60 protein-coding genes (2 of these 60 only partly in view) are annotated in these 54333 nt (G+C 61.9%); 25 read left to right on the forward strand and 35 right to left on the reverse strand.

Going from position 1 to position 54333, the window contains the following annotated elements; genetic code table 11:
• The 4 genes from ABIE28_RS02655 to ABIE28_RS02670 all read left to right on the forward strand — a co-directional run.
• A protein-coding gene (locus ABIE28_RS02655; protein ID WP_354059865.1) for an SDR family NAD(P)-dependent oxidoreductase crosses the window boundary here: on the forward strand, window positions 1–10 show its 3' end. 776 nt of this gene lie to the left of the window's left edge; the window shows 10 of its 786 coding nt (coding positions 777–786); the start codon falls outside the window, past its left edge; the stop codon is at window positions 8–10.
• Window positions 10–831: a hypothetical protein gene (locus tag ABIE28_RS02660; RefSeq protein WP_354059867.1), complete on the forward strand. Its 822-nt coding sequence runs from the start codon at window positions 10–12 to the stop codon at window positions 829–831. The genes ABIE28_RS02655 and ABIE28_RS02660 overlap by 1 nt, the downstream gene beginning before the upstream one ends.
• Window positions 832–860: 29 nt before the next feature.
• Complete coding sequence (locus ABIE28_RS02665; protein ID WP_354059869.1) at window positions 861–1394, forward strand: MgtC/SapB family protein; 534 nt, start codon at window positions 861–863, stop codon at window positions 1392–1394.
• 595 nt (window positions 1395–1989) lie between these two features.
• Complete coding sequence (locus ABIE28_RS02670; RefSeq protein ID WP_354059871.1) at window positions 1990–3717, forward strand: hypothetical protein; 1728 nt, start codon at window positions 1990–1992, stop codon at window positions 3715–3717.
• Window positions 3718–3720: 3 nt separating this feature from the next.
• On the opposite strand, the gene ABIE28_RS02675 is transcribed toward ABIE28_RS02670, so the two are convergent.
• From ABIE28_RS02675 to ABIE28_RS02685, 3 genes are read right to left on the reverse strand one after another with little or no spacing between them, the layout of a single operon-like run.
• On the reverse strand, window positions 3721–4053 hold the full coding sequence (locus tag ABIE28_RS02675; RefSeq protein WP_354059873.1) for an SMR family transporter: 333 nt from the start codon (window positions 4051–4053) through the stop codon (window positions 3721–3723).
• Window positions 4050–5351, reverse strand: a complete 1302-nt coding sequence (murD, locus tag ABIE28_RS02680) for a UDP-N-acetylmuramoyl-L-alanine--D-glutamate ligase (RefSeq protein WP_354059875.1) — start codon at window positions 5349–5351, stop codon at window positions 4050–4052. Before murD ends, ABIE28_RS02675 begins: the two co-directional genes overlap by 4 nt.
• Window positions 5341–6672, reverse strand: a complete 1332-nt coding sequence (locus tag ABIE28_RS02685) for a MurL-like N-terminal domain-containing (RefSeq protein WP_354059877.1) — start codon at window positions 6670–6672, stop codon at window positions 5341–5343. The genes murD and ABIE28_RS02685 overlap by 11 nt, the downstream gene beginning before the upstream one ends.
• A 148-nt stretch (window positions 6673–6820) precedes the next feature.
• Between ABIE28_RS02685 and ABIE28_RS02690 the strand changes: the two genes are divergently transcribed.
• Window positions 6821–7192: a YciI family protein gene (locus tag ABIE28_RS02690; protein WP_354059878.1), complete on the forward strand. Its 372-nt coding sequence runs from the start codon at window positions 6821–6823 to the stop codon at window positions 7190–7192.
• Between the two features lie 132 nt (window positions 7193–7324).
• Here ABIE28_RS02690 and ABIE28_RS02695 read toward each other — a convergent pair whose 3' ends face one another.
• Entirely contained in the window at window positions 7325–8215 is an 891-nt protein-coding gene (locus ABIE28_RS02695; protein WP_354059880.1) for a metallophosphoesterase family protein, read from the reverse strand.
• Window positions 8216–8326: 111 nt separating this feature from the next.
• Here ABIE28_RS02695 and ABIE28_RS02700 point away from each other — a divergent pair, with 111 nt between their 5' ends.
• Complete coding sequence (locus ABIE28_RS02700; RefSeq protein WP_354059882.1) at window positions 8327–8803, forward strand: NUDIX domain-containing protein; 477 nt, start codon at window positions 8327–8329, stop codon at window positions 8801–8803.
• A gap of 142 nt (window positions 8804–8945) precedes the next feature.
• Here the strand turns inward: ABIE28_RS02700 and ABIE28_RS02705 are convergent, their stop codons facing one another.
• Window positions 8946–9905 carry a glutathione S-transferase family protein gene (locus ABIE28_RS02705; RefSeq protein ID WP_354059883.1) on the reverse strand — a complete coding sequence of 320 codons (960 nt, stop codon included), beginning with the start codon at window positions 9903–9905 and terminating at the stop codon, window positions 8946–8948.
• Between the two features lie 350 nt (window positions 9906–10255).
• Here ABIE28_RS02705 and ABIE28_RS02710 point away from each other — a divergent pair, with 350 nt between their 5' ends.
• The 3 genes from ABIE28_RS02710 (at window position 10256) to ABIE28_RS02720 (ending at window position 12785) form a co-directional block, all read left to right on the forward strand.
• Complete coding sequence (locus tag ABIE28_RS02710; protein WP_354059885.1) at window positions 10256–10813, forward strand: GNAT family N-acetyltransferase; 558 nt, start codon at window positions 10256–10258, stop codon at window positions 10811–10813.
• Between the two features lie 173 nt (window positions 10814–10986).
• A complete protein-coding gene (locus ABIE28_RS02715; RefSeq protein ID WP_354059887.1) occupies window positions 10987–11613 on the forward strand; it encodes a CoA pyrophosphatase in 627 nt (208 codons plus the stop codon).
• Entirely contained in the window at window positions 11610–12785 is a 1176-nt protein-coding gene (locus tag ABIE28_RS02720) for a CCA tRNA nucleotidyltransferase (protein ID WP_354059889.1), read from the forward strand. Before ABIE28_RS02715 ends, ABIE28_RS02720 begins: the two co-directional genes overlap by 4 nt.
• Here the strand turns inward: ABIE28_RS02720 and ABIE28_RS02725 are convergent.
• From ABIE28_RS02725 to ABIE28_RS02740, 4 genes are all read right to left on the reverse strand, one after another.
• Window positions 12782–12985: a DUF1059 domain-containing protein gene (locus tag ABIE28_RS02725; RefSeq protein WP_354059891.1), complete on the reverse strand. Its 204-nt coding sequence runs from the start codon at window positions 12983–12985 to the stop codon at window positions 12782–12784. The two genes, ABIE28_RS02720 and ABIE28_RS02725, sit on opposite strands and share 4 nt — an antisense overlap.
• Window positions 12986–13049: 64 nt before the next feature.
• Entirely contained in the window at window positions 13050–14180 is a 1131-nt protein-coding gene (locus ABIE28_RS02730; RefSeq protein ID WP_354059893.1) for an AAA family ATPase, read from the reverse strand.
• A 10-nt stretch (window positions 14181–14190) separates the two neighbouring features.
• The gene (gene hemF, locus ABIE28_RS02735) at window positions 14191–15072 is read right to left on the reverse strand and encodes an oxygen-dependent coproporphyrinogen oxidase (RefSeq protein ID WP_354059895.1); all 882 of its coding nucleotides are present in this window, start codon (window positions 15070–15072) and stop codon (window positions 14191–14193) included.
• Window positions 15073–15092: 20 nt separating this feature from the next.
• Entirely contained in the window at window positions 15093–15563 is a 471-nt protein-coding gene (locus ABIE28_RS02740; protein ID WP_354059897.1) for a tRNA (cytidine(34)-2'-O)-methyltransferase, read from the reverse strand.
• Between the two features lie 243 nt (window positions 15564–15806).
• Here ABIE28_RS02740 and petA point away from each other — a divergent pair, with 243 nt between their 5' ends.
• The 5 genes from petA (at window position 15807) to ABIE28_RS02765 (ending at window position 19383) form a co-directional block, all read left to right on the forward strand.
• Entirely contained in the window at window positions 15807–16331 is a 525-nt protein-coding gene (gene petA / locus ABIE28_RS02745) for a ubiquinol-cytochrome c reductase iron-sulfur subunit (RefSeq protein WP_354059899.1), read from the forward strand.
• 11 nt (window positions 16332–16342) lie between these two features.
• On the forward strand, window positions 16343–17593 hold the full coding sequence (locus ABIE28_RS02750) for a cytochrome b (protein WP_354059901.1): 1251 nt from the start codon (window positions 16343–16345) through the stop codon (window positions 17591–17593).
• Between the two features lie 16 nt (window positions 17594–17609).
• Complete coding sequence (locus ABIE28_RS02755) at window positions 17610–18482, forward strand: cytochrome c1 (protein WP_354059903.1); 873 nt, start codon at window positions 17610–17612, stop codon at window positions 18480–18482.
• Window positions 18483–18623: 141 nt separating this feature from the next.
• Entirely contained in the window at window positions 18624–18818 is a 195-nt protein-coding gene (locus ABIE28_RS02760; protein ID WP_354059905.1) for a hypothetical protein, read from the forward strand.
• A 31-nt stretch (window positions 18819–18849) separates the two neighbouring features.
• On the forward strand, window positions 18850–19383 hold the full coding sequence (locus ABIE28_RS02765) for an adenine phosphoribosyltransferase (RefSeq protein WP_354059907.1): 534 nt from the start codon (window positions 18850–18852) through the stop codon (window positions 19381–19383).
• A gap of 28 nt (window positions 19384–19411) precedes the next feature.
• Here ABIE28_RS02765 and ABIE28_RS02770 read toward each other — a convergent pair whose 3' ends face one another.
• The 9 genes from ABIE28_RS02770 to ychF all read right to left on the reverse strand — a co-directional run bounded on the left by ABIE28_RS02770 (window position 19412) and on the right by ychF (window position 25915).
• Window positions 19412–19813, reverse strand: coding sequence for a GFA family protein (locus ABIE28_RS02770; RefSeq protein ID WP_354059909.1), 402 nt, complete (start codon window positions 19811–19813; stop codon window positions 19412–19414).
• 69 nt (window positions 19814–19882) lie between these two features.
• A complete protein-coding gene (locus tag ABIE28_RS02775) occupies window positions 19883–20275 on the reverse strand; it encodes a VOC family protein (protein ID WP_354059910.1) in 393 nt (130 codons plus the stop codon).
• A 112-nt stretch (window positions 20276–20387) separates the two neighbouring features.
• A complete protein-coding gene (locus tag ABIE28_RS02780) occupies window positions 20388–20660 on the reverse strand; it encodes a hypothetical protein (protein WP_354059912.1) in 273 nt (90 codons plus the stop codon).
• A gap of 176 nt (window positions 20661–20836) precedes the next feature.
• A complete protein-coding gene (locus ABIE28_RS02785; protein ID WP_354059914.1) occupies window positions 20837–21856 on the reverse strand; it encodes a TerC family protein in 1020 nt (339 codons plus the stop codon).
• A gap of 158 nt (window positions 21857–22014) precedes the next feature.
• Window positions 22015–22359, reverse strand: a complete 345-nt coding sequence (locus ABIE28_RS02790; protein WP_354059916.1) for a hypothetical protein — start codon at window positions 22357–22359, stop codon at window positions 22015–22017.
• Window positions 22360–22391: 32 nt separating this feature from the next.
• Window positions 22392–22949, reverse strand: a complete 558-nt coding sequence (locus ABIE28_RS02795) for a MaoC family dehydratase (RefSeq protein ID WP_354059918.1) — start codon at window positions 22947–22949, stop codon at window positions 22392–22394.
• Window positions 22946–23425, reverse strand: a complete 480-nt coding sequence (locus tag ABIE28_RS02800) for a MaoC family dehydratase (RefSeq protein ID WP_354059920.1) — start codon at window positions 23423–23425, stop codon at window positions 22946–22948. Before ABIE28_RS02800 ends, ABIE28_RS02795 begins: the two co-directional genes overlap by 4 nt.
• 169 nt (window positions 23426–23594) lie before the next feature.
• Complete coding sequence (locus ABIE28_RS02805) at window positions 23595–24599, reverse strand: ABC transporter substrate-binding protein (RefSeq protein WP_354059922.1); 1005 nt, start codon at window positions 24597–24599, stop codon at window positions 23595–23597.
• A gap of 218 nt (window positions 24600–24817) precedes the next feature.
• Entirely contained in the window at window positions 24818–25915 is a 1098-nt protein-coding gene (ychF, locus tag ABIE28_RS02810; RefSeq protein ID WP_354059924.1) for a redox-regulated ATPase YchF, read from the reverse strand.
• A gap of 183 nt (window positions 25916–26098) precedes the next feature.
• Between ychF and ABIE28_RS02815 the strand changes: the two genes are divergently transcribed.
• On the forward strand, window positions 26099–27352 hold the full coding sequence (locus ABIE28_RS02815; RefSeq protein ID WP_354066389.1) for a PQQ-dependent sugar dehydrogenase: 1254 nt from the start codon (window positions 26099–26101) through the stop codon (window positions 27350–27352).
• A 241-nt stretch (window positions 27353–27593) separates the two neighbouring features.
• On the opposite strand, the gene ABIE28_RS02820 is transcribed toward ABIE28_RS02815, so the two are convergent.
• Both ABIE28_RS02820 and ABIE28_RS02825 read right to left on the reverse strand, forming a co-directional pair.
• Complete coding sequence (locus ABIE28_RS02820) at window positions 27594–28307, reverse strand: anti-sigma factor (RefSeq protein ID WP_354059926.1); 714 nt, start codon at window positions 28305–28307, stop codon at window positions 27594–27596.
• Complete coding sequence (locus tag ABIE28_RS02825; protein WP_354066390.1) at window positions 28304–28846, reverse strand: sigma-70 family RNA polymerase sigma factor; 543 nt, start codon at window positions 28844–28846, stop codon at window positions 28304–28306. The genes ABIE28_RS02820 and ABIE28_RS02825 overlap by 4 nt, the downstream gene beginning before the upstream one ends.
• A gap of 160 nt (window positions 28847–29006) precedes the next feature.
• Here ABIE28_RS02825 and ABIE28_RS02830 point away from each other — a divergent pair, with 160 nt between their 5' ends.
• Entirely contained in the window at window positions 29007–29789 is a 783-nt protein-coding gene (locus ABIE28_RS02830; protein ID WP_354059928.1) for a DUF4394 domain-containing protein, read from the forward strand.
• 46 nt (window positions 29790–29835) lie between these two features.
• Here ABIE28_RS02830 and ABIE28_RS02835 read toward each other — a convergent pair whose 3' ends face one another.
• The 7 genes from ABIE28_RS02835 to lgt form a co-directional block, all read right to left on the reverse strand.
• Complete coding sequence (locus tag ABIE28_RS02835; protein ID WP_354059930.1) at window positions 29836–31302, reverse strand: multicopper oxidase family protein; 1467 nt, start codon at window positions 31300–31302, stop codon at window positions 29836–29838.
• Between the two features lie 72 nt (window positions 31303–31374).
• Window positions 31375–32076, reverse strand: a complete 702-nt coding sequence (gene pth / locus ABIE28_RS02840) for an aminoacyl-tRNA hydrolase (RefSeq protein WP_354059932.1) — start codon at window positions 32074–32076, stop codon at window positions 31375–31377.
• Between the two features lie 71 nt (window positions 32077–32147).
• Window positions 32148–32777, reverse strand: a complete 630-nt coding sequence (locus ABIE28_RS02845; protein WP_354059934.1) for a 50S ribosomal protein L25/general stress protein Ctc — start codon at window positions 32775–32777, stop codon at window positions 32148–32150.
• A gap of 259 nt (window positions 32778–33036) precedes the next feature.
• Entirely contained in the window at window positions 33037–33969 is a 933-nt protein-coding gene (locus ABIE28_RS02850; protein ID WP_354059936.1) for a ribose-phosphate pyrophosphokinase, read from the reverse strand.
• Between the two features lie 116 nt (window positions 33970–34085).
• Window positions 34086–34865 (reverse strand): peptidoglycan editing factor PgeF, encoded by a 780-nt coding sequence (pgeF, locus tag ABIE28_RS02855; RefSeq protein ID WP_354059938.1) that lies wholly within the window; start codon window positions 34863–34865, stop codon window positions 34086–34088.
• Between the two features lie 129 nt (window positions 34866–34994).
• The gene (locus ABIE28_RS02860) at window positions 34995–36074 is read right to left on the reverse strand and encodes a class I SAM-dependent methyltransferase (protein ID WP_354059940.1); all 1080 of its coding nucleotides are present in this window, start codon (window positions 36072–36074) and stop codon (window positions 34995–34997) included.
• A gap of 157 nt (window positions 36075–36231) precedes the next feature.
• Window positions 36232–37059: a prolipoprotein diacylglyceryl transferase gene (gene lgt, locus ABIE28_RS02865; RefSeq protein WP_354059942.1), complete on the reverse strand. Its 828-nt coding sequence runs from the start codon at window positions 37057–37059 to the stop codon at window positions 36232–36234.
• A gap of 109 nt (window positions 37060–37168) precedes the next feature.
• Here lgt and ABIE28_RS02870 point away from each other — a divergent pair, with 109 nt between their 5' ends.
• The 4 genes from ABIE28_RS02870 (at window position 37169) to proC (ending at window position 39756) form a co-directional block, all read left to right on the forward strand.
• The gene (locus ABIE28_RS02870; protein WP_354059944.1) at window positions 37169–37423 is read left to right on the forward strand and encodes an accessory factor UbiK family protein; all 255 of its coding nucleotides are present in this window, start codon (window positions 37169–37171) and stop codon (window positions 37421–37423) included.
• A 1-nt stretch (window position 37424) separates the two neighbouring features.
• Window positions 37425–38153 (forward strand): metallophosphoesterase family protein, encoded by a 729-nt coding sequence (locus tag ABIE28_RS02875; RefSeq protein ID WP_354059946.1) that lies wholly within the window; start codon window positions 37425–37427, stop codon window positions 38151–38153.
• A gap of 281 nt (window positions 38154–38434) precedes the next feature.
• Entirely contained in the window at window positions 38435–38935 is a 501-nt protein-coding gene (locus tag ABIE28_RS02880) for a type III secretion system chaperone family protein (protein WP_354059948.1), read from the forward strand.
• Window positions 38932–39756 (forward strand): pyrroline-5-carboxylate reductase, encoded by an 825-nt coding sequence (gene proC / locus ABIE28_RS02885; protein WP_354059950.1) that lies wholly within the window; start codon window positions 38932–38934, stop codon window positions 39754–39756. Before ABIE28_RS02880 ends, proC begins: the two co-directional genes overlap by 4 nt.
• Before the next feature lie 80 nt (window positions 39757–39836).
• On the opposite strand, the gene ABIE28_RS02890 is transcribed toward proC, so the two are convergent.
• The gene (locus tag ABIE28_RS02890; protein ID WP_354059952.1) at window positions 39837–40046 is read right to left on the reverse strand and encodes a cold-shock protein; all 210 of its coding nucleotides are present in this window, start codon (window positions 40044–40046) and stop codon (window positions 39837–39839) included.
• Window positions 40047–40570: 524 nt separating this feature from the next.
• Between ABIE28_RS02890 and ABIE28_RS02895 the strand changes: the two genes are divergently transcribed.
• The 4 genes from ABIE28_RS02895 (at window position 40571) to ABIE28_RS02910 (ending at window position 45208) form a co-directional block, all read left to right on the forward strand.
• Window positions 40571–41551 (forward strand): class I SAM-dependent DNA methyltransferase, encoded by a 981-nt coding sequence (locus ABIE28_RS02895; RefSeq protein WP_354059954.1) that lies wholly within the window; start codon window positions 40571–40573, stop codon window positions 41549–41551.
• 61 nt (window positions 41552–41612) lie between these two features.
• Window positions 41613–42629 (forward strand): low-specificity L-threonine aldolase, encoded by a 1017-nt coding sequence (ltaE, locus tag ABIE28_RS02900; protein ID WP_354059956.1) that lies wholly within the window; start codon window positions 41613–41615, stop codon window positions 42627–42629.
• Window positions 42630–42732: 103 nt separating this feature from the next.
• A complete protein-coding gene (locus ABIE28_RS02905) occupies window positions 42733–43914 on the forward strand; it encodes a GNAT family N-acetyltransferase (protein ID WP_354059958.1) in 1182 nt (393 codons plus the stop codon).
• Window positions 43907–45208, forward strand: a complete 1302-nt coding sequence (locus ABIE28_RS02910) for a lipopolysaccharide biosynthesis protein (protein WP_354059960.1) — start codon at window positions 43907–43909, stop codon at window positions 45206–45208. Before ABIE28_RS02905 ends, ABIE28_RS02910 begins: the two co-directional genes overlap by 8 nt.
• A gap of 19 nt (window positions 45209–45227) precedes the next feature.
• On the opposite strand, the gene catB is transcribed toward ABIE28_RS02910, so the two are convergent.
• The 4 genes from catB to ABIE28_RS02930 form a co-directional block, all read right to left on the reverse strand.
• Window positions 45228–45851 (reverse strand): type B chloramphenicol O-acetyltransferase, encoded by a 624-nt coding sequence (gene catB / locus ABIE28_RS02915; protein WP_354059961.1) that lies wholly within the window; start codon window positions 45849–45851, stop codon window positions 45228–45230.
• Between the two features lie 359 nt (window positions 45852–46210).
• Window positions 46211–49522, reverse strand: coding sequence for a carbamoyl-phosphate synthase large subunit (gene carB / locus ABIE28_RS02920; protein ID WP_354059963.1), 3312 nt, complete (start codon window positions 49520–49522; stop codon window positions 46211–46213).
• Between the two features lie 216 nt (window positions 49523–49738).
• A complete protein-coding gene (locus tag ABIE28_RS02925) occupies window positions 49739–50110 on the reverse strand; it encodes a response regulator (protein ID WP_354059965.1) in 372 nt (123 codons plus the stop codon).
• A 109-nt stretch (window positions 50111–50219) separates the two neighbouring features.
• Window positions 50220–51326 (reverse strand): THUMP domain-containing class I SAM-dependent RNA methyltransferase, encoded by a 1107-nt coding sequence (locus ABIE28_RS02930; RefSeq protein WP_354059967.1) that lies wholly within the window; start codon window positions 51324–51326, stop codon window positions 50220–50222.
• Window positions 51327–51417: 91 nt separating this feature from the next.
• On the opposite strand from ABIE28_RS02930, the gene ABIE28_RS02935 reads away from it, so the two are divergent.
• On the forward strand, window positions 51418–51690 hold the full coding sequence (locus tag ABIE28_RS02935; protein WP_354059969.1) for a DUF2277 domain-containing protein: 273 nt from the start codon (window positions 51418–51420) through the stop codon (window positions 51688–51690).
• Between the two features lies 1 nt (window position 51691).
• Here ABIE28_RS02935 and clpS read toward each other — a convergent pair whose 3' ends face one another.
• The 3 genes from clpS to ABIE28_RS02950 form a co-directional block, all read right to left on the reverse strand.
• Window positions 51692–51997, reverse strand: coding sequence for an ATP-dependent Clp protease adapter ClpS (gene clpS / locus ABIE28_RS02940; protein WP_354059971.1), 306 nt, complete (start codon window positions 51995–51997; stop codon window positions 51692–51694).
• Window positions 51998–52100: 103 nt separating this feature from the next.
• The gene (locus ABIE28_RS02945; RefSeq protein ID WP_354059973.1) at window positions 52101–53627 is read right to left on the reverse strand and encodes a permease; all 1527 of its coding nucleotides are present in this window, start codon (window positions 53625–53627) and stop codon (window positions 52101–52103) included.
• Window positions 53624–54333, reverse strand: the 3' portion of a protein-coding gene (locus tag ABIE28_RS02950) for an ABC transporter ATP-binding protein (RefSeq protein ID WP_354059974.1). Its footprint extends 34 nt past the window's final position; the window shows 710 of its 744 coding nt (coding positions 35–744); its start codon lies off the right edge, out of view — the gene reads right to left on this strand; it ends in the stop codon at window positions 53624–53626. Before ABIE28_RS02950 ends, ABIE28_RS02945 begins: the two co-directional genes overlap by 4 nt.

Consider the following 54333-nt stretch of genomic DNA (forward strand, 5'->3'; position numbering starts at 1 on the left):
GACGGTCTGATGCTGCCAGCCTATGGCGCTGTGCTTGGCGTCGATGTCGGCGGGTCCCTGACGCGGCGCTCGACGGCGGTTTGCCGGCTGAGTTGGACACCGAGCGCGGTCAGCTGGACCATCGAGCGCTGCACGGCTGAGCCGGTGCAGCGCCGGACCTCTATCGAACGCGTGGTGGCTGGGCAGGCGCTGCTGGCGGCAGCCTTTGATGGTCCACTGGCGCGCGGTTTTGAGGCCATCAGCCGCTATCGGCCAGCCGAGCGGATGCTGACGCGAGGACTGGGTCGACATATCGGCAAACCGGGACAATCCAACACCCCGGTTGGGCGCGCACTCAATGAACAAGCCAATGCGTGCGCAGGGGCGGTGCTGTCGCTGGGTGTATTGGCCGAGGCCAGACATACTGAGGCGATTGATCGTTTCGCCGTCGCTGAGGCGTTTCCAAGCGCCTATCTCGGCCTGCTACTCGGCGATCCAGCGGCTGTTCCGGCCGTCAGATCCAATCGGTCGGATCAGTATTTCGCGGCACTTGCCGGCCATGGCACGCTCAGCGCAATCGTGCGGCGCTTCCTGCCGGGTCGAGAACTTGCCACTGGGCCTGTCGCCATCACCAACCACGACGACCGTGCGGCCTTCGTCTGCGCGCTGACGGCGCTTGGGCTTGCAGGTGGCGATTATTGTGCCGTTGGTGATCCTTACGATGGCTGGATCATCCTGCCGCCGATGTCTTTGATTGCGCCCTGGGCGCAGGGTTTGCTGGCTGCCAATGTCGAGCCGGGGCTGCCCGGTGCGTTCGTGGTGCGGAACCAAGGGGCAGATGCCGGGTTGTGAGGTCAGCGTAGCAATAGCGGAACCCTCACATGGATGTCGGCAACGAATTCGGCTTCGTGCAGACCTATCTCCCACAGCATATCATCGCCATCCGGCTGGCCATTGCGGCGGTGCTTGGCGGTATTATCGGTTTTGAGCGGGAAGTGAACACGGCCGAGGCGGGGCTGCGAACCCATATTCTGGTGTCGGTCGCCGCTGCCCTGTTCACGATCCTCGCCTTTGAGATTTTCCACACCATCGAACCCGGCGCCACCGGGCCGCAGGCCGACCCCATCCGTGCGGTGGAAGCGGTGACGGCGGGCATCGCCTTTTTGGGTGCGGGCGCGATCTTTCGCTCGGGGGGCAATGTGCAGGGGCTGACCACCGGGGCGGGCATGTGGCTCGCCGGGGCGGTCGGGCTGGCGACGGCGCTTGGCTATTACATCATCGCGCTCGGCGTGGCGCTGCTGGCTGTTGTGGTGCTGTCGGCCCTGCGGGCCTTCGCTCATCGCATCGTCGGACGGGATGCCCAAAAGATCGATACGGTTTCGCCCGCAGCGGCGGGCAACGGGGAGAAGCCGTAACCGGCATCGCGCCGAGGGACGGGCGCGCTGCCATAAAGCTTCTCCCCTATGCGGCAACAACCGGGAGGTGTGGTTGCCGCGCTTGCGCCCTGCACCCCTTGGAGTGGTGCGGGGGCTTCCCAGACCGACAAATGCCAGCCCGGAAGTCAGAGTGGCCGGAGGGACGCCTGGGAATACAGGGCGTACAAAGCCGCCATGCAACGTCCCTCCAGACCGAGGCATGCTTTCTCGTGGACGCGAGAAACACATGCCAACCGTGAAGGCACCGGAAGGATTGCCTCTAGTTTTCGTGTCCGCTGGGCCCCGACAAAAACGACAGGGCCAAACGCTGGGAACCGACCCGGCGCAGCAGAAATGGTGTCTAGTCTGAAGGTCCGAACCCGCATCAGATGCAGCGGTCGCCTATGGGCCGAGTTAGGCTGGCCCAGTTCCGGTTGACCTCAATTAAGCCGAAACCATGCTGCAGAATTAAGCAGTGCGGGCGATATGGCGCATGGCCGAATATTTGCATAGCGGAGTAAGGGTAATGTGGATGTAACACGCCCTTGTGTTTTACATGTAAAGGCCCACTATCGGTCCACCATCGGAGGTACGGTTGACTGACCCGGCGCTTAACCGCGAGGACATTCTTGTTGCGCTTGAGCGTCTGCTCGCGTGGCCGGAGATGGCTCGCTCGCCGCAACTTGCCCGGTTCCTCGACTACATCGTCCGCCAAACCCTTGATGGTGAAGGAAAGTCCATCAAGGCCTATTCCATCGCTGTCGATGTGTTTGGCCGGACCAGCGATTTTGATCCGCAATCGGACCCGATCGTGCGCGTGCAGGCGCGGCGATTGCGAGGACTTTTGGACGAGTATTATCGCGCAACGGACGCCGAAGATGGCATCCAGATTCGGTTGCCGGTGGGACGTTACATCCCCGAATTTGTGGCGACCGAGATAAACCCCGCGCCGGTTTCGCCGGTCGCCGAGATTTCCCCAACAAAACCTGTGGCGCCGCTCAAACGAGGGCTGCCGCGGAGTTGGTTTGTGCTGGCCGCCATCGCGGTAGTCGTTGCCGTTCTGGCCTTCTGGCAGGCGTCGTGGGGGCCGCCACCAGTGCAAGCCGAGGCGTTGCAGCGGCCGACCATCACGGTGTTTGAATTCGCAAATCTCGACGCGGGGCCGGTGGGGACATCGCCGGCAGCGGGGCTGGCCATTGAGCTCGTGACGGACCTGACGCAGTTCGAAAATATCGAAGTCCGCTATGGTGGCGGCGCCGAAAATAGCGCCGAGCCACCGGACGGGCCGCCGAGTGATTTCGTGCTGACAGGTTCGGTCAAGGTGGAGGGGCGGACGGCGCAATTCGTCGCCTGGCTGACCCAGCCGCGCACCGGCAAGGTGGTGTGGGAAAAGACCATGTCGACGCCGCTGGAAGATGCCTCCAATCCGGCGACGATGGATGCACTGTCGCGCTCGCTGACGCTCGAGATTGCCAATTCGCGCGGGCCGCTGCATCGCGTTGCGCGGCAACTGGTTTTGTCTGGCGCGCCGCTTGAGGGGCAGGCGACGCTCTATCTGTGCCGGGTATTGTTCGGGGTGTTCCGTGACAGCGAAGTGCCCGAGGATGCCGAGCGCGCCAGCGCCTGCTACTTCTCGCTGCCCGCGTCGCAACAGCAGACCGCCGAGGCACTGGCCGCAACGGCAAGCCTGATCGCCGAACATGCCAACCCTGCTGACAGCATTGGCGCAACGCTGGCGGATCGGCAGCGCGCGGCGGCGGTCAGTCTGCAGCGCGCCATCGGGCTCAATCCGTTGAGCGGCTTTGTCTGGGAGCAGGAGGCGCGGCTGCATGACGCGCAGGGGCGTTTGCTGACCGCGCAGTCCGACTATGCCTCATCGGTGCAATTGAACCCGGCAAGCGCGGATGGGCTGGCGGGCTTTGCTCGCTCGCTGGCGTTTGCCGGCAAGTTGGCCGAGGCCGAGCCCTGGGCATTGGCGGCAGCAGCGTCTTCGGTTGATACACCAAACTGGTATCAGGCAGTTCCCGCGTTGATCGAGTTGCGGGACGGGCAATATGCCGAGGCGCTGGCCAGTGCAGCCGCCTATACCAAGTCCGATGCCGAGATCGGTCCGGTGCTGGGCATCATGGCGGCGCAGGGGGCCGAGGACGAAGGAGCGATCGGTCGCTATCTGCCCAAAGTGCTGGAGGCGTCGAGTTTCAGGAGGTTGGGCATTTTGCCAAGGCTGCGCGAGCGGATTTCCGACGCCGCTCTGATCGCGCAGATCGGCGATGCGCTGCTGCGCGCGGGCGCACCAGCGGCAGCACTTGAGTCCGCGTTTTAAGGCTTAGTGCCCCGACGAATGCGAGAACAGGTTGATCACCAGTACGCCCGCAAGGATCAGGCCGATGCCGATCAGCGCGGGCAGGTCGAGCGTCTGGCCATAGGCGAAGAAGGCGATGATCGAGACCAGGATGATGCCGACGCCTGACCAGATGGCGTAGCCGATACCGACCGGAATGGTCTGTAGCGCCAGCGAGAAAAAGTAGAAGGTTATGCAATAGCCGACCACGACGATCACCGACGGCACCAGATTGGTGAAGCCGGCCGAGGCGCGTAGGAACGATGTGGCGATGACTTCGCCGACGATGGCGATAGCCAGATAAGCAGCGCCGTTCATGTGTGCTCCGGATCGAAAATACTGTGGGCCAGCTCGATGAAGCGTCGGCCGCGCTCTTCGAAATTCTTGAACTGATTATAGGACGGCGCGCCGGGCGACAGGATGACGGTATCGAACACGTCACGCTTGAGGCTCAGTGCTTGCATCGCGGCGGCGAGGTCTGGTTCGGTCAGCACCGCGATATTGGGCGCAACGACACGGGCAGCCGCAGCCAGTCGATCTCCGGTCACGGGCAGGCAGGCAACTGCCGACACGCCATAGCTTGGCAATAGGCTCGCGAGTTCGGCATAGTCCTGCTCGCGCTCGTGGCCACCGGCGATCAGCGCTATGCGCTTGCCCTTGTAGGCGGCCAGCGCCGCTTTGGTGGCTTCGGGGGTGGTCGAAATGGAGTCGTTGACGAAAGTCAGCCCGCCGATGTGATGTTCTTCAAGGCGATGGGGAAGGGGCACGAAGGCCGCTATGCCATCGACGATGCCATCGAGCGTGCCACCGGCGGCCAGCGCAATGGCGGCGGCGAGGCGGGCATTGTCGAGATTGTGCGCGCCCTTGAGCCGCGAGCGGGCGACGGCGGTGTCGATGATGGCCAGTTCGTCGGCGGTCAGGTCGCGGATCAGCCGGCGATGGTCGCGCACCGCCATGGCGACGAGGCCATTGCCTTTGGCGCCCGCGCCCAATGCCACGGCAAAGCTGCCGTCGCGGTCGATCAGATGCAGCTTGTCGCGATAGTAGCGTTCGACCGAGCCGTGCCAGTCGACATGCTCGGGATAAAGATTGGTCACCGCCGCAATGTCGGGCAGGAAATTCATGTCGGCGGTCTGGTAGCTCGACAGCTCGAAAATGATCACGGCGTGCTTGTCGGCAATTTCGAGCGGCGCGAGACCGACATTGCCGGCAAGTCCTGCGTCGACGCCCGAGCGGGTCAACATCCGATGGACCAGCGTGGCCGTCGTCGATTTGCCCTTGGTGCCGGTGATGGCAATGACGGTGCGGTCAGCGCGGTAGGTCGCGCCCCAGAGATTTAGGTTTGATGTGGTCGGGATGCCTGCGTCGCGGGCGATGTCGAACACCGGCTTGTAGCGCGATACGCCGGGGCTTTTGACGATCAGGCCGAAGCGGTGATCGCGGATGGCGTCCGGCAGGTCGGCGGCGGCGATCAGTTCGGTATCGGGAATGTCGGCAGTGCCGCTATCGACGGTGACGAACACCTTGAGCTCAGGCTGGCGGGCCTTGAAAAAGGCCCGCGTCGAGAGCGCCTCGCGCCCGGCGCCATAGAGCAGAACGGGTTCTTCAAACCGCATAGGCGGCCACCTTGGCGGCGAGCGCCGGCGGAATGTGGTGGTCGTGGCTATCGGTCAGGCACTCTGCCATGGCCAGTTGCAATTGCGGCTCACCATATTGCGCCAGCAGGTCGGCTTTGACCGCCCGCACCACCGCCGCCTCATGCCAGTCGGCATGGCGGGTCAGCGTATAAAGGCAGGCGGCGGCTTCAAGGATTTCGCCGACGCATTCCCAGGGCTTTTGCCCGGCCAGCCCTGCCAGTTCGCGGAACGAGGCTTCGTTGGCGGGATTGTCGAGCAGGTCCTTGCCGAAGATCGACAGCAGCCGGTCCTTGGCCATGAAGGGCGCAAAGATCAGGAAGACGAAATGGCATTTCGGGCACTCGCCGCACCAGAGCGGGCCGTCATTGCCGGTCAGCCGGAAATTGCGGTTGCAGCTGGAAAAGACGTGATCGAACTTGGTTTCGTGGGTAAACAGCGAGGCGATGCGCGCTTCGGAATAGGGGCGCAGCAGCGAGAAATATTTCAGCGCCCCGCCGGTTGCGTCGCTGAGGATCGAAGCGATCAGCAGCTCGAAGCCGAGCGATTTGGAATACTGGTGATTGGTCTCGCGCCCATCAAATTCCACATTGCCTTCGCTGGCCGACCGCTCATTGCTGAGCACGATCTGGTTATAGCCATAGAGCAGGGCGCAGAGCGCCGCGATCATCGAATTGATGGCCGTGGATGGAACGTGGCCGTTGTAGTAGCCGGGCTCCTTGCCGAGCCGGATCATTTCGGGATCGAGCGTACGCGTCACATAAACCGGCGGCGTGCCGATCTTGTCGACCGAGGTGATGATCGGCCCCTTGGGATTGACCGCGAAGGGCGTGAACTCGACGCCGGTATGGGTCAGCAGATCAACGCTGACCAGCGAGTCCTTGCCGCCACCAATTGGCAACAGGGTACGGTTGGGCAGCGACACAGCGGGGCGTGTCGTCTCGGGATCGAGCGGCGCCTCGATGGTCAGCTTGCCAAAGCGCATCAGATTGTTGCGGGCGTAGAATTCGCCGAGGCCATTTTCATAGACGTCGATAGTGAACGCGCGCTCGGCTTCGCTTAGCGCGATCTGGGGCGCGGCGATCTCGAACGGGGCCTTGAGCTTAAAATAGCTGACGCCCAGCACAACGGCTGTCAGGTCCAGCAGCTTGCTGAACGCCGGGCTTGCGGCTGCCGCAGCGTCGGCGCCAGCAGGCAATTGCAGCGTTTCGATAAAGCGCAGGCCATCGAGGCCATAGCCAAAACTGGCCATGCCGGTCGCGGGATCGAAAACGGGACGATCGATAAGGAATTGTTCGGTCAAAGCTGAAATCACTCGCGGGTTCTAAGACCATATAGGTGATTTGCGGACGTGGCGGGAGTGGGGCGCTGTTCTGGCTGTCGAAAAGCGCGCAGTCTGTTCGTCGTGTATCCAGGAGGCCAGCCTGGCCCCGGCAACAATGGAGACCGAAATGCGTGTCATGGTTCTGGTTAAAGCCACCAACGAAAGCGAAGCGGGCAATCTGCCGGCCGCCGAAATGTTTGAAGCCATGGGCAAGTTCAATCAGGAGCTGGCCGATGCTGGTATTCTGCTGGCCGCCGATGGCCTCAAACCCACCAGCAGTGCCAAGCGCGTGGCCTTCGATGGCCCCAGCCGCATGGTGATCGACGGACCGTTCGCCGAAACCAAGGAATTGGTCGCCGGCTTCTGGTTGTGGGAAGTGCGGGACATGGACGAGGCGGTGGCCTGGGTAAAACGCTGCCCAAACCCGATGCCCGGGCCAAGCGAGATTGAAATTCGGCCGGTTTATGAGTCAGCGGACTTTGAAGATTTGGTGGGGTAGGGGAGCAAGAATACCCCCACCTAACCTCCCCCTGAAAAGGGGGAGGGACTAGATCGAGTTCGTCTTCGATCCGGTCAAACTCGTCGGCCGGATTCCTCCCCCTATCAGGGGGAGGCGAGGTGGGGGTATCCCCTAGCAAATCCTCATCTGCAACCGCATGACGATATCTGTCCCTAGCCGCTGGAAGCCGTATTCGCGCATGGTGCAGGCCCAGCCGTCGCCGGCGCGTTCGATGCGGAAGAGGTTGTAGCGGGCCGGGTCGTCCAGCGTACCGCCCTGGGCGGCGCTGGCGGCGGCGACGCCGACCACGGGCACTTCCTTGCCCTTGCCGGGAATGGAGTGGATCGACGAGCGGTGCGTGTGACCATGCAGGATCAGTTCGGCGCCGTTTTCGGCGATCACCTGGCGGAACAGCTTGTGCCCCTTGAGCCCAAAGGAAGGGTGCTGCAGTTCCGGGTTTGGCGGATGGTGGATCAACACGGTGCGGAAATAGTCCGCCTCACCCATGACCTTGAGAATACGCGCCAGCCTTTCTGCCTGCTTTTCGTCAAAGCGTCCGATGGCCATAAAGGGCCGGGTCGGCACCGCGCTGGAGCAGGAGATGACCGCCAGCTCGCCAATACGGCGCACAAAGGGGAACACTGAATTGTCCAGCGTTTCGCCCTGCATATAGGGGCCCCAGCATTTCTCGGCGGATTCAAGCGCGCCGGGAACGTAGGCGTCGTGGTTGCCGGGGCAGACCGCGATCTTGTCGGCTGGGCCAAGCGCCTCGAGCCACTTGCCGGCGCGGTCGACTTCCTCATCGAGAGCAAGATTGACCAGATCGCCGGTAACCGCCGTGAAATCGGCGCCTTGTGACTGCAGGTGGGAGACGAGATTGGCCAGCGTCTCGCTGTTCAATTCGTCGTGGCGCCGAAGCTTCCAGTTCAGGTAGCCGGTCAGGCGCTTGCCCAACAGGTCCTTCCAGCCGACCTGCGGCATGGGTGAAAGATGGATGTCGGAAATATGAGCTAAGGTGATCATTGGGGGGCGTAATGCCAGAATGGGAGGTGCAAGAAAACGGTCAATCGGCTGTTCCGTCAATTTAGTCGTCATCAAGTCTCTGCTACCGATGGGTTTCCAAGGAGTGTTTGCATGCAGATGAATCGGTTCCAGCTGGCGCGCGCTGCGGTGTTTCTGACCCTCAAGGGGCTGTGGCACCGCATGACCCTGGGCTCACGCGTGATGGTGGTCGATGGCGATAAAGTTCTGTTGATCCGGCACACCTATGTGCCCGGCTGGCAATTTCCGGGCGGCGGCGTCAGCCCCGGTGAGACGATGGAATATGCCGGCGCCCGCGAAACGCTGGAAGAAACCGGCTATCGCGTGGTGGGGCCGATGCAATTGTTCGGCATCTATCACAATTCAAGCCCGGTGACCGATCGGGACCACGTGGCGTTCTATATTGCGACGGCGTTCGAGAAGGAATTTGAGCGCAAGCCCGATCACGAGATTGCGGAAGTCGGCTGGTTTGACCGCCACGCCCTGCCGGAAAAGGTGACGCCAGCGACCTCGCAGCGGATCGACGAGTATTTCGACAATGTGCCCAAGCGGGAGATCTGGGGGTATTGACGTCTTACCTCTCCCTTTGGGGGAGAGGTCGGCGCGCAGCGACGGGTGAGGGGGCCTTTCGCACACGCCTCACCCAGTAAAGGCCCCCTCACCCGACCCAAGAGGGTCGACCTCTCCCCCAAAGGGAGAGGTGAACAAGGGTCTACTTCAAAAACGGCAGATCTGGCCCAATCGGAATAATCCGGGTTGGATTGATCGTGATGTGGCTCCAGTAATAGTGCGTGCGGATGTGGTCGAGGTCGACGGTTTCCTTGACGCCGGGCACTTCGTAGAGCGCCTTGAGATAGTGCGAGATGTTCTCGTAATCGGCGATGCGCTGGCGGTTGCACTTGAAGTGGCCGACATAGACGGCATCAAACCGCACCAGCGTGGTGAAGAGCCGCCAGTCGGCTTCGGTGATGGTGTCGCCGGTCAGGTACGCGGTTTCGCCGAGAATGGCTTCCACCCAGTCGAGCGCGTCGAACAGTTTGACCACGGCGCCGTCATAGGCGTCCTGGGTGGTGGCGAAGCCGGCCTTGTAGACGCCATTGTTGATGTCGTCATAGACGCGGGCATTGATCGCATCGATCTGGCCGCGTTGGTCCTGCGGGTAATAGTCGTCGGTATTGCCGGTCAGCTCGTCAAAGGCCGAGTTAAACATGCGGATGATTTCCGAGCTTTCGTTAGAAACGATCTTGCCGGTCTGCTTGTCCCACAGGATCGGCACGGTCACGCGGCCGGTATAATCGGGCACAGCCTGAGTATAGACCTGCCACAGATAATCCTTGCCGAGCAGGTCATCGCCGGTCGAGCCGCTGGCCTTGTCAAAGCTCCAGCCGGTTTCGTCGGGCATTTTGGGCGAAACGACCGAGACGGTGATCAGGTCTTCGAGGTTTTTCAGCTTGCGGAAGATCAGGGTACGGTGCGCCCAGGGGCAGGCTAGCGACACATAGAGGTGGTAGCGGCCCGGTTCGGCCTTAAAGCCTGCTTCGCCCGATGGGCCGGCGCTGCCATCAGCGGTCACCCAGTTGCGGAAGCCGGCCTGGCTACGCTCGAATTTGCCACCCGTCTTTTTGGTGTCGTACCACTGGGTGGACCATTTTCCGTCGATCAATTGTCCCAAGTTCGAACCCTTTCCGTCATGTTGTCGACGCGTTGAGAGGTTCAAGTCCCCAGCGTCAGTTTACGTTGCCTGACACATAGCGGCACACCGTGCGAGCGATAAGGCCGACATGAAGCGACAATCCGTTGTGCATTTTGAACACAGACGCCATGCAGTCTTGAAATTCGGTGGTCGAGCCATGAATTTTCGTTTTACGCGACGCCCCTGTGGTGCTAAGCGATTTTCAGGCGTGGAGGCGCCCAGGATGGTGAAGGCTTTGCTAGTGACCCGACGACCGTAAGCGGTCTTGTTTGAACGGTGCTTTTTGAGCGCCGTGTTTGTCCTACGCATCACCATTTCGGATCATTGCAATGACCCTTTCTACCGCGCCTCTGGCTGCGAGTGCCCCTGCTTCCGCCGATGTTCGGCCTGTGCCCACGGTTCGCCCGGCTATCGAAGCCGATGATGCGTTTATCGATGAGCTGCACGCCATTGCGTTCGGTCCGGGTCGTTTCTCCAAGACGGCCTATCGCATTCGCGAGCGGTTCCCCATCGACAAGAGCCTGAGCCTCGTTGCCGAAGTCGACGGCGAAGCTTGCGGCTCGGTGTGGATGACCCCGATCAGCATTGGCGGCGTCAATGGCTGGATGCTTGGCCCTCTGGCGACGCACCCCAATTTCCGTAAGCTCGGCGCTGGCAAGCTGCTGGCCCGCGAAGTCACCAAGCGCGCTCTGGCGCGCGGCGATGGCAAGTTTGTCATGTTGGTTGGCGACCGCGACTATTATTGCCCACTGGGCTGGGAGCCCACGGCACTCGGCGCCATCCAGTTCCCTGGCCCGGTCGATCCCACCCGCGTGCTGCTGTTTGCCGAGGACAAGACTTTGGCAACGACGCTGACCGGTAGCATTGCCGCCTGGCAGCAGGGCTAACACTGCTGTTTGCACAACCACGATGCTGTCCTCGGACTTGATCCGAGGACCACTCGTCAAACATACAAATCTGTAGGAGGCCCTCGGATCAAGTCCGAGGGCAGCGCGGTGGGTGGTAATTCATCGGCGAACTGCTCTAAGCTGGGACTCCCGAAAACCGTTCTGGTGTCTATTTGTCGTCCGACGACACGATTATCGACCGCCTCGCCGCAAGGCTTTTGACAGCGCCACCGCCTGCTCCGGCGCGGCATACGCTGGTGCCTGACTGGCGGCCCGACCATCCCATTGATCGCCCGCCCGTGCTGGCCGCCGTGCTGATCGCCCTGATTCGGCGGCCTGAGGGCGTGACGGTGCTATATACCGAGCGCTCGCCGGACCTGCGGGCCCATTCCGGGCAGGTGGCTTTCCCCGGTGGCAAGGTAGATGCCGAGGATGCCGATGCGGGTGCTGCCGCGCTACGCGAGGCCTATGAGGAAGTGGGCATGGTAACGCGCGATGCCAATGTGATCGGCTATATGCCGACTTATTACACGGGCACCAATTACCTGATCACGCCGGTCGTCGCGACGGTCGAGCCGAGCGGGCCGTTCGTGCCTAATCCGGGCGAGGTGCATTCTGTGTTCGAGGTGCCGTTGCAGCGCATTCTTGCCAGCGAAGCCTATGGCACGTTCAGCATCCACCGGCATGGCAAAGAGCATCGCACCTGGCAGATCGATCATGATGGCCACCGGATTTGGGGCATTACAGCCAACCTGACCCGCCGCTTCCGCGATCTGGCGCTGGACGAGGTTTCGTCTTGATCGCCAATCTGCTGACCGACGCCGAATGGCTGAAGCGACCCGAAACCCAGGCCATTTTCGCGGCGCTTGATGGCGCGCAGCGGCGCACGCGGGCCGTGGGTGGCGTGGTGCGCGACACCATCATGGGGCGCGAAACTGCGGTTGCCGATATTGATCTGGCCACCGAGCTTCTGCCCGACGATGTGATGGTGCGCGCCAAGGCAGCCGGCATCGCGGCCTATCCAACCGGCATCGATCACGGCACGATCACGCTCAAGCTGGGCGAGACGCTGGCCGAAGTGACCACGCTGCGGCAGGACGTCGAAACCGACGGACGGCACGCCGTCGTGGCGTTCGGCACCGATTGGGTCGAGGACGCACAGCGGCGCGATTTCACCCTCAATGCACTTTACTGCGCGGCCGATGGCACGCTCTACGATCCGCTGGGCGGCGTCGATGACGCACATCACGGCATTGTCCGCTTCATCGGTGATGCTGGCCAGCGCATCTCGGAAGACGGGCTGCGGGTCTATCGCTTCTTCCGGCTATCAACGAGCCATGGCGACGAACACTTTGACGCTGACGGACTGGCTGCAGCCAAGGCGGCCGTCGGCAAACTCGAACACCTTTCACGCGAGCGGGTTGGCGGCGAAATGCTGCGCATGCTCGGGCTGCCGAAGGTGGCGCGCACGCTGTCCACCATGTCGGCAATCGGCCTCGTGCCGCTGAGCGATCCAACGTTGCGAGCCCTGGTGACCTATGAGGAACTCGGCGGGCAGGGGGCCGAGGCGCGGCTGGCTTTGATTGCCGGCGATCAGCTCGATGCCATCCAGTCCGACTGGCGGCTATCGAACGACATTATCACCACAGCCCGCACTATCCAGCGCGCGGCGGGTCTGTTGGCGGACGACAAGGTGGGCGAGGCGGCCTATCGCTTTGGCGAGACTGCGGTCGAGGGGCTCGCTGTGGCCGCCTCCACTGGCGGATGGGGCGGGGCGCGGTTGGGGGAAGTGGCGCGTGGGCTTGCGGCGGTGGTCGTGCCGCCATTTCCGATCTCGGGACGTGATTTGGCCGATCTCGGCATGAAACCGGGACCGGCTTTGGGTCAGGAATTGGGTCGGCTCGAAATGGCTTGGATCAACAGCGGTTTTGCCCTGGGCAAGGTCGAACTGCTGACGCTGGCCAAGCTCTAGTGCTTGGTGGCCGGTTTGGCCGCGGGGTCGGTATCCACGATACGTTCCTTGATCCGCTCGATCATTTCCGGGCGAACTTCGGTTTCACCGTGCATGCTGCGCAGGTTTGCGACGGCACGACGGACCACTTCGGCTTCGTTGTCGGCTTCGGCATGCCAGGTCGCCCCTGGGATCAATGACCCTGCATCAAAGCGTTTCATTGCTCATCTCCATTGTTGATGTGCGTTGAGCACAACGTCTGGAGACGCGTCGGGTTCCCCCGGCCTAGTCGTCGTCGAAGATGCCCAGCTGGCTGAGGCCTTCGAGCCAGGTGCCGCCATCCTTGCGAATGACCCGGCGCGGCAGCACGCCGGTTTCCTGCGCCAAGGCCTCAGCCAGAATGCTCGAATGGGTCACCACCCAAACCTGCGTGCGCTGCGCCGCTTTGCCGATGATGCGAGCCAGCGCGGGCAGCAATTCGGGATGAAGGCTCGATTCCGGCTCGTTCAGCGCAATTAGCGGCGGCAGGCGGTAGGCGAGCAGAGCACCCATCAGGGCCAGAAATTGCAGCGTGCCATCCGATAGCTCATTGGCCGCGAATTCGCGCTTGGGCATGTCGGGAAAGCGCATGGTGAAGCTGGCATAGCGCTCCGGCATCGGCACGCTGAGCCGCGCGCCGGGAAAGGCATCGTCGATTGCCGCATCGAGATCGACCGAATCCTCACGGATATGGCGCAGCGTGGCGAAGACGGCCGCCAGATTGGAGCCATCGGCTTCCAGCATTGGTGAGGTGACGGCCAGAGACGGGCGGCGCAGCTTTGAGTCTGCGTCGGTGCGGAAACCGTGGAAGAACCGCCATGCGGCAATAGTCTCGCGCACGGCGTCGATTTCAGGATAGCCGCGCAGTTCCGTCAGTGCCGTTTCGCTTGAAAGCAGCCGGTCGGTGGCCAGCGACCGGGCGCCGTCCCCATTGCGGGCCCAGGCCGAAGGGCCCTTGCGATCCAGCAAAGCGACCGGCCGACGCGCCTTGAGCGTCAAGTGCTCGGCCTTGACCATGGCTTCTTCGGGAAAGGCCGCATCGACCGGCGTCGGATAGCCGGCTTCCAGGCCATAAGTGTGTGGCAGGCCGGCTTCGACGCCATAGGTGCCGTCATCGTCGAGGCCGACGCTGAGTGACAGGCGCGGCTGGTCGATAGCCTTGCGCTCGCCGGCCCACATTACCGAGGCGAGCCCGCCTTCCTTGGCGATTTCCTGCGCGAACTCGCCGGTCGCCGCAGCACGCACCAGTTCGAGCGCGCGGTAGAGATTGGTCTTGCCTACGCCATTGGCGCCCACCAGCACCGAGAGCTGGCGGACCGGGAAGTGGATGGAGCGGATCGACCGATAGCCCGCAATGTGAATATCGGTCAGTCCCATTTGATTTCCCTCAGGGCCAGCGCACTTCGGGCGGCATCGACGACAGAATGGAGTTCACGTTGCCGCCGGTCTTGAGGCCGAAGGTCGTGCCCCGATCATAGAGCAGGTTGAACTCGACATAGCGACCGCGGCGCACCAGTTGCTCGTGGCGATCTTCATCGGTCCATGGCGTTTCAAAATTGCGGCGCACCAGTTCGGGATAGATGCCGAGGAAAGCTTCGCCGACGCCCTTGGTGAAGTCGAAGTCGGCATCCCAGTCACCGGTATTGTGGTGGTCGTAGAATATGCCGCCGGTGCCGCGATGTTCGTTGCGATGGGGCAGGAAGAAGTACTCGTCGCACCATTCCTTATAGCGGTTGTAGTCGACGCCCGGCCGGTTCTCGCAGGCCGCGCGCATCGCGGCATGGAAATCGACGGTGTCGGTGTCGTCCTGGGTGCGGCGACGATCGAGCACAGGCGTCAGGTCGGCGCCGCCGCCGAACCACTGCTTGCCGGTGACGATCATGCGCGTGTTCATATGCACGGCCGGAACGTTGGGGTTCCAGGGATGCACGATCAGCGAAATGCCCGAGCTCCAGAACTTGGCGCCTTCCTCGGTGCCCGGCATCTGTTTGGCGAAATCGGCCGAGAATTCGCCGTGGACGGTCGAGATATGCACGCCGGCTTTCTGGAAGACGCGACCATGCAGCATGCCCATTTCGCCGCCGCCGCCAGCGGCGCGGTCCCATGGGGTGATTTCGAACTTGCCGGCGGGCATGTCGGCATTGGGGCCCTGCACATCGGCTTCGATCTGTTCAAAGGCCGCGAAAATCCGGTCGCGCAAGGCGCGGAACCAGGACTGTGCGGTGATTTTCTTGCCGTCGATATCGGCTGGGAGTGTGGTGGTATCCATGGGGGAAGTGAAATGAACCGTCATGTGAGCCCTGTAAACCCGTCGGTCTGCCTTTTTGCTTCCCCCAGAATAAGCGTTGCAGCCAAAGCCACATTGATCGAGCGCAAACCGTCGCGCATTGGAATGCGAATCCGCAGGTCGGCGGCTTCCGCCACGGCGTCAGGCACACCGGCGCTTTCGCGGCCCACCATCAGGATGTCGTCTGGCTGAAAGTCGACCGCATAGGCGGAGGTTTCGGTCTTGGTGGTCAGCAGCACCAAGCGGCGATTGGCCTCACGCCGCCACAGGTCGAAATGGCTCCAGCTGATGTGCTCCTGCACCATGGCGTGGTCCACATAGTCGAGACCGGCGCGCGCCAGCGATTTGGCCGAAAACGGGAAGCCCGTGGGGTGAATCAGGTGGATTGTGGTGCCAAGGCATGCGCCGAGCCGGATCAGCGTGCCGGTATTGTTGGCGATATCGGGTTGGTAGAGGGCGAGGTCGACTGACATCGGAATCCATGGCTTTGGGCGGTGTGTAGGACGCCGCGCGTGTCGCAATTGCGGCAATGGGTTGGGTATAGTGTCGCAGTTGTTCAGTGTCACTCGCGGGCGCACTGGACAAGTTCATGTGACAGTGCAAAAAGAACCCCGACTGACGGGCCGCTTGAGGGCGGACGGCTGCTGATTCCGCTTTAGCGCGAATAGGTTTGCCTCGCCGGCCGCGTCTGATGTGATTGTACGGGGATACGGACCTTGGCCACGCAAGCTCAACATTCAACGACACGACGGGATTTCCTGTTTGTCGCAACTGGCTCGGTGGCCGCTGTCGGCGCCGCTGCCACCATCTGGCCGCTGATCAATCAGCTGAATCCCGATGCGTCGACACTGGCATTGGCCAGTATCGAATTCAATCTTGCCGGCATTGAGGTTGGCCAGTCGGTCACCATCATCTGGCGCGGTTTGCCGGTCTTTGTGCGTCATCGTACGCAAAAAGAGATCGACGAAGCCAAAGCGGTGCCGCTGTCCGAGCTAAAGGACCCGGCAACCGACGAAGAGCGCACCAAGCCCGGCCATGAAGACTGGCTGATCATGATCGCAAACTGCACCCATCTGGGCTGCGTTCCGATCGGCGAGGCTGGCGATTTCGACGGCTGGTTCTGCCCTTGCCATGGCTCGCACTACGACAGTGCCGGCCGCATCCGCAAAGGCCCTGCACCACTTAACCTGGTGCTGCCGCCTTATGAATTTCTCAGCGATACGCTGGTCCAGATCGGTTAGTGGGGGCTCCGATGTCCGAACATTCGACTTATACGCCCGGCACTGGCGTCGAGAAGTGGCTCGACGAACGACTGCCGATCATCCGGTTCTCCAAAGAGCACCTGATGGATTTCCCGACCCCGAAGAACCTCAATTACTGGTGGACCTTCGGCGCGATCCTGGCCATGTGCCTGGGTATCCAGATCGTCACTGGCGTCATCCTGGCGATGCACTATACGCCTAACGTTGCGCTGGCTTTCGACTCGGTCGAGCACATCCGCCGCGACGTTAACGGTGGCCGCATGATCCAGGCGTTCCACGCCGTGGGTGCGTCCATGTTCTTTGCTGCCGTCTACATCCACATCTTCCGTGGCATGTATTTCGGTTCCTACAAGGCGCCGCGTGAAATCCTCTGGATCCTCGGCGTGCTGATCTTTGTGCTGATGATGGCGACCGCTTTCATGGGCTACGTGCTGCCATGGGGTCAGATGTCTGGCTGGGCCGCTACGGTTATCACCAACATCTTCGCTGCTATCCCGGTCATCGGTAATCCGTTGCTGGAACTGCTGCGTGGTGGTTTCTCGGTGGGCAACCCGACGCTCAACCGCTTCTTCTCGCTGCACTACCTGCTGCCATTTGTCATCGCTGCCGTTGTGGTCCTCCACATCTGGGCGCTGCACGTTCCCGGCAACAACAATCCGACTGGCGTCGACGTCAAGGACAGCCGCGATACCGTGCCTTTCCATCCGTACTACACGATGAAAGACGCGTTCGGCATGGTGCTGTTCCTGATCCCATTCTGCTGGTTCGCGTTCTTCGCACCAGACATTCTGGGTCACCCGGACAACTACATCCAGTTCTCCAGCACCGTGACGCCCGCGCATATCGTTCCTGAATGGTACTTCCTGCCATTCTACGCGATACTACGTGCCATCGACTTCAACATCCTGTTCATCGACTCCAAGCTCGGTGGCGTGATCTTCTTCGGTGGCTCGATCGTCATCCTGTTCTTCCTGCCTTGGCTGGATCGTTCGAAGGTTCGTTCGGGTACGTTCCGTCCGATGTTCAAGTGGTTCTACTGGCTGTTCGTGATCAACTTCATCGCGCTCACCTATCTCGGTGCAGCACCGGCTGAAGGCATCTACGTGGTGCTCTCCAAGATCGCGACTGCCTACTACTTCCTTCACTTCCTGGTCGTGCTGCCGGTTCTCGGTCGCATCGAAAAGCCAAAGCCTTTGCCAACCAGCATTTCCGAGAGCGTTCTCGGCAAGTCGCACGCGTAACGAAGGGGGCAGGAACATGTTCAAGACCAAGACTATCCTCGCCGCTCTGGCCCTGCTTGCAGGCCTCTCGTTCGGTGCGACTGCGCAGGCTGCTGAAGGCGGCGCCCATGTCGAAAAGCAGAGCTGGAGCTTTGCTGGCATTTTCGGCACATACGATCAGAACCAGCTGCAGCGCGGCTTCCAGGTGTTCCGTGAAGTATGCGCAAGCTGCCATGGCGCCCGCCTCCTGGCTTTCCGCAATCTGTCGGAAGCCGGTGGTCCGTCGTTCTCGGAAAACCAGATCAAGGCTCTGGCTGCCGAGTATGACATCGAAGACCCCACCGCTGACGGCGGCACCCGCAAGGGCGTCCCAGCTGACCGTTGGCCTTCGCCATTTGCCACCGAGCAGGATGCTCGCGATGCCAATGGCGGCGCTCTGCCGCCAGACTTCTCGGTGCTGGCCAAGGCCCGCGGCGTGACCGATGCGTTCCCGTTCTGGGTGTTCAACTACTTCACCGGTTACTCGGAAGGTGGCCCGGACTATATCCACGCGCTTCTCAACGGCTACCACGATGAAGTGCCAGAAACGGCGCCGCACAATGCTGACGGTACACCGTTCGAACTGGCTGACGGCAAGCACTACAACGACTACTTCCCCGGTCATGCCATCGGCATGGGTCCTCCGCTCGCCGACGATCTGGTTGCCTATGAAGCAGCCGATGGCGAAGCCGAAGTGCCAACCACGCTGGAGCAGTACTCGCTCGACGTTTCCGCATTCATGATGTGGGTTGCAGAGCCTGGCCTGGTTGCCCGCAAGGAAACCGGCTTCAAGGTGCTGCTGTTCCTGCTGGTCTTCGCCGGCCTGATGTACGCCACCAAGCGCAAGATCTGGCAGGGTATTGAACACTAACGATCGTGTTCTCGACTAGAATATGAGGGGCCCCGCGTGGGCCCCTTTCTTTTGGCGGTCACAGCCGGTTCAACCCCTTGCCAATCGGGCCGTTGACCGCAATATTCATGCCTGAGCAAATCATCTGACGAGGGAGCCGACATGTCCGCCATTCGCATCGCAGTCACTGTCGTGGGCGCCGCCGTCACCATGAGCCGTCACCCGGTGGTTCGCGCCGGCATCCTTGCCGTCGCCAGCAACCCCAAGGCCCGCGAAACGGCGATCAGCGTCACGCGCAGTGCCGCCTACAATGCCGGTGTGATTGCGCGCCACATCGTCGGTCGCCGCCTGCCTTAAGCCACCTCAGTCTTCCCATAACAGGTTTGCCATGACGCTCGACCTCAAGGCCCTCGTGCGCACGATTCCGGACTACCCCAAAAAGGGCATCCTGTTTCGCGACATCACCACGCTGATCGAGCATCCAGAGGGGTTCAAGGAGAGCATCGAGCGGATCGCCAGCCAATATCGCGGGCAGGGCATCACCCATGTTGCGGGGATCGAAGCGCGCGGCTTCATCTTCGGGGCTGGTGTGGCCATTGCCTTGGGCGTCGGGTTCATTCCGGTGCGCAAGAAGGGCAAGCTGCCGGGCGAAACCATCGGGCAGAACTACGCGCTCGAATACGGCGTCGACACGATCGAGATCCACGCCGATGTGGTCGAAAAGGGCGACAAGATACTGCTCGTCGATGACCTGATCGCGACGGGCGGTACCGCCATTGCAGCAGTGACACTCTTGCGCCGGACCGGTGCGACGGTCGAGGACGCGGCGTTTGTGATTGATCTGCCGGACCTGGGTGGAGCGGCCAAGCTCAAGGCTGAGGGCGTCGTGGTGAGCGCGCTGATCGCGTTTGAAGGGCATTAGGTGGGGGTATCCCCTCCAAAAACTCCCGCTACCAGCTATTCCGCCCATCCAGCTTTTCCACTGTCACACTCGACCAATCGAAATCATCGATCAGCCGCAGATTGATGGCGAAGATCTTGGTCGTCGGCATCACGCCGGCAACGCCGCCTTTGGGCGAGCCGTCGTCGTTGTAGAGCGAGCTCCAGTCCGGAGAGACGCCCCAGGTCTGGATGCCGCAATTGGTGCAGAAGTGGTGTTCATTGCCGTTGCGGCTGGCAGAATAGAACTTGCCGCTGGTGTCGGAGACAATGCTCACCTCGTCGGGGCTGTAATAGCCCCAGATGGCGCCGGTGCGGGCGCAGAAGGTGCAATTGCAGTCGGCGGCCCGTTTGGGCGCGTGTGGCAGCTCGACGCGGGTGGCGCCGCAGTGGCAGGTGGCGATCAGGGTCATGGCTGTGCTCCGTGCTGGTGAAGCGAGCGTAACGGCACGCGCTGACAGAGCTTGTCAGCAGCCGCAGCCTCAGGCAGCCATGGCTTCGCGGCTATCGACCAGGCAGAACTGGTTGCCTTCGGGATCGCGCATCACGGTGTAGGTCGGCAGCACGCGGACCGTTTCGGCGCCGGCATGCAACAGGCGCTGCACTTCGCTGGGGCGGTCCGTGACCTCGACGTCGAAATGGACGCGGTTGTTGTCGTGGCGGCGGCCTTCGACATTCTGAAAGCAGATCGATGGGCCGGGGCCGTCGACCAATACGGTCGGGTCAGTGTCCGGCGTCAGGCCCAAAGCGGCGAGGCGCGCGATCTCTGCCTCGTCATAGTCGCGGACGGCGTAACCCTCGAGCAGCGCGGCCCAGAACTGGGCCAGCCGGGCCGGTTTGTCGCAATCGAATACGATCTCCTGGATCTTACCCACAATCGTCTCCTTCTTGTCGCTAGGGTTCCGGTAACCCGAAATTGCGGCAAGACTGGGCAATGATGGTTTTGGCGCCGGGCGCTGTGGAAAAGTGGCAGCACCCGTCAGGCTATCAGGGATTGACCGGCGTCAGCGTCGTTGGGTCAAAATACTGCATGACCTGTGTGCCGTTGACCTCGACATAGGCGCGGATAACGCCGTTCCACTGTTCGACCGAAGTGGCGTTGACGCCCCGTGCCTGCAGCTGGCGCAGCACGGTGTCGGGCTTCCACTGGGGGCGGGCGTCGCGGGGGCGCTCCACCGCAATAGCAGGCGCGGCGAAGACGGGCAGGGCGACTGGAACGCCCAACGCGGCCACCAGGAGCAGAGCGATCTTTTTGTCCATCTTCATCCTCCGAGCATTAACTCCTTAGAAATGGGAAGCGGCAGCAGCGTTGCAAGGGACTGTTTCGGCGCAGAGTTTTTGCGTGCGCCCTTGAAATTGCGCCGCATCGTTCCTCTGTCTTCCGGCGCATGAAAAGAGAAGGGCCGGCGTCAACCGCCGGCCCTCTTGGCTTTCGATCAGGGTTCGAGCTGACCGGTTTTCGGATCGTCCAGCGCGCTGATATCGGGCTCGTTGCGGGTCTTCCACAGCGAGAAGATGATGCCACCGGCCAGGATCGACAGCGTCACCACCAGCGACAGCAGCGTGTCGATGTGGATGTGCAGCGGCACGAGGAAGATCTTGATACCCACCAGAACCAGAATGATCGCCAGCGAAACCTGGAGGTAACGGAAGCGGTTCATGGCAGCTGCCAGCGCGAAATAGAGCGAGCGCAGGCCGAGGATGGCGAAGATATTGGACGTGTAGACGATGAAGGTGTCTTGGGTCACGGCGAAGACGGCGGGCACGGAGTCGACGGCGAACACTAGATCGACCACTTCCACCATGATCAGCGCCACGGCCAGCGGCGTCAGCCAGGTGACGATCTTGCCGGTCTTTGGGTCGGGCTGCTTGACCGTGAAATTGCGGCCATGCAGTTCCTTGGTGACGCGGAAGCGCTTGGTGATGAACTGGTAGACCTTGTTTTCATCAAGGTTGCGTTCTTCATCCTTGTGGCTGAACATCCGGATGCCGGTGAAGACCAGGAAGGCGCCGAAGCCGAACAGGATCCAGCTATACTGGTTGACCATGGCTGCGCCGAGACCGATCAGCACGGCGCGGAACAGGATCACGCCCAGAATGCCCCAGAACAGCACGCGGTGCTGGTAGATGCGGGGGATGGCGAGGAAGCCGAAAATCGTCGCGATGACGAACATGTTGTCCATCGCGAGGGACTGTTCGAGCAGATAGCCGGTGTAAAATTCCAGCCCGGCTTCTGCGCCGCGCTGCCACCAGACCCAACCACCAAAAGCCAGCGCGATACAGACGTAAAAGCCATACAGCAGCAGGCTTTCCTTGGCCCCGATCTCGTGTTCATCCTTGTGCAGGACGCCCAGATCGAAAACCAGAAGCGCGATCACGATCGTAATGAACGCAACCCAAAAATAGACAGGTGTACCTAGAAAATCGCCCATAAGGGCGCCAAGAAGCGATTCCATCGCCGGACCTTTCTCCATGAAGATTGGAGCAGCTCCGACATCACGAGAGTATAAGTCACTCTCGCCAGAGGGGCCCGGCGCCGCACGGACAAAATGCCCGAAACGGCGAAAAGTTCAAGCCCCCCGTCGCAGATTGTTAATTTTGGGCCCGGGAGGACCTAGCGCGGCGTGCAGAGCATGACGATGGCGTCGCCGGTTTCGAGCTGGATGGCGGTGCCATAGGTGGGGTCGGCAATGACCCGGCCAGCCTGGATATTGCGGGTGGCTTTGAGCCCGCCATCGTTGAACTGAACGCCGTCCTGATAGCCCGTAATAGTGCCGGTGCCAGAGCTGGCGTCACCCACCTTGGTCGAGGCAAAGCCATAGACCCCGCCATAGATGGTCAGGATGCCGGCGCGTTCCGCCGTGGCGTCGCGACAGGACCAGTTGCCGGTAAAGCCCTGCGCAAAGGCAGGGGTGGCAAATGAGGCGGTGAGGGCAATGATGAGGGCGATTCGGAGCATGGCGGACACAGTGCCGGTGCGCCGATGGGCTTTCAAGAGGCGCGCTTCAGCAAAGGTCCAATCAGCGGAACTTTGGTGAGCGTGAGCAACACTTTGAGCTTGAGCGGCATCTTGTAGTCGCGCAGCTTGGAGAACCCGACAAGGCTCGAGCGATAAACCAGCTCGCCCCTCTGGTTGGTGGCCGTCAGCCGGTTGAACAGCAGACCCCAGCCATGAATGGAATTGGAGGCGCGTTTGTCGGTCACGACGAGTTCGTAGGACACGGTATCGCCAGGGCGCACCGGCACCTTGAACTCCATCGAATTGACGCCCGGGGAAGGGCCGGACACGCCTGGTTCCTTGCCTTCGGCGCGGATGCGGTCTTCCTCGGCAAACAGGGTATCGACCATTTTGCGATGCCCGACGCTGACCGTGTGCCAGCCGCTGGCGACCAGTCCGCCAAAGTGGCTGTGCTTGGCGGCTTCCGGGTCGATATGGAAATATTGGGGATCGTATTGGGTGGCGAAGCGGATGATTTCTTCGCTGTTGAAAGTGTGACTGCCGAGGTCAAACACTTCGTCGATCACGATGTCTTCAAACCAACGGGTCATGCCGGCACTCCCACATCGCGCACATCGATCAGATTGGCCAGCCGCATGGTCATGACGGGCGCACCCTTTTGATTCTGCACGGCGAAATCGAGGGTCATGATGCCCCATTGCGGATTCTTGGCCGAGCGGCGCAGCTCCGCAATCGTCACCGTGCCGCCGATGGTGTCGCCAACCATGACCGGGTTTTTCCAGCGCAGATCGGAAAAGCCCAGCCCGCCAGCCGAGGCGACGGTGTTGAGGAAGCTATCGACCAGCATGCGCAGGCTGAGCGCGCCGGTCTGCCAGCCGCTCGAGGCGAGGCCGCCGAGCAGGCTCTTTTTGGCCGCAGCTTCATCGAGGTGAAACGGGAACGGATCGAACTCGCGGGCGAAGGTGATGATCATCTCCTTGCTCACGGTGACATGGCCCAGATCGACGACCTCGCCGATGCGCAGGTCCTCGAAATGGCGTCGATCTTGAGTGACAGGATTGGTCATTTGCTTGCCCTATACGTCAACCTGCGTTTTGCTCCATATGGGCAGCATTGGCAACCCGCTATCACGCGGGGAGAGTTAAGCCATCTGTCGCAGGACTTTGCCAGCCTTCGTTGCGACAAAAAAATGGGCGCCCCATGGAGCGCCCATCGTCATTGCAGCGTGCGAAAGCCTATTCGGGCTCACCGACGGTCACATTGGTGGCCGGATCGCCATCCACCGCAGCCGCCAGCGCAGGTGGCATCACGTCGAGCAGGTATTCCAGCGACAGCGGCGACTGCCAGGACATGGCGGCATAGGCAATGCCTGCCGGATCATCAAGCCAGAGCGCGCGGCCCTCCTTGGATAGACGGCTGTTCTGGAACAGCTGCATGTTTTCAATGATCTTGCGACCGCTGACGTCGCCGCCTTCGATGGGCAGCACGACGGTGTCGAGGTCCAGAAGCGCGAAATTTTCGGGGCTGATGGTGATGCGGTTTTCCGGGTCGGACTTGGCATCGAGATCAGCCGGGAACACGAGGCCGAGGTCGATCAGGAAGCGGGTGCCGAGGTCCTTGCTGCTCCAGGTCGTGAAGTTGCCGCCGTCATAATAGACGTTGGCCGCCGTCTTGCCGACGATCTGGGGATATTCGGCCTTGGCCTTGGCGGTCTTGGCGGCGATATCGGCGATGATGTGCTCGGAACGCTCAGTGCTGCCCCAGACGGCCTGATCGATGACGCGCAATTCGTCCTGCCACGGCACGCCCCACTCGGTGAAGCCGACGGGCGTGGTGACGACGGGCGCGATCTTGGACAGCTCGGCGTAAAGGCCTTCATCCATCGGCACATAGATGGCGATGATGAGATCGGGGTCCTGCGCCAGCACCCATTCGAGATTGGTCGGATCGGCTGGAATGACCGACGGCTCGGCGCCCAATGCCTCGCGGGCATGGTCGGTCCAGGGCCAGCTGGCATAGGGATAGTCGCCGAACCAGCTGGTCACGCCGATCGGGGCCACGCCGAGCGAATAGAGGAAGTCCTGTTCGTGCCAGCCGACCGAGACAACACGCTTGGGCTGCGCCGGAATGGTCGTCGTGCCGTAGAGGTTTTCCAGGGTCACGGGGAAGGATTGGGCGGCGGCAGGTGCGCTCAGCACGGCAATCGCTGCCATGGCCAACACGATACGACGGGTAAACATTAAGAGCCCTCAGGTTGATGGGCGAATTTCTATATTGCGGACAATGATTGTCAACTTAAGTCTTGGGTGTGGATAGGCAAACAGCCCCGGCGTGGTGACGCCGAGGCTGTTTGGGAAGATCGAGTGTGTGGAACGCTCCTGCCACTCGACCATAGGTCTCGTGGCCTTAGGGCTTAAAATCGCTCCACTGGAGCGATTTTGCCGCGAAGCGGCCAGCCCTAAGTATTAAACTTGAACAGCATCACGTCGCCGTCCTTGACGACATATTCCTTGCCTTCGTCGCGCGCCTTGCCGGCTTCCTTGGCGGCGACTTCACCGCCCAAGGTGACGAAATCCTCGTAGCCGATGGTCTGGGCGCGGATGAAGCCGCGTTCAAAATCGGAGTGAATGACGCCAGCGGCCGCCGGAGCCTTGTCGCCTTTGTGGATGGTCCAGGCGCGCGTTTCCTTGGGGCCGACCGTGAAATAGGTCTGCAGACCCAGCAGGGTATAGGCTTCGCGGATCAGGCGGTTGAGGCCAGCTTCGTGCAGGCCGAGCGATTCCAGATATTCTGCCTGTTCGGCATCTGGGAGCTGCGCCAGCTGGCTTTCGATCTCGGCCGAGATGATGACGACGCCAGCGTCGTTTTTGTGCGCGTAGTCTTCGACCAGCTTGCTCATCGCATTGCCGTTTTCGGCGGAGCCTTCATCGACGTTGCAGACGTAGAGCACGGGCTTGGAGGTGAGGAGCTGGAGTTCCTGGAACGCCTTTTCTTCTTCAGCAGAGCGCTCGACGAAGCGGGCGGATGTGCCTTCGCGCAGCAGCACGAGCGAGCGATCAATCAGCTCGAGCGTGACCTTGGCGTCCTTGTCGTTGCCCTTGGCCTTCTTTTCGACGCCGGTGCGGCGTTTCTCAAGGCTTTCGAGGTCGGCGAGCATCAGCTCGGTTTCGACCACTTCGGCGTCGGCCAGCGGATCGACCTTGTTGGCGACGTGGATGATGTTGCCGTCTTCAAAGCAGCGCAGCACATAGGCGATGGCGTCGCATTCGCGAATGTTGGCGAGGAACTGGTTGCCCAGGCCTTCGCCCTTGGACGCGCCCTTCACGAGACCCGCGATGTCGACAAAGCTCATGCGTGCGGGCAGCACGTTCACGGACTTGCCGATTTCGGCCAGCTTGCCGAGGCGAGCGTCCGGCACTGGCACATCGCCCACATTGGGTTCGATGGTGCAGAACGGGAAGTTCGCAGCGGCAGCAGCGGCGGTGCGCGTCAGCGCGTTAAAGAGGGTCGACTTGCCGACATTCGGCAGGCCAACGATGCCCATCTTGAAACCCATGGGGAAAGCTCCGGAATTTGTTGGCCTTCACATCGTTCGGATGGGGTGAGATGTCAATGCGTGGACGGACATAGCCGGGGTGTCGTACAGGCGCAAAGCCGTGCTAGTGCTGCTGCAACGTGCGAATTGGAGGGCCTCGTGGCTATTATTGTTATTTTGTTGATCGCCGCGGCTATCGGCGGCATGTGGTATTATTATCGTGGCCGCCATATCGGCTCGTTTGCGCAGGCCTTTGGTAGCGCACCAAAAATTCCCGAACCCAAGTCGCAGGGCCCGGTGCCCATGCTCAAAATGCCAACCGCGATTGGTTGGGGCGAGGGCGAAAAGCCGACTGTTGCGGCGGGCCTCAAGGTCACCGCCTTTGCGCGCAACCTCAAGCATCCGCGCTGGGCCTATGTGCTGCCCAATGGCGACGTGCTCGTTGCCGAGTCGGCATCGCTGCCGAGCACGGTCAAGACGATCCGCGACTATGCGATGAACCGCGTCATGAGCCGCGCGGGCGCCACCCGCCCGAGTGCCAACCAGATTACGCTGTTGCGCGATGCCGATGGCGATGGCGTGCCCGAAGTGCGCGAAGTGTTCCTCAAGGATTTAAGCCAGCCCTTCGGCATGGCTCTGGTCGGGGACACGCTCTATATTGGCAACACCGATAGCGTCGTGGCTTTCCCTTACGAAACTGGCCAGACCAGGATCACCGCCACCGGCCGCAAGCTGATGGACATGAAGCCCGACGGCCACTGGACGCGGAACCTGCTCGCCAGCAAGGACGGCACCAAGCTTTATGTGGCCGTCGGCTCCAAGAGCAACATTGCCGAAAACGGTCTTGAGGAAGAAGAAGGCCGCGCCTGCATTTATGAGCTCGACCTGACCACCGGCCAGCACCGCGAATTTGCCGGCGGCCTGCGCAACCCCGTTGGCATGGCCTGGGAGCCGGTCGATGGCAAGCTCTGGACCGTGGTCAATGAGCGCGACGGCCTGGGCGACGAGACGCCGCCCGATTACCTGACTTCGGTCAAAGACGGCGGCTTTTACGGCTGGCCCTTCAGCTATTGGGGCAACACGGTCGACGAGCGCGTGCCACAGAACGCCGCGCTGGTCGCCAGGGCCTCCGCGCCCGATTATGCGCTGGGCGGCCACACCGCGTCGCTCGGCCTCTGCTGGCTGCCCGAAGGCACGCTGCCGGGCCTGCCATCGGGCATGGTCATCGGCCAGCACGGCTCGTGGAACCGCAGCAAGCTCAGCGGCTACAAGGTGATCCTCGTGCCGTTTGCCGATGGCAAGCCAAGCGGGTTGTCGGTCGATCTGCTGACGGGGTTCCTCGCCGCCGATGAGAAAACCTCGCGCGGCCGTCCGGTTGGCGTGACGGTTGCGGCTGATGGGGCTTTGCTCGCAGTTGATGACGTCGGCGACGCCATCTGGCGCGTGACCGGGGCTTAGTTCCTCTTACCTCTCCCTTGGGGGAGAGGTCGACCGAAGGGTCGGGTGAGGGGGCCTTTCCTCCAGATGTGCAGAAAAGAATACCCCCACCTAACCTCCCCCTGAAAAGGGGGAGGAATCCAGCCAGTGGCCTTGGCAGAATAGTACCCCAAAACTCGATCTGTCCCTCCCCCTATCAGGGGGAGGCTAGGTGGGGGTATCCCCTAAAAAACCTAAGCCCACAGGGGTATCCCCTAAAAACCTAGCTCACCGGCGGCTTGGCAAACCCCTTCACCAGGATCGGCCCCGTCGGTCGACCCGTCGGCGAACCCGGCGCAGGCTCCAGCGTAATCTCATAGAGCTGCCCATTCTGCGGCAGCGGCAGGTTCGGCCCGTCGAGCCGCAAATCCTGCGTCCTTGCCAAAGTCCCCAGCGATACCGGCCCGGTGGCGACATCCGGCAGGGTCCAGACTTGCAGCACCTGCCCCTCAGGGGCCTCAAAGCTTTCCAGCGGCACCAGCCGCACGCTGTCGTCGGCGAAGGCCTCGATGATCATCGACGGGCTGGCATCGGCCTCGTTGAGCAGGATGGCGATCATGGTTGGCTGATCGCTTGGCCGCGAGGCAAGCCCGGTCACATAGCCCACGCCCAGCGCGATGACGACGCTGGCGGCCAGCGGCAGCCACTGCAGCGGCGCCCAGCTCATGCGGGCGCGGGGCGGCATCTGGACGATATTGTCCGCCGTCTCCTCGGCTGCCTTGGCGATCTGCCGTTCGATCCGCGCCCATAGCTCCGGGTCATAAGGCGATGGTGCGGCGGTCTCGTCGAGATTGTTCATCCGCGCGGCGAAAGCGATGGCCATTTCGGCCAGTTCCGGATCAGCGGCGGATACCGTCTCGAACGCGGCGATCTCGGTGGGATCGAGCAGGCCCAGAACATAGTCGCCGGCCAGTGCCAGTTTTTCGTCACGGGTCATGACAGGCACTCCTGCAAGGCTATCGTGCCGCGCCGGATCCAGGCTTTGACGGTGCCGAGTGGGGCGTTGAGCGTTGCGGCGACTTCGCCGTGGTTGAGGCCGGTGACGTAGCACAGCAAAATCGCGCGCCGCTTGATCTCGTCGAGCTGGCCGAGGCAGGATTTGAGCGCGTCGCGTTCCGCCAGCGCATCGAAGGCATTGCTGGCGTCGGTGGCGCGGTCGCCAATGGCGGCAAGCGTTTCGCCGTCGTGATAGTCCATGCGGCTACCGTCGCGCAGCAGGTTCAGTGCCCGGTTGCGCACGATGGTGATCAGCCAGCCCACGGCGCTGCCGCGCCCGGTCTGGTATTGATCGGCGCGCTGCCACACCGAAACGAACGCGTCCTGCACCACTTCCTCGGCCAGATCCTGTCGGCGCACGATGCGGCGCGCTATCGCGACAAGCTTGCCTGCCTCCTGATTGAACAGGTCGGCGAGGGCCGCGCGGTCGCCTTTGGCGATGCGGGCGATGAGGTCTGCGGTGTCGTGCGGTTTGGGCAGCGTACGTCCTTCCTTGCTCTATGCAGCAATACACAAGGCAAAGGCCTCTGGATGCAAGGGCAGAAAGTTTTTTTTGACCCAACTGCATCTGGAAGCCGTTCTGGCGGGTAGAGACCTCGTAACCGGCGTTTGAGCGCCATCCCCAACGAGGAGACGTCCCATGCACAAGTTTTTGACCCTGAGCCTTTTGTCCGCCACCGCAATGGCTGGCCTCACCGCCGCCACCCTGGCTGCCCCCGCAGTCGGCCTTGTCGGCGGCAAGACGCTCGTGATGTTCGATACCGACAGCCTTGAAGTCTCCGGCACGGTCGACGTGACCGGTGTCGACGGTCTGGCCGGGATCGACGTTCGCCCCGCCGACAAGCTGCTTTATGGCGTAACGCTGTCTGGTGATGTCGTGACCATCGACACCGCGACCGGCGCTGCGACCGTCAAGAGCACGCTGAGCGAAAAGCTCTCCAGCTATGAAGGCGCCATCGTCGACTTCAACCCAATGGCCGACCGCCTGCGCCTGATGGGCGCCGATGGCACCAATCACCGCGTCAATGTCGATGATGGTGCCGTCACCGTCGATGGCTCGCTGGCCTATGACGCCGCCGATATGCATGCCGGCGAAGCGCCAAACATCGTCGCAGCCGCCTACACCAATTCGATCGGCAAGCCTGAAGCCACCAAGATGTTTGATATCGACGCGACCATCGTGGCGCTGATCCAGCAGACCTCGCCCAATGACGGTACGCTGGCCGCCATCGGCAAGCTGGGCATTGAAGGCGCCGACAACTATGCCTTCGATATCGCCGCAACCGAAGACCTGACCAACACCGCCTATCTGGTGGCCGGTTCGTCGCTTTACGTGGTGAACCTCGAGACCGGCGCTGCCACATCGTCCGGTGAAATCACCGGCCTTGATGGCGCCATCACCGACATTGCGATCCTCCAGTAATCGCAAGGCGAACGGCCGCGCTTCGGCGCGGCCGTTTTGCTTTGTGCTAGATCACTTCCACCACGCCCATCATGCCGTGATCCTCATGGAACAGCAGGTGGCAGTGGTAGACATATTTGCCGGTGTAATCGAGGAAGCGGTGGCGGATGGTGATCGAGCCGAGCGGGGGCAGGCCGCGCGTGTCCTCAAAGCTCAGCAGTTCATCGACCGGCTCGCCATTGACGGCAATGACCTGGAAATCGTTCACATGGATGTGGAACGGGTGCCAGTCGGTGGAGTCGTTGTGGATGGTCCACTCTTCGAATGCGCCAAGCGGCACGGTCTGATCGACGCGCCCCATATCGACCTGTTGTCCGTCGATCAGGAACCTGGTGCCGCTGGGACCACGATCCACGTCGAAACGGATTTCGCGATGACGATCGACCTCAAGTCCGCGCAAATCTTCGCTGAGCGGGATCAGCGCATCGGGAATGGTGTGGTCGGTGACGGGTTCACCCTCGACCACCAGCGTTGCCAGCAGCACGTCGGGCTCGAACTGGCGGTCTGAACCCAGCCACAGCATCTTGCGCAATTCCCAACTGCCGGTGAACTGGTGACCTTTGACCAGAATATCGGCGCGGCAGCCCGGCTCGATCAGCAGGCGCTCCAGCTTAACCGTGCGGGTCATCGGATTGCCGTCCTTGGCGATCTGATAGAGCGGGTGGCCCTCAAGCCCCATCATCAGGAAACTCTCTGCGGTCGCGTTGACCAGCCGCCAGCGCTGCACCTCGCCGGGGCGGATGGTGAGGGTCGGGTTGATCTGGCCGTTGATCGTCTTTGTCTGGCGGTGAATGTCCTGAATGTCGGCCGGGACGATGGTGTTGGTCTCGTCGAACTCGGCCGACTGGATCACCAGCAGCTGGTCGATGCGGCCGGCAATGCCGTCAATATCATCCAGCCCGCCCTCGATGATCAGCGCGCCGGCCATGCCGCCGGCCACCTGCGAATAGGTCAGGCCATGCACATGCGGGTGGTACCAATAGGTGCCGGCCGGGTGGTCGGCGGGGATTTCGATCTCGAAGTCGAACTCGGTGCCGGGCTGAATGGTCAGGAAGACATTGTCGCTCTTGCCCGAGGGCGAGACATGAAGGCCATGGGTATGGAGGTTGGTGACCTCATCGAGGTCGTTGATCAGTTTGATGCGCAGCGTATCGCCGGGCTTGGCAACCAGCGTCGGCGCCGGGTAGCTCGCTTCAAAGGTCCGGGCCACGGCGGGCGCGCCATCGATGCTCACCGGGCCATAGGCGGCGCGGAGCGTGGTTTCGAGAACGCCATCGACGCTGCGCCGCACTTCGGGATGGTGCAGCTTGTCGCCGGCTACGCTGGCCACGCGGGCAATGCTGCGCTCGGGCGCAATAACCGGCTCGCCGCTGCCATGGTGGCTGTGTTGCGCTAGCGCCGGGCTTGCAATACCGGCAGCCGCAATCGCACCGCCCGACACCAAAAGGTGTCGGCGAGAAATTTTTGAAGTCATCAGGCAGTCCCCCAAATCAATTGGGGTGACAATAGGTTGGCAATCCTATCGCGCAACCCGAAGGGGCTGTGCCTATTTGCCGCCGAACAGCTTTTTGAGCATGTCGGCCATCGGGCCGCCCTCGGGAACTTTCACGTCCGGCTTGGCAGGACGCGCCTGCCGGATATGGCTTTGGGCCTTTGGCGCGGGCTTTGCTTCCGGCTCGTCGACGGCTTTGGTGGCGAGCGCCAGCTTGTTCATGAAGCCGCTATCGTCGCCCTTGAGCAGCAGGTCGACATGCCTGGCGATGGCGTCGAGCAGCGGGTCGAGCCAGACCTGATCGGCCTTGGCAAAATCGCCGAGCACGTGATGGGTCACATAGTCCTTGCCGGGATGGCCGATGCCGAGGCGGACGCGCTTGTAGTTCAGCCCGATCTGCGGATCGATCGAGCGCAGGCCATTGTGCCCGCCATTGCCGCCGCCGATCTTGACTCGCACCTTGCCGGGGGCGAGGTCCAACTCATCGTAGAGCACGATGATGTCGGCCGGTTCGATCTTGTAGAACTTGGCGACCTGCTGAACGCTGTCGCCGGAGCGGTTCATGAAGGTCTGCGGCTTGAGCAGGATGACCTTTTCGCCGCCAATGGTGCCTTCGGCCAGAACGCCTGAATGCTTGGTGCGGAACTGGGTGATGCCATGGGCACGGGCAATGGCGTCAAGCGCCATGAAGCCGATATTGTGGCGATTGCCTTGATACTGGTTGCCCGGATTGCCCAGGCCGACAAGCAGCTTCATGCCATGCTCCGAAAATGCAAGAGGCGACCCGAAGGCCGCCTCGAACGTATAGCAGAAACGAGACGGGTCGATTACTCGGCCTTGTCTGCGCCTTCTTCTGCAGCGTCGCCGTCTTCACCGGCCGAACGCAGAGCGGACGGAGCAACGATGGTTGCGATCGTCACGTCGTCTTCGTGGCTGTGATCAACCGAGCCGGTAGGCAGCTTAATCGAGGAGATGTGGATGGTGTCGCCAATGTCGAGACCGGTCAGGTCGACCGTGATGTTTTCTGGGATGTTGTCCGCAGAAACAGTCAGATCGAGCGTGTGGTGCACGATGTTGAGCGTGCCGCCGCGCTTCAGGCCTGGGCTGGCTTCTTCATTGATGAAGTTGACCTGAACCTGAACATTGATCTTGGAGTTCTTGCCGATGCGCAGGAAGTCCACGTGCAGCGGGAAGTCCTTGACGGGGTCGAGCTGGTAGTCGCGCGGAATCACCTTGTGGACGGTGCCGTCGACGTCGAGGTCGATCGTGTGCGACAGGAAGCCACCGGCGTAGATCGCCTTGTGAACGTCTTTGTACGCGAGGGAAACGGTGACGGGAGTCTTCTTGTCACCATAGATAACAGCAGGAACGAGTCCCTGACGACGCAGTTCACGAGCGGCCCCCTTGCCAACTCCGTCACGCGCCTGTGCCTTGAGCACCTTATTCGTCGCAGCCATGGAAATATCCATTCTGGTTGGTGTATGCGTCACTACAACAGCATACGCGCCCGTCCTCCAGGGGTGACGAGCGCTTCATGGCGCGGGCTATAGCTTAAAGGGGGCAGGGGAGCAAGCGAGTCCCACATCTGGCCGCAAAAATGTCTTCGGCAGATCAGCAAGCACGGTGCCGCTCCGGCGCGAATTCATGCTGACAAGCGGATATAAATCCCGGCTTGCGCCGGGATAACCCTGTGGGGGAGGACTGTCTCAGTCCAGCTTAGTCGAACAGGCTCGAAACGCTCTGTTCGCTCGCGGTGCGGGCGACGGCTTCGCCGATCAGTGGCGCGATGCTCATGCGACGGATATTGCCGGCGGCGCGCTGGGCATCGGTTTCCTCGATGGAATCGGTGACCACCAGTTCCTTGAGCTTGGATGCCGCGATGCGCTCGGAGGCCCCTTCGGACAGAACGCCGTGGGTGATATAGGCCGAAACGGCCTTCGCACCGGCCTTGAGCAAGGCTTCGGCCGCGTTGACCAGTGTGCCGCCCGAGTCGACGATATCGTCGATCAGGATACAGGTCTGGCCTTCGACATCACCGATGATGTTCATGACTTCCGACACACCGGCGCGCGGACGGCGCTTGTCGACGATGGCCAGGTTTGCCCCGATGCGACCGGCCACGTTGCGAGCGCGAACCACGCCGCCAACGTCTGGCGAAACGATCATGACGTTCTTGACGTCATAATTGTCCTGAATGTCGCGCACCATCACGGGTGCTGCGGTCAGGTTGTCGGTCGGGATATCGAAAAAGCCCTGGATCTGGCTGGCATGCAGGTCCAGCGTCAGCACGCGGTTGGCGCCGGCCTGGGTGATGAGGTTGGATACCAGCTTGGCCGAGATTGGCGTGCGCGGGGCCGATTTGCGGTCTTGGCGAGCATAGCCGAAATAGGGGATGACGGCGGTGATGCGACGGGCTGACGAGCGGCGGAGCGCGTCGGTCAGGATCAGCAATTCCATCAGGTTGTCGTTGGCCGGGAAGCTGGTCGACTGCAGGATGAACGCATCCTCGCCGCGCACGTTCTCGTGCACTTCCACATAGACTTCCTTGTCAGCGAAACGCTTGACGGTGCAGTCCGTCAGGGGAAGTTCGAGGTAGCTCGCAACGGCCTGGGCAAGGGCACGGTTGGAGTTGCCGGTCACCAGCTTCATGAGAGCGATCCTGTCTCAACTACGCCCCAGGAGGCTGGGGGTATCCAGTTTCGCGGGCAGCTTTAGCGAGTCACAGCCGGACTCGCAACGCGACAAATGGATGATAGGTAAAAGATTTACGACAGGCCGATGATTGCGATCTGCCGACCGGTCTTTGTCGCGTGGTGCGTGGCGTAGCGATGCGAGAAATAGCGGTCGGGGTGGCCATAGGTACAGCCGCCGACGCGGTCGACGGTTTCGATGCCCGCTGCGCGCAGCTGCGCTTCCACAAAACCGGGCAGATCGAAATGGGTCCGCTTGCCTTCCGGCACATGGAAATGGCGCCAGCCATCGGGCTGTAGCGCCACGAAATCGGTCATGAATTGTGGGCCGACTTCGTAGTTGTCGCCCGAGATCGTTGGGCCAATGGCCGCGACGATGCGCTTGGGATCGGCCCCCAAAGCGACCATGGCGTCCACCGTATTGCCGATAATCCCATCGACGGCACCGCGCCAACCGGCATGGGCCGCGCCAATAACGCCCGCTTCGGCGTCGGCAAATAGAATCGGGGTGCAATCGGCGGTGAGAATGCCCAGCGCCAGTGTCGGCAGCTTGGTGACCATGGCGTCGGCATCGAACGCGATGTCGTTGTCCGGATAGTCGGTCAGCGTGCGCACATCGGCCGAGTGCGTCTGGCGCAGCAGGTAAAGGTTCTGGCGCAGATAGCCCAGTTCCTGCGCCGCCCCGCTGCGATTGGCTTCGGCAAGGCGCGGCTCATCGCCAATGGCGATCGACATATTGTTGGAGGCAAACGCGCCGGTGGAGTGCCCACCCTGACGGCCAAAAAAGCCGTGCCGCAGCGATGCAATGCCATCCAAAGCTGTACTGCGTTCGAAAGGCGTCGAGTGCTCTGTCATCTCAGTAAACCTCATCCTGCCAGTAGACCTCATCCTGAGCCCGTCGAAGGACGAGGTCGTGGCACGAAAGGTTTACCCGACCGCGTGGTTCGGCAGGCTCACCATGAGGTCTAACGAGGCGCAAATCCATCACTCAAATCCCGGTGGTTGCAGGCCGGGGCTGGCGGCGCAGAACACCTTGAACAGATTGCCCATCTGCTCGGGTGCAACCAGCCGCGCCTTGGCCGCCGCGATGTCGCTGGCCGATTTCGGATTGGCAGCGGTGAGCGCGCTGGCCCGCTCATTCATACCCATGCGCGTCAGGAACTGGCCCTGCGTGGCCAGCGGCTGAATGGCCAGGCCGGCATTGCGCGCCACATTGCCCAAAGCCTCGAAATCGACATGGGCCGACAGGTCCACCTCGCCGGGTGCATCGAGCACATCGGCAAATTTGTGGCGGCGCACGCCCTGCAGGGTTTCCCCGGTCTGGGTTCGTGCATAGCCGTAATCGATGGCGAGGATGGCGCCGCCCTGCGTCGCGGTAATGCCGGCCAGCCGCTTCATCACTTCGCCATTGGCGAGGCCGACTTCAAACACCGCATTGGTTTCGGCGCCGGCGATGATTTCGGGCATGGCCGTGACCGGGATTGGTGTCGGGTTGAGGCCGAAGCTGAGCTTGCCATCGGTGTGGCCGACCATGCGCTCGTGCCAGCCATCATCCATGCGGACGAACTGGCGGATCGGCAGGGCGTCGAAAAACTCATTGGCCACGACCAGCAGCGGGCCGGGGCCGACCTTTTCAAAGCTGTCGATCCATTTGGGATCATAGGCTTCGAGCCGCGCATTCTGTTCGGCAATCAGAGCCGGATTGGTCTCAAATATCCGCAGGTCCAGCCCATCGCGAAAGCCCTCGGCGCGACAGGCGACGCGCAGGATATCAGCCATCATCGTGCCGCGACCCGGCCCGAGTTCGAGCAGAGTGAACTCTTTTGGGCTCCCCATCTGCTGCCACAGATTGACGAAGAAAAACCCGATCAACTCGCCAAACATCTGGCTGATTTCTGGCGCCGTGACGAAATCGCCCGCCGCACCAAGCGGATCGGCAACCTTGTAATAGCCCTTGGACGGATGCGTCAGGCAAAGGCCCATGTACGTCGCCACCGACATCGGCCCGCTGGTGCGGATCTGCATGTCGATCAGTTCGGGCAGGGTGGGGGCGGTTTCAGTCATGGCGCTATCGTGTCTCATTCACCGGACGGTACCTCCCCCTCGACGGGGGAGGCTAGGAGGGGGTGCGAGAGCCACGATAGCGCGGCCAAACAACCCCCACCCTTGATCCCTCCCCGCAAGGGGGAGGGTGTCGACTGCAGCAATCGCGGCAGCCACTCTACCCACGTATCGCGCTTTCCTTGCGCGTGGCGGCATAGATGATCAGCCCGATCCCGGCCACCACCATCGGCACAGACAGCACCATGCCCTGGGTGATCCAGCCGGTGCCATAGAGGTAGCCAAGCTGTGGATCGGGCAGGCGGACGAACTCGACGGCGATGCGCGACAGGCCATAACCGATGCCGAATACACCAGCCACCAGACCCGGGCGGCGCAGGCTGTAGAAGACGTGGGTGAAAATGCGGATCACGAGGAACAGCAGCAGACCTTCGAGCGCGGCTTCATAAAGCTGGCTCGGATGGCGCGGCTCCTGCAGCGGATCGGTCGGGAAGATCACGCCCCACGGCGCGGTGGTCGGTGCGCCATAGAGTTCGGAATTGATGAAGTTGGCGATGCGTACGAGGAAGATGCCGATGGTCGAGACCGAGGCGATCAGGTCCAGCCCGCTCAGCCAATTGCCCTGCTTCTTGCGGGTGAACAGGATCACCGCCACCATCAGGCCGATCATGCCGCCGTGGTAGGACATGCCGCCGTCGAGCGTGTTGATGATCTCGAGTGGATTACTCAGATAATAGGGCAGGTTGTAGAACAGCACATAGCCGATACGCCCGCCGAGCACGATGGCCAGCATGGTCCAGAAGGCGAAGTCCCAGATATCCTTGGCCGGAAAGGGCGGCTGTCCCTTGTGCCACAGGCGCGTATTGGCCAACAGTCGATAGCCATAGGCGGCACCAAGGCCGACACCGAAAAGGTAGCCCAGGGCATACCAGCGAATAGCAAAGGGCCCAATGGCGAAGGCAATCGGGTCGATATCGGGAAAGGGCAAAAGCGGCTCCTGCGACGTTGCGGCGGACCATTGCCGCTTCGGCCTCTCTGGTCAAGACGGGGGGCATCGCCTAAGTATCGGGCAAGAGGCCAAACCGAATGGGTGTGCGATGAGCCAGAACAGCAGAATTTTCGACGGTCTGGGACGCGTTATGAACGAAGCGGCCGGTGTCGCCGATGGTGTTCGCCGCGAAGTGGAAACGGCGGTTAAGTCGCAGGCCCAGCGCTTTGTCGGCGACATGGACCTGGTCAAGCGCGAGGATTTCGACGCGCTGCGTGAGCTGGTTCAGGTGCAGGGCGAAGAGATCGACGCGCTCCGCAAGGAACTCGCGGCCTTCAAGGGCGGCGCTGCCAAAGCCAAGTAAATTGCGCTTCGCCGTCATTTCCGACGTGCATGGCAATGTTCTGGCGCTCGACGCCGTGCTGGCGGACATAGAACGCCAGGGTGTCGAGGCCGTGTTGTGTCTTGGCGACAATGTGAGCGGCCCAGTCGATCCGGCTGGTGCCGCAGAGCGCCTGATGGCAGTGGATGGCCCCTCCATTCGCGGCAATCATGATCGCTGGGTTGTCGATCCCGAACGGCTGGCTGCCGGATCGGGCTCGGTGGACCATCTTGCCCATTCCCTGCTGAGCGCCAGCCAGCTTGAATGGCTCGCGGCACTGCCGGAGACGGCGATCTATGCCGACAATGTGTTCCTCTGCCACGGCACGCCACAGAGCGACGAGGGCACCTGGCTCGATAATTTCTATACCGGCCGCACCACCACACTGCCCAGCCTTGAGCAGGTGACCGCCCTTGCCGAGGGACTGGATTATCCGGTGCTGTTATGCGGCCACACCCATACGCCGCGCGCAGTGCGCCTGCTTGATGGCCGGCTGATCGTCAATCCAGGCGCCGTCGGCATGCAACTGGTCCACGGATCGCCCGATGCGCGCTATGCCATCGTGGAAAAACGCGTCTCGGGCTGGCACACCCATTTTTTGGCCGTCCCTTATGACCACGAGGAGGCGGCGCGGCGCGCTGCGGACAACGGCTTTCCGCAATGGGCGCAATCGCTGACCAATGGCTGGGTCGGACCGTCCAGCTTGGGCTGATTTTGCCACCCGCAAAAGTGAACGGAACGTCAACCAGACCGCCGCGTTGCAGCGTCTTGGTGTTAACGGTTTGTTAACAGGTCCGACCTGATCTTCCACAAGAGAATGCCGTCCTTGGCTTCCAGCGCGTCCCCTGAATCAGTGACGCAGTGTAGGGTCAATTCATCAGGACGATTCGTAAGCAAGTCGTGCGTGCGGCCAGTTTCTGAGTACCAAAATCGGCGGCCTTTTATTGGGGTCGCGTCACTCGAATTCACGCGTTGCCAGGACGGAAACCGTCAATGTCACTCCTCCAAGTCGAGCCAGATCGCCATGTCCATCCGGTGGACATCATCGAGCACATCGCTTCGATCAACGACTGGAATTTCGAGCGGCAGGACGCCGACGAGATTTCGATCTCGGTGCGCGGTGGCTGGAGCGACTATCACGTTTCGTTCAACTGGATGGAAGATCTCGAGAGCCTGCACATTGCATCGGCTTTCGATCTGAAAGTTCCAGAAGGTCGCCGAAACGAGATCAAGCAGTTGATTTCGCTGATCAATGAGCAACTCTGGATCGGCCATTTCGACATCTGGCAGAAAGAGGGCGTCGTGCTGTTCCGCAATTCGCACCTGCTGACGGGCGGTGCTGATGTGTCGCCGCAGCAGTGCGAAGCTCTATTGCGTTCGGCCACGGATAGTTGTGACCTGTACTACCAGGCCTTCCAGTTCGTGGTATGGGCCGGCAAGACAGCGGCTGACGCTCTCAGTCACGTTATGTTTGAAACGGTAGGCGAAGCATGAGTGTAGCCCTGCGCAATATTGGTCCTGTCATGTTGGTTGGTGCTGGCAAGATGGGGCTGGCATTGGCGCGGGGATGGCTTGATGCGGGGCTGCCGCCCAACAATCTTTTGCTGGTCGATCCCAATCCGGGCGACGAAGCGCGCGAGCTGGCCGAAGACTACGACCTGACCATCAGCGCCGAGGCGGCCGGTTTGCAGCCCAACGTGCTGGTGCTGGCGGTCAAGCCACAGATCATCGACGCGGTGATGGGCGAACTGGCCCCGGTCATCGGCCCCAAGACCCTCGCAATCTCCATTGCAGCCGGCATCGACATTGCCCGGCTGTCGCGTGGCCTCGATATGGATCGCGTCGTCCGCACCATGCCCAATACCCCCGCCCAGATCGGCAAAGGCATCACCGGTGCTGTCGCGGGTCCCGGCGTTTCGGCCGAAGGTCGTGACGTGGCCGAGGCGCTGCTGCGCGCGGCAGGTCCCGTAGTCTGGTTTGACGATGAAGCTCAGCTTGATGCGGTAACGGCGGTTTCGGGCTCAGGCCCGGCCTATGTGTTCCATCTGGTCGAGGCGCTGACCGAAGCTGGCAAGCGGCAGGGCCTGTCCGATGCGGTGGCCGAGCAATTGGCCCGGCAGACGGTGATCGGCTCGGCAGCCCTGCTCGAAGCCGATCCCGCGCCGGCATCGGTGCTGCGCCAGAATGTGACCTCGCCAAATGGCACGACGGCCGCTGGTCTGTCGGTGCTGATGGGCGAAAACGGCCTCACCGATCTGGTCGACCGCACCGTCACCGCTGCGCGCAAGCGCAGCGAAGAGCTCGGTCGCGCCTAGCCAAAACATCGGCCTCGGAAAACAAAAAAGGCGCGTCTCTCCAAGTGACGCGCCTTTCAAATGTGTCAGTCCAGATGTCGTCAGCTGGCGGTCAGATTGTCCGCAGCGGATTTCCCGGTCCGCTTGTCTTTGACGATTTCGTAGTTGACCTTCTGGCCTTCATCGAGAGCGTTCAGGCCGGAGCGCTGAACCGCTGAGATGTGGACAAAAACGTCTGCCCCACCCTCGTCGGGCTGGATGAAGCCGTAGCCTTTTTGACCGTTGAACCATTTTACGGTGCCAGTTGCCATGATGCGCGTTCCCTCGTGCAGTCGCTGCTGGTAGTCGGTCCGGGCCACGATTGACCCAAGACATTGCCTGAATCGAAATATCGGAAAGTGACGTCAGCAAGCGAGATTGGAGTTCGCATAGACAGATCGGTCGGCCGCAATATTCGATCGGGGGAGCGTACAGCGAAAAAAAACGCCGTTCAATATCTGTTTACACACGTCAAAATGCCCGGAAAAGTGAGCCACTTTGCCGGGTTTGAGCAAGTCATCGTCAAGTGTTTGCGCCAGACCGGAGAGGTCTGACAGCGATGCTGAACGGTCCACGAGCGGTCTAAAAGGCTGCTCGGGTTGGGCATCACGTCCGGCAATGCAACTTGGGGAACACTGCGAACGCCCTCATAATAGCTCAATTCGGCTTGTTGCAAACACGCACTATCGCCGCACCAGTTGCGTATTTTGGCAACTCTTTCGCTTGATTTCCCGAAAAACTTGCGTCAAACCGCACCTTGTGGGGCCTGTCCCATAACCCCTGAGAACCGCTCGTCTTGACCAAGACGTTTCATTCTTCCGGCGACGTGATCGCTGACCGCCGTGCCGGCTATGCAAAAATGCTGGCCGATGGGGGAGACCATGCTGCCGCAGCAGACCTCATGGGCCAGGCGCTCGATCTGGTCCCTGAATGGGCCGGTGGCTGGGATTTGCTCGGCACCTATTGCGAAAAAGCCGGCGATATTTCTGGGGCCATCTCCGCCTGGCGACATCTTGAAGCGCTCGATGACGAGGGCGTTTTTGGCGCAGGGCTAAAACTGGCCGCGCATGGCGCAGGCAGCGCGGCAGATGGCACCGCCGTCAGCTATGTCGAGGCATTGTTTGACCAATATGCGCCTCAGTTCGAGCATTCGCTGGTCGACAAGCTCGGCTATCGCGTCCCCGACCTGCTCGACGATCTGCTGACTGAGCAGATGGCTCGACTGGGCATTACGGCGTTCAGCCGTGCGCTCGATCTCGGCTGCGGCACCGGTCTGATGGGCGAACGTCTGCGCGCCAAGACCGCGTTTCTCGAAGGCATCGACGTGTCTGCTGCGATGATCGCCGAGACGGCCCGCAAGGGTATCTATGACAGCCTGCAAAAGGCCGAACTGGTCGCCGCGCTCAATACCCGCCGCGCCGATGCCGATCTGGTGACGGCCGCCGACGTCTTCATCTATTGCGGCGCTCTGCAGCCCGTGCTGGCCGCGCTCATGCCCGCCCTCCAACCAGGCGGGCTCGTGGCCTTTTCGCTCGAAGCCCATGACGGGCCGGAACCACTCTTCCTGCGTCCGTCGCTGCGTTACGCGCACGGCATCGAGGCGACCCGCGATGCGCTGATTGTCGCCGGGCTTGAAGTGTTGCGTTTTGAAACCGCCGTGCTGCGGTTTGACCGGGGCACGCCGATCACTGGCATGTTGATCGTCGCCCGTCGTCCGCCGCTCGAACTTTCCGCCGCCAATGACGCGCATAGCGACGGCGGCGATGTGGCAGCATAACAGCTAGGCAAACCGGCCTGTGCTTGGCACAAGCGGTCACACCTCCAGCCGCGAGCTTGCCATGAACACCATCCGCTACGACTTTCGCTCCGACACTGTGACCAAGCCATCTGCCGCCATGCGCGCCGCCATGGCCGAGGCCGAGGTCGGCGATGACGTCTATGGCGACGACCCGACGGTCAACCTGCTGGAACAGCGCATGGCATCGCTCTTGGGCAAGGACGCCGCGATCTTTGTCAGCTCCGGCACGCAGTCCAACCTTTTGGCCCTGATGAGCTATTGCGGTCGTGGCGACGAGTTCATCGCCGGGCAGGACGCCCATTGCTACAAATACGAGGCTGGCGGCGCAGCGGCCCTTGGCTCGATTCAGCCGCAGCCGATTGCTCACAAGCCCGACGGCACCATGGATCTGGGCGATATCGAACGCGCCATCAAGGCCGACGATATCCACTTCGCCACCACCAAGGTGATCGCGCTCGAAAACACCATCGGCGGCAAGGTGCTCCCGGTCGACTACATGACCCAGGTCGGCGACATCGCCCGCAAGCATGGCCTCGGCCTGCACCTCGACGGCGCCCGGGCCTTTAATGCCATCGTAGCGCTGGGCACCGATATCGGCACCTTCACCGCTGGTTTTGACTCAGTCTCGATCTGCCTGTCCAAAGGTCTTGGCGCGCCCGTCGGTTCGGTGCTGGTCGGGCGGCAGGACCTGATCGACACCGCACGCCGTCACCGCAAGATGTTGGGCGGCAGCATGCGCCAGTCCGGCATTCTCGCCGCAGCGGGTCTCTATGCGCTCAATCACAATGTCGCGCGCCTAGCCGATGATCATAACCGCGCCAAGCGGCTGGCCAATGCGCTGTCGGCTTACCCCGCGCTCACCGTCACCATGCCCGATACCAATATCGTCTTTGTCGACGTCGATGCCAGCGTGGGCGATCGCTTCACCGAGTTCCTGCAGGGCAGGGGCGTCGGCGTCACCGGCCGCTACGGCCAGCAACGCTGGGTAACCCATCTCGACATCGACGACGCCGCCATCGACGGCGCCCTGGCCGAAGTCGCCAGTTTCTTCCCGTAGTCCGCTGTCGCAGCGTCCTTAACGATCTCTGACGAAACCGCTGGCAATCGGCGCCATCCTGGGGGATTTCACTAAGGTTGGCAGATTTCCGAGAGGAGTCGGGATGCTGAGTGAGCTGTCAGGGCGGGGCGACTATGTCAGCCGCACCCTGTGCACGATTGCTGAAATCGACGCCGTAGCCGAGCAGTGGCTGGCGGTCGAGCAGTCTTGCGTCAGCCAACTTTCGTATTTCCAGACCTTTTCGTGGTGCCGCGGCTGGGTCGAGCAGTTCTGCGGCCCGCGCGGGCCAAAACCCCATATCCGCACCGTCTGGCAGGGCGACCAACTGGTCGCCGTCTGGCCGCTGATGATCGCCGGCGGTGGCATCGGCCTCAAGCGGCTCGAAAATCTCGGCGAACCACATTCGCAATATTGCAACGTCATCATCCGGCCCGACGCCGACAACGATGCGGTGATGGGTCTGCTGGTCGACGGTCTCGCCAAGGGCAAATGGGACGTGGCGGTGTTTCGCCCTGTGCCGGCTGACTCGCGGCTGGCGCGCGCCCTGCGCCATTTGCCCAGCATTCGCGGCTATGAAAACGAAGCCTCGGTGCTGGACCTGTCGCGCTACGAGAGCACGCAGGATTACACCGCCCAGCTCGGCAAACTGCAGAAGCGCAATCGCAATCGCCGCCGCAACCATCTGGCGCGGCTGGGTGAGCTGTCCTTCTCCATGGTCTGGCCCGGCCATCCCGAATTTGCCGAACTGGTGCGTCTTGCCGCGACCATGAAGCGACGCTGGCTCAGCGAAACCTCGCGCTACAGCGTTGGCTTCGCCATGGCGGAATACGAGACCTTTCTGTCCCAGCTCGACGGCAATGCTGATGCACTGTCCGGCGCGTGTCTCTCCGTCCTGCGGGTCGGCGGCAAGGTCGTTGCGCTCGAACTCGGCTTTATCCAGAACAAGCACTATTACGCCTATCTTGGCGGCTTCGACTGGGACCTGCGCCAGTTGTCGCCGGGCAAGGTGCAGATGGAAATGACCGTCGGCTGGCTGATCGACAATGGCGTCGAGGCCTATGACCTGCTGGTCAATCCAGCCGATTACAAACGGTCCTGGAGCAATCGCGACATCAAGCTGCGCGGCTATGCGCTGCCGCTGACCTGGCGCGGCTGGCTTTATTCGGGCGCCTGGCTGCCGACCATTCGCCCGGCCATCAAGCGCGTCCATTCGATGATCCCGGACCTGTTGCGGCGGCTTGCCACGGCGGGGCAGGGAGTGGTCTGCCTTTTCCTCTATGTCTAGCCCCGCACGCGGCGGGCTGATCGATACGGCGCTGGCTTTCGGCATTCGCGTGCTGAGCGCTGGGCTGATGTTCGGGCTGCAGGTGCTGCTCGCCCGGTTGATGCCGCTTGATGGCTATGGCGGTTTCGTCACCATCTGGACCTGGATGCTGGCGCTGGGCAGTTTCGCCGCACTCGGCTTTGCCGAGTCCAGCGTTCGTTTCCTGCCGCGCTACCGGGCACGCGGACGCGAAGGCCATATTCAGGGCTATTGGCGCTATGGGCTGCGGCTGGTCGTGCTCGTTTCCGGTGCGGTGGCGGTGATCGCAGCGGGTGCGGCTTTGCTCTATGGCGCCGAGGCCGGGCCGGGACTGATGGTCCTGCTGGTGGCGCTTGGCCTGCCGTTTCTGGCAGTCGAATATTATCTCGAAGGCATTGCCCGCAGTTTCGGCTGGTTCCGCCTCGCCGCCGTGCCGGTCTACATCATCCGGCCGCTCCTGATCGCGGCGCTCTGCCTTGGCCTGACGCAAGCGGGCGTCGTGCTGACGCTGCCGGTGGTCGGGGCGGTGCTGGTGGTCTCTATGGCAATGGTGGCCATCGGTGTCGCGCTGGTGGTGGCATCGCGGCTGAAGTCCGAGGAGAGCGTGCAGTCTTCGCCCCGTCGCCAGAGCCTCTGGCTTAGGGCGTCCCTCCCGCTGCTGGTCGTTTCCGGGCTAGAAGATCTGCTGAGCTATTCCGACGTTCTGGTGCTCAGCCTTCTCGCCAGCCCCGATGAGGTCGCGATCTATTTCGCTGCGGCACGGACCTTGGCTCTGGCCAATTTTGTCGCCTATGCGGTCTATCTGGTGTCCGGTCGACGCTTTGCGCTCGATCTCGCCTCCCGAGACCGGGGTGAATTGCAACGCTCGATCAGCACCGCATCGCGGCTGACCTTCTGGTCGACGCTGGCCGCCGTCGCGGTGACGTTAGCGGTGGGGCCCTACCTCCTCGCGGCGTTCGGCGCAGGCTTTGCCGATGGTTATGTCGTCATGGCCATTCTGGGTGCAGGCCTGATTGCCAAGTCGATTTCGGGGCAGGCGGGGGAATTGCTGGTCGTCACCGGCCGCCAGCGCGAAGTGATCTGGTTGTCGGCGGTGGTGCTGGTCTCCAGCGGCGCGCTTTGCTTCGTGCTGGTGCCCATGTTCGGCATCATGGGCGCCGCCATCGCCACGGCGACGACCATGCTGGTGCGCAGCCTGGCCTTGATCGCCACCGTCTGGCGCGTCGAAAAACTGCAGGTCGTCGCCCTGGGTCTGCCGCTGCGGATCGGTGTCTGACCGACCCGCAGCGATTGCGTCAGGCGTTCTGCCAGTGCCGGTAGAGTGCCGCAATGTCGGCGCTGCATAGCAGGGGCATGGCGGCCTCTAGCTGATCCTCGGACCAGTCCCACCACTGCATTTCGAGCAGCATGGCGATCTGCTCGTCATTGAAGCGCTTGCGGATGGGCTTGGCTGGGTTGCCGCCGACAATGGTGTAGGGCTCGACATCCTTGGTCACCAAAGCGCGGGTGCCGATGACCGCGCCGTGGCCGATGGTGACGCCCGCCATGATGATGGCCTCCGAACCAATCCACACATCATTGCCGATCACGGTATCGCCCGCCGCCTTGAAGCCGTCCACGGCTCCCGCAAATTCGGGGTGATCGGGCAGATAAAAGAACGGGAACGTGCTGACCCAGTCGTTCCGGTGGCCCTGATTGCCGGCCATGATGAAGGCGGCGCCCGAGCCGATGGAACAGAAACTGCCCACGATCAGCTTGTCGGCGCCCTCATGCGGCAAGAGGAACCGGGCGCAGTCGTCAAAGCTGTGGCCGTGATAATAGCCCGAATAATAGCTGTAGCGCCCGACAACGATATTGGGATGGGTGACCTGACGGTCAAGCGGAATGCCCTTGAAGGGGCTCTCGAAAAAATTGGTCATTTCTGTCTCTGAGGTCGACCTGCCGACAGAACGTCGCTCTCCCTTGCGAGAGCAAACGGCACAAGGTCAGGCAGGGTGGTGAAATCGAAGATCCGCACGGCTACCGAGGGGGCGGCCATGATCAAGCGGAATGCCGCTTGTCGGAAGTGCTCCGCTGAACGCGCTTAGGCGATCAGGTGCACGTGGTGCTTGGTTGCTTCGATTATCATGGGGGCGAGGATAGGTCCCCGGGCAGTGGTGTCAAGTTCGCCAGCAGGGAGCAGCCAGTAGACCTCACCCTGAGCGTGTCGAAGGGCGAGGTCGTGGCTGGATGGTGCCACGACCTCGTGGTTCGACAGGCTCACCATGAGGTCTACTGCTTAAGCCGCGAAGTAGCTCTGCAGCGAGCGGACCTGGAGGCTGCCCTTTTTGAGGGCGACGATGCCTTCCACGGCGGCGAGGGCGCCGTCGATGGTCGTGTAGTAGGGGATCTTGGCCAAGAGAGCCGTGCGACGGATGTCGCGGCTGTCCGAAATCGACTTCATGCCGTCGGTGGTGTTAATCACCAGCTGCACGCCGCCATTTTTCATCGAGTCAACGATATGCGGACGGCCTTCGAGCACCTTGTTGATCTTGGTCGATGGAATGTTGTTGTCGACCAGATAACGCTGCGTGCCGCCCGTCGCGAGGATTTCAAAGCCGGCTTCGACGAGATGGCGCGCCATGTCGACGATATACTGCTTGTCTTCGTCACGCACCGAGATGAAGGCCCGGCCCGAGGTCGGAACCTTCTGGCCCGCGCCCATCTGCGACTTGGCAAAGGCCATGGCGAAATCGGTGTCGAGGCCGATGACTTCGCCGGTCGACTTCATTTCGGGGCCCAGCACGGTGTCAACGCCGGGGAAGCGGTTGAACGGGAACACGGCTTCCTTGACGGCGATGTGCTTGAACGTCTTTTCCACCAGACCAAAGCTGGCCAGGCTCTCGCCGGCCATGATGCGGCTGGCGATCTTGGCGATGGGCTCGCCGATCACCTTGGCCACGAAGGGCACGGTACGCGAGGCGCGTGGATTGACTTCGAGCAGGTAGATGACGCCGTCCTTGAGCGCATACTGCACGTTCATCAGGCCACCGACCTTGAGGGCGAAAGCCAGCTCGGCCGTCTGGCGCTTGAGTTCGGCGATGATCTCGGGCGACAGGTTCTGTGGTGGCAGCGAGCAGGCCGAGTCACCGGAGTGAATACCGGCCTCTTCGATATGCTCCATGATGCCGGCAACGAACACGTCCTTCCCATCGCATAGCGCATCGACGTCGATTTCGGTGGCGCCCGACAGGTAGCCGTCAAACAGCAGCGGGTTGTCGCTGAGGACCGAATTGATCTGGCCGGTCTTGTCGTTGGGGTAACGCTGCAAAATGTCTGGCGGCACGAGGCCGGTCAGGGTGTCCTGCACATAGCGTTCAAATTCGTTGGCCGAGTGGGCAATCGCCATGGCGCGGCCACCCAGCACGTAGCTTGGGCGGATCACCAGCGGATAGCCGAGGCGTTCGGCAACGAGACGCGCCTGCTCCAGCGAATAGGCAATGCCATTCTTGGGCTGGGTCAGCTCAAGCTTGTTGAGCAGCTTGCTGAACAAGTCGCGGTCTTCGGCCAGGTCGATGGCGTCTGGCTGGGTGCCCAGGATTGGCACGCCGGCCTTGAGCACGGCTTCGGCAAGGTTCAGCGGCGTCTGGCCGCCGAACTGCACGATCACGCCATGCAGCGTTCCGTTTTCCTTTTCGCGCAGCAGGATTTCGATGACGTCTTCTTCGGTCAGCGGCTCGAAATAGAGGCGGTCCGAGGTGTCATAGTCGGTCGAAACGGTTTCCGGGTTGCAGTTGACCATGATGGTCTCGTAACCCGCGTCAGCCAGCGCGAAAGCGGCATGGCAGCAGCAATAGTCGAACTCGATGCCCTGACCGATCCGGTTGGGGCCTCCACCGAGAATGACGACCTTCTTGCGGTCGGACGGGCGAGATTCGTCGGCCACGGCGCCATTGAACGGCACTTCATAGGTCGAATACATATAGGCGGTTGGCGAGGCGAACTCGGCCGCGGAGGTGTCGATGCGCTTATAGGCTGGCCGCACTTCGAGCGAGTGACGGAGCTTGCGCACATCGGTCGCCTTCACATTGGCGAGCTGGGCCAAACGGGCGTCGGAGAAGCCCATGGCCTTGAGCGACCGCAGATTGGCCGCATCCTGTGGAAGGCCGAACTGTTTGACCTTGTTTTCGGTGTCGACGATGCCCTGCATCTGCTCGAGGAACCAAGGGTCGATCTTGCAGGCCTCGTGAATGTCTTCAAGGCTCATGCCGAGACGCATGGCTTCGGCAACATGGAGCAGGCGGTCAGGGGTGGGGGTGCCAAGCGCCGCCTTGATGGCGTTCTTGTCTTCGCCTTCGCCGAGACCGGGAATGCCGATTTCGTTTAGACCGGTCAGGCCGGTTTCAAGCGAGCGGAGCGCCTTCTGCAGCGATTCCTGGAAGGTACGGCCGATCGCCATGGCTTCGCCGACCGACTTCATCGAGGTGGTCAGGCGGTTGTCGGCGCCGGGGAATTTTTCGAACGCAAAGCGTGGAATCTTGACCACGACATAGTCGATGGTGGGTTCAAACGACGCCGGGGTCATGCCGCCGGTGATGTCATTGTCCAATTCGTCGAGCGTGTAACCGACGGCAAGGCGCGCCGCGACCTTGGCAATCGGGAAGCCGGTGGCCTTCGATGCCAGTGCGGACGAGCGCGACACGCGTGGGTTCATTTCGATGACGACCATGCGGCCATCGGCAGGGTTGATGCCGAACTGCACGTTCGAGCCACCGGTTTCGACACCGATCTCGCGCAGCACCGCCAGCGAGGCGTCGCGCATGATCTGGTATTCCTTGTCGGTCAGCGTCAGGGCTGGCGCGACAGTGATCGAGTCGCCGGTGTGGACGCCCATCGGGTCGATATTTTCGATCGAGCAGATGATGATGCAGTTGTCCTTCTTGTCGCGGACAACTTCCATTTCGTACTCTTTCCAGCCGAGCACGCTTTCCTCGACCAGAACTTCATTGGTCGGGCTGGCATCGACGCCGCTCTCGACAATGGCGAGATATTCTTCGCGGTTGTAAGCGATGCCGCCGCCGGTGCCGCCAAGCGTGAACGACGGGCGGATGATGGCGGGCAGGCCGATTACCTCAAGCGCCTGCAGCGCTTCGATGGTGTTGTGAGCCAGCATGGAGCGCGGGGTTTCGAGCCCGATCTTCTTCATGGCATCGCGGAACAGTTCGCGATCTTCAGCCTTGTCGATGGCTTCGGCGGTCGCGCCGATCATTTCGACATTGTACTTTTCGAGAATGCCCATCTTGCGCAGCGACAGCGCGCAGTTGAGAGCCGTCTGGCCGCCCATGGTGGGCAGCAGGGCGTCGGGGCGTTCCTTTTCGATGATCTTGGCGACGACCTCTGGAGTGATGGGCTCCATATAGGTCGCGTCGGCCAGATCGGGATCGGTCATGATCGTCGCTGGATTGGAGTTCACCAGAATGATCCGGTAGCCCTCTTCCTTAAGCGCCTTGCACGCCTGGGTGCCCGAATAGTCAAATTCGCAGGCCTGGCCGATGATGATCGGACCCGCACCGATGATGAGGATCGATTTGATGTCGGTACGTTTTGGCATAGGGCTCGCTCAACTTGTCTATCGTTGGTCGGGCGAGAGGAAAGAATCGCCCGGACAGCACCTGTCTCGCGGCAAACCGCACGGCAACTGAGCGCTGCAGCGCGGGGTCATGTTCAGACATGGTGGTTAGGTGGGCTGTCTAGCGGAGAAGATGGGGAAAGCCAACCCCATACGCACGCATCTGGTGATGCTTAAACAGCTTAGGCGCTTTTAAGCCTAGGCGGCATGGGCCCAAAGCTGACACGCCAAACCTTCCAGCACCTGATCGATGCTGTATGGCTTTTGTACGAAGACGGCGCCGGGCGGCAATTGTGCCGGGGTCGGGCGGACACCGCCCGAGACGATCACGATGGGCAGGCCTGGCTTTTGCTGGGCAAAGCGCCAGGCCAAGTCGAGGCCGTTCATGGTGCCGGGCATTTCGATATCGGTGATCAGCGCGTCGATCTGGGCGGTTGGCAGGTGCTGCGCAGCGGTATCGGCGGTCGCGACGGGCAGGGCCGCGATGCCGTGATCTTCGAGATTGTCCACCAGGTCGAGCAAAAGCATCGCCTGATCTTCAACAACAAGAACCCTAGAAATCCCGGACACGGTCAAACCTCACGTCTATCACGACAGATAGAAGTACCGCAGAAGGGTTAAAGTTGCTGCATGGCAGGGTTGGCCCGGAGTCATAGTTAGAATTTGGTTCAAACTGGCGCTATTTGGAGCGCCACAGGCCCACGCGCAGGCCGCCATGCAGCACGGTTGGTTCGACCAGTTCGAGGCCCAGTCCGGTCGCCTTGGCCAGTTCCTTGTCTGTGGTGATGATGCCGACGCGCCAGCCGGGGAATTTGGCTTTGAGCACATTGCCCAGCGAGCGATAGAGCCCCAATAGCGGCGCCTTGCTGCCGATGCGGTTGCCATAGGGCGGGTTGATGATGATGATGCCGGGCGGCGCATCGAGCGGCTCCAGCGTTTCAACGCTATTCTGCTCGAACTCCACCAGATCGGCCACGCCAGCGCGAATGGCGTTTTCCTGGCTCATGCGGATGGCGCCGGCGTCACGATCCGAGCCGTAGAAGCGGGCGGTGGTGGTGCGCGGCTCTGTCGGTGCGCGGAGCTTTTCCCAGACCTTGGCGTCAAAACCACGCAACTGCTCGAACGCAAACTGGCGCTCGCGGCCGGGCTTGAGGCCGAGGGCAATCTCGGCCGCCTCGATGACGAACGTGCCCGAGCCGCACATCGGGTCGAACACCGTCTGGGTGCCGTCGAACCCGCATTGGCGCAAAAACATCGCGGCCATGGTCTCGCGCATCGGCGCCTTGTTGACGGCTTCCTTGAAGCCCCGCTTGTGCAGCGACTCGCCCGTCGTATCGACGCTGACGGTCACCATGTCGTCCTCGATGCGCACCATCACGCGCAGCTCGGCTTCGTCGCTGATCGGCGCGCCGAGTTCTTCGGCTATGGCATTGGCGGCGCGCTGGCTGGCGGCCCCGGCATGATAGATGCGCGACCGCTTGCAGCTGGCTTCGACCTTGACCGGCACATCCGGCCGCAGGAAGCTCGCCCACTCCACCTTGCGCGCCCGCTTGTCGAGTTGGGCCAGATGCATGGCACGAAAGCTTGCCATCCGCGCCAGCACACGGGTGGCGCCGCGCAGTTCGAGATTGGCCTTCCACACATCGGGCCAGCCGCCTTCAAAGGCCACGCCGCCGTCGACGACCTTGGCTTGCGCAAAGCCGACAGCGCGGGCCTCCTCGCAAAGCGGGGCTTCAAGCCCCGGCGTGGCGACGAGGTAGATTTCAAATGGGGCTGGCTCGGTCATGGCGCAGCACTAGCTTGCGCGGGGCGGCGGAGCAATGGCTGGCGGGAAACCAAGACGATGCTGTAGCGTTTCCTTCAGACGGAGAATTGCCATGTGCCGCAACATCAAGCCGCTGTTCAACTTTGAGCCACCCGCCTCGCGCAACGAAATGCATGATGCGGCGCTGCAGTTCGTGCGCAAGATTTCCGGCTACAACACGCCCTCAAAGGCCAATGAAGCGGCGTTTCACGAGGCGGTTGAAGACGTCGAAAAGATCGTGCGGAAGCTCTTGGCTTCGCTCGATACCAGCGCGCCGCCCAAGGATCGCGAGATCGAGGCGGCCAAGCACAAGGAGCGCTCCAAACTCCGCTTTGGCACCGCCTGACCTATTCCTCGGGCTCGGTGGTAAACAGCAGCGGAAATCCGTGCTGGTGGGCATAATCGGTCGCGCGGGTCGCCTTTTCGTCGGCTATTTCCTTGGTGAACACGGCAACGACGCAGGCGCCCTTGGTGTGCGCGGTCATCATGATGACATTGGCCTGCGCCTCGGGCACGCGGAACTCGTCCTTGAGCAGCCGCACGACGAATTCGCGCGGGGTAAAATCGTCGTTGACGAGGATCACCTTGTGCAGCGGCGGGCGTGCAGTTTTGAGCACGGTGGCCGTGCGGGGTTTTGTATTGGTGTCAGCCATTGGTCGCCTCCAGGGCGAAAGGGCAGGCGCATTGAACAAGCGGGCACTGCCTGATGCTCAGGGAAGCAAAATCGACCCCGCCGGGTCAAGTGACAATCTGGTGCTAGCGGCGCGGGCTGATCAGTTTGGCAAGGCCCAGCACGAAAATCGCAACGATGGCCGGGGCAATGGCGAGGAACGATCCCGCTGCCAAAAGTGCCCCCGTGCCCGCCCACATGATCGAGGCAAAGGCCTCGCTGAGCGTGGCGGCGCGCGAGGCGACCTGACGGCGGCGGAACATCGAGCGCTTGGCGACGACACGGAACCACAGCTGGATTGCGGTGGCCGAACCGGCTGACAGCGCAGCACAGAGCAGGGTGATCAGCGCCATATAGGGGTCGGTAAAGGCCATCAGCAACAGCAGGGGCGCCAGTACTGCCGCGATGACGATCAGCACAGCCTCGATCTTGGCGATCAACACTGTGCGCGGCGAAACCGGCGCGGTCACCACCAGATCATGGGCGTCTTCGCCGGAAATCGCGAGCCAGGCGAGACCGCCCGCCAGTTGCCCAGCCGCCATCACCAGCACGGGCACGACCACGACAAACGCCCCGGCATGATCGCCAAAGTTCATCCAGAGCAGCAAAGCAGGCGGCAGCAGATAAAGGATCTGCATCAGCGTTTGCGACAGCAGCCACGGATCGCGCTGCAGCAGCCTCCATTCCTTGATGCGCAACACGTGGCGCTGCGAACCCGATCGGAACGGGCGGGTCGAGGGACGCCGCTGGCTGCGAACATGGTTGAGCCCGGCAGCCGAAATGGCGTGGTGGCCATAGCTCGAGGCAGTGACGGCAATGGTGACGCCAAGCGCGCCAAGGCCGATGACCAGCAGCGCCAACGATTCCCCGAGGTCACCCATCACGGCGCGGGCCGGTATCCAGACCCAGCTTTCAACGCCCGGCGCGGCAGCGATGAAATCGGCCGACTGGAACAGCGAAAAGCGGGACATGTTGCCATAATAAAGGATCGCGGCGGCCTGAATGCCGATGACAAACCCGGCGCCAACCAGCGCCGCGACGATCTGGGCGATCAGCCGCGTCTGCTTGGGGCCGACAAAGCGGAACAGGGTGATGGTGATGGCCACGGCAATGGCAGTCGAGAGCGAACCCAGGGCGATCACCACGCCATAGGCGGCCAGCCATTTCGGGCCATCGAGAATGGCCAGCATATTGATCAGCGGGCTCGCCAGCAGGCCGGTCAGCAGCACGGTGGACAGCGCCACCGAAGCGGTGCGTACGGCAAATAACCGGCTGGATGAGGCGGGCGATGACAGGATCAGATCAAGGTCCGAGCGGGCGTAATAGACCCGCGTCACCGATTCGAGCGCCTGCGACAGCATCACCGTCCAGAACAACAATCCCATGCCGCTCAGCAGTACCAGCGTCGCCTTGTCCGGCACGACACCGCTGGCAACCCAGGGCGATACGAGGCCGAAAGCCATCAGGTGCAGCAGCGCGATGACGCAGAGCATGAAGATGGCGAGCCCGACGCCCTTGGCGCGGCGGCCGCCGGTCATCATGGACACCCATTCGCGCCAGGCCAGATTGAGTTCGTGGCGGGCGAACCAGGTCAGCGAGGCTGGGGTGCTCATGCCGCTTCCGTGCCCTGTGCGACGAGGTCGAGGAAAATGTCTTCAAGGCTCGACTCGCGCCCGATGCGGCTGCGCAACTCGGCCAGCGTGCCTTCGGCGATCAGGCGACCACCGGTGATGACGCCGATGCGCTCGGCCATGCGTTCGGCGACTTCGAGAATATGGGTGGTCATGATGACGGTCACGCCATCGCGGACCTTGCCGAGCAACACGTCCTTGACCTGCCGCGCCGAGCCCGCATCAAGCCCGGTCAGTGGCTCATCGAGAATGATCAGTTTGGGGTCATGCACCAGCGCCCCGGCCAGAGCCACCTTTTGCAGCATGCCCTTGGAAAAGCCGCCGCACAGCTCGTTGGCGTGTGGGCGCAGGCCCAGCCAGTCGATCAGCTCATTGGCCTGTGTTTCAGCGCGGCGCGCGTCGATCTGCCAGAGACCGGCGACAAATTCGAGATATTCGAGCGGCGTCAGCCGGTCATAGACCATGGGTTCGTCCGAGACCCAGGCCACGATGCGCTTGGCCGCGATGGGGTCGCGCCGCGCATCGATGCCGAAAATGGAAATCTCGCCCGCATCGGGCTGCAACAGCCCGGCAACCATGCGCAAGATTGTGGTTTTGCCCGCGCCATTGGGGCCCAGCAGGGCGTAAAACTCGCCTGCCCTGATCGTCAGATCCAGATCATTGACCACCGGACGGTCAAAACGCTTGC

It is taken from the genome of Devosia sp. 2618, assembly GCF_040546815.1.
GTDB lineage: Bacteria > Pseudomonadota > Alphaproteobacteria > Rhizobiales > Devosiaceae > Devosia.

Excerpts from the sequence above, each read along its gene's own strand:
- ABIE28_RS02700 (WP_354059882.1), top strand. The coding sequence starts at position 8,327 with ATGCAGATGAATCGGTTCCAGCTGGCGCGCGCTGCGGTGTTTCTGACC.
- ABIE28_RS02665 (WP_354059869.1), top strand. The coding sequence starts at position 861 with ATGGATGTCGGCAACGAATTCGGCTTCGTGCAGACCTATCTCCCACAG.
- ABIE28_RS02860 (WP_354059940.1), bottom strand. The coding sequence starts at position 36,074 with ATGACTGAAACCGCCCCCACCCTGCCCGAACTGATCGACATGCAGATC.
- ABIE28_RS02795 (WP_354059918.1), bottom strand. The coding sequence starts at position 22,949 with ATGACCCGTTGGTTTGAAGACATCGTGATCGACGAAGTGTTTGACCTC.
- ABIE28_RS02710 (WP_354059885.1), top strand. The coding sequence starts at position 10,256 with ATGACCCTTTCTACCGCGCCTCTGGCTGCGAGTGCCCCTGCTTCCGCC.
- ABIE28_RS02800 (WP_354059920.1), bottom strand. The coding sequence starts at position 23,425 with ATGACCAATCCTGTCACTCAAGATCGACGCCATTTCGAGGACCTGCGC.
- ABIE28_RS02695 (WP_354059880.1), bottom strand. The coding sequence starts at position 8,215 with ATGATCACCTTAGCTCATATTTCCGACATCCATCTTTCACCCATGCCG.
- ABIE28_RS02725 (WP_354059891.1), bottom strand. The coding sequence starts at position 12,985 with ATGAAACGCTTTGATGCAGGGTCATTGATCCCAGGGGCGACCTGGCAT.
- hemF (WP_354059895.1), bottom strand. The coding sequence starts at position 15,072 with ATGGATACCACCACACTCCCAGCCGATATCGACGGCAAGAAAATCACC.
- ABIE28_RS02850 (WP_354059936.1), bottom strand. The coding sequence starts at position 33,969 with ATGAAGCTGGTGACCGGCAACTCCAACCGTGCCCTTGCCCAGGCCGTT.
- ABIE28_RS02830 (WP_354059928.1), top strand. The coding sequence starts at position 29,007 with ATGCACAAGTTTTTGACCCTGAGCCTTTTGTCCGCCACCGCAATGGCT.
- ABIE28_RS02905 (WP_354059958.1), top strand. The coding sequence starts at position 42,733 with ATGCTGAGTGAGCTGTCAGGGCGGGGCGACTATGTCAGCCGCACCCTG.
- pgeF (WP_354059938.1), bottom strand. The coding sequence starts at position 34,865 with ATGACAGAGCACTCGACGCCTTTCGAACGCAGTACAGCTTTGGATGGC.
- ABIE28_RS02770 (WP_354059909.1), bottom strand. The coding sequence starts at position 19,813 with ATGACCCTGATCGCCACCTGCCACTGCGGCGCCACCCGCGTCGAGCTG.
- ychF (WP_354059924.1), bottom strand. The coding sequence starts at position 25,915 with ATGGGTTTCAAGATGGGCATCGTTGGCCTGCCGAATGTCGGCAAGTCG.
- ABIE28_RS02845 (WP_354059934.1), bottom strand. The coding sequence starts at position 32,777 with ATGGCTGCGACGAATAAGGTGCTCAAGGCACAGGCGCGTGACGGAGTT.
- ABIE28_RS02835 (WP_354059930.1), bottom strand. The coding sequence starts at position 31,302 with ATGACTTCAAAAATTTCTCGCCGACACCTTTTGGTGTCGGGCGGTGCG.
- ABIE28_RS02930 (WP_354059967.1), bottom strand. The coding sequence starts at position 51,326 with ATGACCGAGCCAGCCCCATTTGAAATCTACCTCGTCGCCACGCCGGGG.
- carB (WP_354059963.1), bottom strand. The coding sequence starts at position 49,522 with ATGCCAAAACGTACCGACATCAAATCGATCCTCATCATCGGTGCGGGT.
- ABIE28_RS02740 (WP_354059897.1), bottom strand. The coding sequence starts at position 15,563 with ATGTCAGTCGACCTCGCCCTCTACCAACCCGATATCGCCAACAATACC.
- ABIE28_RS02730 (WP_354059893.1), bottom strand. The coding sequence starts at position 14,180 with ATGGGACTGACCGATATTCACATTGCGGGCTATCGGTCGATCCGCTCC.
- ABIE28_RS02765 (WP_354059907.1), top strand. The coding sequence starts at position 18,850 with ATGACGCTCGACCTCAAGGCCCTCGTGCGCACGATTCCGGACTACCCC.
- ABIE28_RS02870 (WP_354059944.1), top strand. The coding sequence starts at position 37,169 with ATGAGCCAGAACAGCAGAATTTTCGACGGTCTGGGACGCGTTATGAAC.
- ABIE28_RS02805 (WP_354059922.1), bottom strand. The coding sequence starts at position 24,599 with ATGTTTACCCGTCGTATCGTGTTGGCCATGGCAGCGATTGCCGTGCTG.
- ABIE28_RS02820 (WP_354059926.1), bottom strand. The coding sequence starts at position 28,307 with ATGACCCGTGACGAAAAACTGGCACTGGCCGGCGACTATGTTCTGGGC.
- ABIE28_RS02935 (WP_354059969.1), top strand. The coding sequence starts at position 51,418 with ATGTGCCGCAACATCAAGCCGCTGTTCAACTTTGAGCCACCCGCCTCG.
- ABIE28_RS02790 (WP_354059916.1), bottom strand. The coding sequence starts at position 22,359 with ATGCTCCGAATCGCCCTCATCATTGCCCTCACCGCCTCATTTGCCACC.
- ABIE28_RS02660 (WP_354059867.1), top strand. The coding sequence starts at position 10 with ATGCTGCCAGCCTATGGCGCTGTGCTTGGCGTCGATGTCGGCGGGTCC.
- ABIE28_RS02690 (WP_354059878.1), top strand. The coding sequence starts at position 6,821 with ATGCGTGTCATGGTTCTGGTTAAAGCCACCAACGAAAGCGAAGCGGGC.
- pth (WP_354059932.1), bottom strand. The coding sequence starts at position 32,076 with ATGAAGCTGCTTGTCGGCCTGGGCAATCCGGGCAACCAGTATCAAGGC.
- ABIE28_RS02750 (WP_354059901.1), top strand. The coding sequence starts at position 16,343 with ATGTCCGAACATTCGACTTATACGCCCGGCACTGGCGTCGAGAAGTGG.
- ABIE28_RS02815 (WP_354066389.1), top strand. The coding sequence starts at position 26,099 with ATGTGGTATTATTATCGTGGCCGCCATATCGGCTCGTTTGCGCAGGCC.
- ABIE28_RS02945 (WP_354059973.1), bottom strand. The coding sequence starts at position 53,627 with ATGAGCACCCCAGCCTCGCTGACCTGGTTCGCCCGCCACGAACTCAAT.
- murD (WP_354059875.1), bottom strand. The coding sequence starts at position 5,351 with ATGCGGTTTGAAGAACCCGTTCTGCTCTATGGCGCCGGGCGCGAGGCG.
- catB (WP_354059961.1), bottom strand. The coding sequence starts at position 45,851 with ATGACCAATTTTTTCGAGAGCCCCTTCAAGGGCATTCCGCTTGACCGT.
- ABIE28_RS02910 (WP_354059960.1), top strand. The coding sequence starts at position 43,907 with ATGTCTAGCCCCGCACGCGGCGGGCTGATCGATACGGCGCTGGCTTTC.
- ABIE28_RS02880 (WP_354059948.1), top strand. The coding sequence starts at position 38,435 with ATGTCACTCCTCCAAGTCGAGCCAGATCGCCATGTCCATCCGGTGGAC.
- clpS (WP_354059971.1), bottom strand. The coding sequence starts at position 51,997 with ATGGCTGACACCAATACAAAACCCCGCACGGCCACCGTGCTCAAAACT.
- ABIE28_RS02755 (WP_354059903.1), top strand. The coding sequence starts at position 17,610 with ATGTTCAAGACCAAGACTATCCTCGCCGCTCTGGCCCTGCTTGCAGGC.
- proC (WP_354059950.1), top strand. The coding sequence starts at position 38,932 with ATGAGTGTAGCCCTGCGCAATATTGGTCCTGTCATGTTGGTTGGTGCT.
- ABIE28_RS02760 (WP_354059905.1), top strand. The coding sequence starts at position 18,624 with ATGTCCGCCATTCGCATCGCAGTCACTGTCGTGGGCGCCGCCGTCACC.
- ABIE28_RS02890 (WP_354059952.1), bottom strand. The coding sequence starts at position 40,046 with ATGGCAACTGGCACCGTAAAATGGTTCAACGGTCAAAAAGGCTACGGC.
- ABIE28_RS02675 (WP_354059873.1), bottom strand. The coding sequence starts at position 4,053 with ATGAACGGCGCTGCTTATCTGGCTATCGCCATCGTCGGCGAAGTCATC.
- ltaE (WP_354059956.1), top strand. The coding sequence starts at position 41,613 with ATGAACACCATCCGCTACGACTTTCGCTCCGACACTGTGACCAAGCCA.
- ABIE28_RS02785 (WP_354059914.1), bottom strand. The coding sequence starts at position 21,856 with ATGGAATCGCTTCTTGGCGCCCTTATGGGCGATTTTCTAGGTACACCT.
- ABIE28_RS02780 (WP_354059912.1), bottom strand. The coding sequence starts at position 20,660 with ATGGACAAAAAGATCGCTCTGCTCCTGGTGGCCGCGTTGGGCGTTCCA.